41 protein-coding genes and 1 pseudogene (1 of these 42 only partly in view) are annotated in these 46,293 nt (G+C 59.3%); 16 read left to right on the top strand and 26 right to left on the bottom strand.

All coding sequences use genetic code 11. The features are described from left to right. Positions 1–672: 672 nt before the first annotated feature. From rpmH to CACC_RS11555, 7 genes are read left to right on the top strand one after another with little or no spacing between them, the layout of a single operon-like run. Positions 673–816, top strand: a complete 144-nt coding sequence (rpmH, locus tag CACC_RS11585; protein WP_005275994.1) for a 50S ribosomal protein L34 — start codon at positions 673–675, stop codon at positions 814–816. A 3-nt stretch (positions 817–819) separates the two neighbouring features. Continuing rightward, a complete protein-coding gene (gene rnpA / locus CACC_RS11580; protein WP_005275991.1) occupies positions 820–1,200 on the top strand; it encodes a ribonuclease P protein component in 381 nt (126 codons plus the stop codon). Further along, positions 1,188–1,469, top strand: a complete 282-nt coding sequence (gene yidD, locus CACC_RS11575) for a membrane protein insertion efficiency factor YidD (protein ID WP_208854183.1) — start codon at positions 1,188–1,190, stop codon at positions 1,467–1,469. Before rnpA ends, yidD begins: the two co-directional genes overlap by 13 nt. Before the next feature lie 13 nt (positions 1,470–1,482). Beyond that, the gene (gene yidC, locus CACC_RS11570) at positions 1,483–2,466 is read left to right on the top strand and encodes a membrane protein insertase YidC (protein ID WP_005275986.1); all 984 of its coding nucleotides are present in this window, start codon (positions 1,483–1,485) and stop codon (positions 2,464–2,466) included. Positions 2,467–2,499: 33 nt separating this feature from the next. Continuing rightward, on the top strand, positions 2,500–3,099 hold the full coding sequence (gene rsmG, locus CACC_RS11565) for a 16S rRNA (guanine(527)-N(7))-methyltransferase RsmG (RefSeq protein WP_034653716.1): 600 nt from the start codon (positions 2,500–2,502) through the stop codon (positions 3,097–3,099). A 10-nt stretch (positions 3,100–3,109) separates the two neighbouring features. Then, positions 3,110–3,958 (top strand): ParA family protein, encoded by an 849-nt coding sequence (locus tag CACC_RS11560; RefSeq protein ID WP_005275982.1) that lies wholly within the window; start codon positions 3,110–3,112, stop codon positions 3,956–3,958. 6 nt (positions 3,959–3,964) lie between these two features. After that, entirely contained in the window at positions 3,965–5,005 is a 1,041-nt protein-coding gene (locus CACC_RS11555) for a ParB/RepB/Spo0J family partition protein (RefSeq protein WP_005275978.1), read from the top strand. Between the two features lie 75 nt (positions 5,006–5,080). Here CACC_RS11555 and CACC_RS11550 read toward each other — a convergent pair whose 3' ends face one another. From CACC_RS11550 to CACC_RS11515, 8 genes are all read right to left on the bottom strand, one after another. Beyond that, the gene (locus tag CACC_RS11550) at positions 5,081–6,442 is read right to left on the bottom strand and encodes an MFS transporter (protein WP_005275975.1); all 1,362 of its coding nucleotides are present in this window, start codon (positions 6,440–6,442) and stop codon (positions 5,081–5,083) included. Between the two features lie 102 nt (positions 6,443–6,544). After that, complete coding sequence (locus CACC_RS11545) at positions 6,545–7,726, bottom strand: N-acetylmuramoyl-L-alanine amidase (protein ID WP_034653713.1); 1,182 nt, start codon at positions 7,724–7,726, stop codon at positions 6,545–6,547. Positions 7,727–7,809: 83 nt separating this feature from the next. Next, positions 7,810–8,133: a thioredoxin gene (gene trxA / locus CACC_RS11540; protein ID WP_005275969.1), complete on the bottom strand. Its 324-nt coding sequence runs from the start codon at positions 8,131–8,133 to the stop codon at positions 7,810–7,812. A gap of 7 nt (positions 8,134–8,140) precedes the next feature. Next, a complete protein-coding gene (gene trxB, locus CACC_RS11535; RefSeq protein WP_005275966.1) occupies positions 8,141–9,067 on the bottom strand; it encodes a thioredoxin-disulfide reductase in 927 nt (308 codons plus the stop codon). Between the two features lie 132 nt (positions 9,068–9,199). Further along, on the bottom strand, positions 9,200–9,748 hold the full coding sequence (locus tag CACC_RS11530) for an RNA polymerase sigma factor (RefSeq protein ID WP_005275963.1): 549 nt from the start codon (positions 9,746–9,748) through the stop codon (positions 9,200–9,202). A 94-nt stretch (positions 9,749–9,842) separates the two neighbouring features. Continuing rightward, on the bottom strand, positions 9,843–12,362 hold the full coding sequence (gene pepN / locus CACC_RS11525; protein WP_005275959.1) for an aminopeptidase N: 2,520 nt from the start codon (positions 12,360–12,362) through the stop codon (positions 9,843–9,845). Positions 12,363–12,446: 84 nt separating this feature from the next. Continuing rightward, positions 12,447–12,800 (bottom strand): hypothetical protein, encoded by a 354-nt coding sequence (locus CACC_RS11520; protein ID WP_005275957.1) that lies wholly within the window; start codon positions 12,798–12,800, stop codon positions 12,447–12,449. Positions 12,801–13,164: 364 nt separating this feature from the next. Beyond that, the gene (locus CACC_RS11515) at positions 13,165–13,470 is read right to left on the bottom strand and encodes a hypothetical protein (protein WP_005275950.1); all 306 of its coding nucleotides are present in this window, start codon (positions 13,468–13,470) and stop codon (positions 13,165–13,167) included. A gap of 770 nt (positions 13,471–14,240) precedes the next feature. Between CACC_RS11515 and galE the strand changes: the two genes are divergently transcribed. Then, the gene (gene galE, locus CACC_RS11510) at positions 14,241–15,275 is read left to right on the top strand and encodes a UDP-glucose 4-epimerase GalE (RefSeq protein ID WP_005275942.1); all 1,035 of its coding nucleotides are present in this window, start codon (positions 14,241–14,243) and stop codon (positions 15,273–15,275) included. A 163-nt stretch (positions 15,276–15,438) separates the two neighbouring features. On the opposite strand, the gene CACC_RS11505 is transcribed toward galE, so the two are convergent. From CACC_RS11505 to CACC_RS11490, 4 genes and pseudogenes are all read right to left on the bottom strand, one after another. Further along, positions 15,439–15,972: a YceI family protein gene (locus CACC_RS11505; protein WP_005275938.1), complete on the bottom strand. Its 534-nt coding sequence runs from the start codon at positions 15,970–15,972 to the stop codon at positions 15,439–15,441. A 111-nt stretch (positions 15,973–16,083) separates the two neighbouring features. Then, the gene (gene murJ / locus CACC_RS11500; RefSeq protein WP_005275934.1) at positions 16,084–19,521 is read right to left on the bottom strand and encodes a murein biosynthesis integral membrane protein MurJ; all 3,438 of its coding nucleotides are present in this window, start codon (positions 19,519–19,521) and stop codon (positions 16,084–16,086) included. A gap of 20 nt (positions 19,522–19,541) precedes the next feature. Then, positions 19,542–21,773 (bottom strand): DUF6049 family protein, encoded by a 2,232-nt coding sequence (locus tag CACC_RS11495; RefSeq protein ID WP_005275933.1) that lies wholly within the window; start codon positions 21,771–21,773, stop codon positions 19,542–19,544. Continuing rightward, positions 21,773–22,435: pseudogene (locus CACC_RS11490) on the bottom strand (NUDIX hydrolase); the annotation flags it as partial. The pseudogene CACC_RS11490 and the gene CACC_RS11495, both read right to left, overlap by 1 nt. Positions 22,436–22,466: 31 nt before the next feature. Between CACC_RS11490 and CACC_RS11485 the strand changes: the two are divergent. The 4 genes from CACC_RS11485 to CACC_RS11470 are packed head-to-tail and all read left to right on the top strand — an operon-like array spanning position 22,467 to position 25,603. Then, entirely contained in the window at positions 22,467–23,903 is a 1,437-nt protein-coding gene (locus tag CACC_RS11485) for a CCA tRNA nucleotidyltransferase (protein WP_005275927.1), read from the top strand. Beyond that, positions 23,903–24,499, top strand: coding sequence for a YqgE/AlgH family protein (locus CACC_RS11480; protein WP_005275922.1), 597 nt, complete (start codon positions 23,903–23,905; stop codon positions 24,497–24,499). Before CACC_RS11485 ends, CACC_RS11480 begins: the two co-directional genes overlap by 1 nt. A 39-nt stretch (positions 24,500–24,538) precedes the next feature. After that, positions 24,539–25,270, top strand: a complete 732-nt coding sequence (locus tag CACC_RS11475; RefSeq protein WP_005275919.1) for an AzlC family ABC transporter permease — start codon at positions 24,539–24,541, stop codon at positions 25,268–25,270. Then, a complete protein-coding gene (locus CACC_RS11470; protein ID WP_005275916.1) occupies positions 25,271–25,603 on the top strand; it encodes a branched-chain amino acid transporter permease in 333 nt (110 codons plus the stop codon). It abuts the gene before it with no gap. Positions 25,604–25,614: 11 nt separating this feature from the next. Here the strand turns inward: CACC_RS11470 and CACC_RS11465 are convergent, their stop codons facing one another. From CACC_RS11465 to CACC_RS11445, 5 genes are all read right to left on the bottom strand, one after another. Then, complete coding sequence (locus CACC_RS11465) at positions 25,615–25,923, bottom strand: hypothetical protein (RefSeq protein ID WP_005275915.1); 309 nt, start codon at positions 25,921–25,923, stop codon at positions 25,615–25,617. Between the two features lie 6 nt (positions 25,924–25,929). Next, positions 25,930–26,904: a bile acid:sodium symporter family protein gene (locus CACC_RS11460; RefSeq protein ID WP_005275913.1), complete on the bottom strand. Its 975-nt coding sequence runs from the start codon at positions 26,902–26,904 to the stop codon at positions 25,930–25,932. Positions 26,905–27,035: 131 nt separating this feature from the next. Further along, positions 27,036–27,401 carry a Rieske (2Fe-2S) protein gene (locus CACC_RS11455; RefSeq protein WP_023016388.1) on the bottom strand — a complete coding sequence of 122 codons (366 nt, stop codon included), beginning with the start codon at positions 27,399–27,401 and terminating at the stop codon, positions 27,036–27,038. Positions 27,402–27,518: 117 nt separating this feature from the next. Continuing rightward, on the bottom strand, positions 27,519–27,734 hold the full coding sequence (locus CACC_RS11450; protein ID WP_244262118.1) for a catechol 1,2-dioxygenase: 216 nt from the start codon (positions 27,732–27,734) through the stop codon (positions 27,519–27,521). A gap of 308 nt (positions 27,735–28,042) precedes the next feature. Then, on the bottom strand, positions 28,043–28,525 hold the full coding sequence (locus tag CACC_RS11445) for an SdpI family protein (protein WP_005275903.1): 483 nt from the start codon (positions 28,523–28,525) through the stop codon (positions 28,043–28,045). A 200-nt stretch (positions 28,526–28,725) separates the two neighbouring features. On the opposite strand from CACC_RS11445, the gene CACC_RS11440 reads away from it, so the two are divergent. Next, a complete protein-coding gene (locus CACC_RS11440; RefSeq protein ID WP_005275901.1) occupies positions 28,726–29,937 on the top strand; it encodes a dicarboxylate/amino acid:cation symporter in 1,212 nt (403 codons plus the stop codon). Between the two features lie 97 nt (positions 29,938–30,034). On the opposite strand, the gene trpA is transcribed toward CACC_RS11440, so the two are convergent. From trpA to CACC_RS11410, 6 genes are read right to left on the bottom strand one after another with little or no spacing between them, the layout of a single operon-like run. Further along, positions 30,035–30,877 carry a tryptophan synthase subunit alpha gene (gene trpA / locus CACC_RS11435; RefSeq protein WP_005275896.1) on the bottom strand — a complete coding sequence of 281 codons (843 nt, stop codon included), beginning with the start codon at positions 30,875–30,877 and terminating at the stop codon, positions 30,035–30,037. A gap of 2 nt (positions 30,878–30,879) precedes the next feature. Further along, positions 30,880–32,082 (bottom strand): tryptophan synthase subunit beta, encoded by a 1,203-nt coding sequence (gene trpB / locus CACC_RS11430; RefSeq protein ID WP_005275894.1) that lies wholly within the window; start codon positions 32,080–32,082, stop codon positions 30,880–30,882. Between the two features lie 2 nt (positions 32,083–32,084). Then, complete coding sequence (gene trpCF, locus CACC_RS11425; protein ID WP_005275891.1) at positions 32,085–33,512, bottom strand: bifunctional indole-3-glycerol-phosphate synthase TrpC/phosphoribosylanthranilate isomerase TrpF; 1,428 nt, start codon at positions 33,510–33,512, stop codon at positions 32,085–32,087. 23 nt (positions 33,513–33,535) lie between these two features. Then, the gene (gene trpD, locus CACC_RS11420) at positions 33,536–34,555 is read right to left on the bottom strand and encodes an anthranilate phosphoribosyltransferase (protein ID WP_005275888.1); all 1,020 of its coding nucleotides are present in this window, start codon (positions 34,553–34,555) and stop codon (positions 33,536–33,538) included. After that, the gene (locus tag CACC_RS11415) at positions 34,555–35,202 is read right to left on the bottom strand and encodes an anthranilate synthase component II (RefSeq protein ID WP_005275885.1); all 648 of its coding nucleotides are present in this window, start codon (positions 35,200–35,202) and stop codon (positions 34,555–34,557) included. Before CACC_RS11415 ends, trpD begins: the two co-directional genes overlap by 1 nt. Beyond that, positions 35,199–36,725, bottom strand: a complete 1,527-nt coding sequence (locus tag CACC_RS11410) for an anthranilate synthase component 1 (RefSeq protein ID WP_005275883.1) — start codon at positions 36,723–36,725, stop codon at positions 35,199–35,201. The genes CACC_RS11415 and CACC_RS11410 overlap by 4 nt, the downstream gene beginning before the upstream one ends. A 361-nt stretch (positions 36,726–37,086) precedes the next feature. Between CACC_RS11410 and CACC_RS11405 the strand changes: the two genes are divergently transcribed. Further along, the gene (locus tag CACC_RS11405) at positions 37,087–38,562 is read left to right on the top strand and encodes an NAD-dependent succinate-semialdehyde dehydrogenase (protein ID WP_035108203.1); all 1,476 of its coding nucleotides are present in this window, start codon (positions 37,087–37,089) and stop codon (positions 38,560–38,562) included. Between the two features lie 214 nt (positions 38,563–38,776). Continuing rightward, positions 38,777–39,961: an MFS transporter gene (locus CACC_RS11400; RefSeq protein ID WP_005275874.1), complete on the top strand. Its 1,185-nt coding sequence runs from the start codon at positions 38,777–38,779 to the stop codon at positions 39,959–39,961. Positions 39,962–39,987: 26 nt separating this feature from the next. Here the strand turns inward: CACC_RS11400 and CACC_RS11395 are convergent, their stop codons facing one another. From CACC_RS11395 to CACC_RS11385, 3 genes are all read right to left on the bottom strand, one after another. After that, a complete protein-coding gene (locus CACC_RS11395) occupies positions 39,988–40,620 on the bottom strand; it encodes an MOSC domain-containing protein (protein WP_005275872.1) in 633 nt (210 codons plus the stop codon). A gap of 1 nt (position 40,621) precedes the next feature. Beyond that, positions 40,622–43,207 (bottom strand): hypothetical protein, encoded by a 2,586-nt coding sequence (locus CACC_RS11390; protein WP_005275871.1) that lies wholly within the window; start codon positions 43,205–43,207, stop codon positions 40,622–40,624. A gap of 115 nt (positions 43,208–43,322) precedes the next feature. Then, positions 43,323–44,906, bottom strand: a complete 1,584-nt coding sequence (locus CACC_RS11385; protein ID WP_244262117.1) for an alkaline phosphatase — start codon at positions 44,904–44,906, stop codon at positions 43,323–43,325. Between the two features lie 297 nt (positions 44,907–45,203). Between CACC_RS11385 and leuS the strand changes: the two genes are divergently transcribed. Next, a protein-coding gene (gene leuS, locus CACC_RS11380; protein ID WP_035108201.1) for a leucine--tRNA ligase crosses the window boundary here: on the top strand, positions 45,204–46,293 show its 5' end (the start). The gene runs 1,757 nt beyond the window's last position; only the first 1,090 of its 2,847 coding nucleotides appear in the window; it begins with the start codon at positions 45,204–45,206; its stop codon lies off the right edge, out of view.

Genomic DNA, 46,293 nt, shown 5'->3' with positions numbered 1-46,293 from the left:
AACGGGCTACCTTCAATAATTCTCTCGGGGACGGGTGGACAGTAAATAACAAATTCCACGGTGGATTCCACCGCGGTTTTCACAGTGGTTTTTATCGAGTCACCTCGATCTCCACAGAGTTATCCACAGGTGTGGAAGAAATAGTTATTCACAGCTTAGTGCATGGCTGTGGATAACTTGTGATAGCCCACTTTATGGTGTTGTACTGCGGAAACAGTAAAACTCTCAAGTGGTTATTTAGAGTTATCCACAACGGTTAGCTTGCTGTGGAATTCGATTCCTTAGTTCTACCGCCGCGAAGGCGGGTGTGTCTAACGGAGGATTTATACTTAAAATGCAAAATGCTATGGAGGGTTGCGGCGCGAAGGATTAGCCGCAGCATGAGCGCGAAAACTGGCCCTCTAGCTGCAGGAAAAAACACTTATGTAATTTCGGGTGTAACCGGGTGTCGATTTGTTTCCAGCGGTTTAAATCACGTAATCTGGCATGGTCTATTGCAACAGAGAGTTGCGTATGAACAGGACGGCGTCACTTCGCATTGGCTGGGCTACCAGAGCACGCTGAGCGTTTGGATAACAGTGACGCGTCAGGTTCATGGAATCCATTCATCAGTGGATATGCTGCCGTTTTGTGGCGGCAGTATGTCCACGTACAACTTCAAGGAGAATTGACGTGGCAAAGGGTAAGCGCACGTTCCAGCCGAACAACCGTCGCCGTGCACGTAAGCACGGTTTCCGCACTCGCATGAGCACCCGCTCCGGTCGTGCAATTGTGGCCGCTCGCCGCAAGAAGGGCCGCGCAAAGCTGTCCGCATAAGTCATGCTGCCAGCCCACCACAAGCTCACATCGCCGCCGCAATTCCGGCGGACGATGAAGGGCAGTCGCCGGCAGGGCACTCGCACCGTCGTCGTGCATGCGCGCGATACCATGAGTGCGAATTCCAATGGCACCATGGACAATCCAGCCGAGGTCGCGGCCACTGGGCCGCGGTTCGGCCTCATTGTTTCTAAAGCCGTCGGGAATGCAGTGGTACGCCACCGCACCTCCCGGCGGCTTCGCCATGTGTGCATGACGCTCATCCCCAAGCTCCCAGCGGGCGTGGATGTTGTCATTCGTGCGCTCCCTGCCAGCGCGACCGCCACCAGCGAGCAATTAGAAAAAGATATTACTAAGGCGCTGCGCAAGCAATGGGATATGTAAATACCCGTGGGGAAGAAATTCCTGCAGCCTCCGGACTGGCCGCACCGCTGGTTAAAGCGGTTCGTTTCTACCAAAAACATGTCTCGGGCCTTAAGATGGTATCAACCTGTCGGTTCGAACCGACATGCAGTGCTTACGCCTTAGAGGCGTTGTCCAGACATGGCGCGCTTAAAGGTACGGCGATGGCAATGGCTAGGGTGTGCAAATGTGGGCCCTGGCATCCGGGCGGATTTGATCCAGTCCCGGTACCGGTCACCAACAACAACTGAGGATTAAACACTCGTGCTTAATTTCATTTACTGGCCAATTTCGGCCGTTTTATGGTTCTGGCACTGGCTGCTATCTCTCGTAATGGATCCCGCATGGGGCATTACGTGGATTTTGGCTATCGTGCTGCTGACCTGGACGCTGAAGGCGCTCATGGTCAAGCCCACCGTGGCCCAGATCCGATCTTCACGCAAGATGCAGGAAATCCAGCCCAAGGTGCAGGAAATCCGCGCGAAATACGGCAAGGATCAGGCTCGGGCCGCGCAGGAGATGCAGAAGGTCTATAAGGACGCTGGCGTTCGCCCAATGGCCGGCTGCCTTCCGGTCTTGGTGCAGATCCCAATGTTCATTGGTCTTTTCCACGTGCTGCGCTCATTCGACCGCACGGTGTCTGTAGCCGGCGGCCTTGGTCACCCCAGCGGCGAGCCGATGTCTATTGAGGCCAACGCCAATACTGCGAACTACATCTTTAAGCCGGAACTGGTCCAGCAGTTCTTGGACGCCAAGATCTTCGGCGTTCCGCTGGTGACGAACCTGCGCCTGAACTCGCCCTTGGTGGAAGGTGTCACCACCACCACCCAGGCAGCGTTCATCATTGTGCCGATGATTGCCGTCATTGTGGTGCTGATGCACTTCAACGCGCGTATGAGCCTGAACCGCCAGGAAAAGCGCCGCGCCCAGGGCAAGACTTCTGCCCCGCAGGGTCAGAATGCGGAAATGATGCAGCAGCAGATGGCCATGATGTCCAAGATGATGCTGTGGGTCATGCCCGCAATGCTGATCTTCTCCGGCTTCATCTGGCCCATCGGTTTGCTGTTCTACATGCTGTCCAACACCGTGTGGACCTTCTTCCAGACCCGCATCATCTACGGCAAGATGGACCGCGAAGAAGAAGAGGAAGAGGCCGCTAAGATTGAGGCCAAGCGCACTACCGCTCCAAAGCCTGGCGCTCGCAAGAAAGATAACCGCACGAAGAAACAGCGGAAGAACGACAACTAAACAGCTACTGAGGAGATTCTCATAGTGTCCGAGATGGACCCGTCTGCAGTATTTGGCTCTCGCCTGCCGCTCGCGCAGGAATACCACGATTCGCTCGCTACAGACGGGTCCACTCGTGGTTTTATCGGCCCGCGCGAGGTACCGCGGCTGTGGGAGCGCCACATCTTAAACTGCGCAGTTATTGAACAAGTCATTCCGGAAGGCGCCACGGTTATCGATGTCGGCTCTGGTGCCGGGCTGCCCGGCATTCCGCTGGCGATTGCTCGCCCCGATCTGCACATCACGCTCATTGAGCCGCTGTTAAAGCGCTATAACTACCTCAACGAGGTCACCGAAAACCTGGGATTAGATAACGTCACCGTGCTGCGCGGGCGCGCCGAAGAAGGCCCCATTAAAAAGGCAGTGGCCGGCGCGGACGTGGTGACCTCCCGCGCGGTAGCTCCCCTGGGAAAGCTGGCAAAGTGGTCTCTTCCCCTAGTGCGCAAGGGCGGGGAGATGATCGCGCTGAAGGGCTCTTCTGTACACGAAGAATTGGAGCGCGATGCCGCGGATATTAAGAAGGCCGGCGGCGGAAAAGCCGAGGTCACGACCGTTCACGGAACCACGATTATCCGTGTCCCGCGCGTGAACTAAAGTAGACGGCATGACTAATCCGCGCCTTATCACCATTGCTAACCAGAAGGGCGGCGTAGGTAAAACCACCTCCGCCGCTAACTTGGCCGCAGCCCTTGCTACTGAAGGCAAGAAGGTATTGGTCATTGACCTTGACCCCCAGGGAAACGCATCGACCGCCATGGGCGCGGAACATAGCTCAGGAACCGATTCCAGCTATGAATTGCTCTTGGGCGATTGCACTGCGGAAAAGGCCATGCAGGCTTCCCCGCATAATTCCAACCTTTATTGCATCCCCGCGACCATCGATCTTGCCGGCGCGGAAATTGAGATGGTATCTCTCGTGCGCCGCGAGTTTCGGCTTTACGATGCCCTCCATAAAGGGTTCCTAGAAGAGCACGGCTTTGAATACGTCTTTATTGATTGCCCGCCATCTTTGGGCTTGCTGACGATCAACGCCATGACGTGTGCGGAAGAAGTCATTATTCCTATCCAGTGCGAGTACTACGCACTGGAGGGCGTGGGCCAGTTATTGGGCAATATCACGATGATTCGCGAGCACCTCAATGAAGATCTGCATATCTCTGCGGTGCTCCTTACCATGTATGATGCACGTACGCGTTTGGCTGAGGATGTAGCCGATAACGTTCGCGAGCAATTTGGCGCCGTTGTCATGGGTAACGTCATCCCGCGTTCAGTGCGCGTCTCAGAGGCGCCTGGTTACGGGACTACGGTCATTGATTACGCCCCTTCATCCACCGGTGCACGGGCGTACCTCGCGGCGGCTCGCGAGCTCAACAGGCGCGGTGATTATCGCCCACATCCCACCACGGGGGCGATTGGCGTGAGCCCCGAAATTTATGCGGAATTGGAAGGATAGGATTTCATGGCAGAACAAAAGCAAGGTGGCCTAGGCAAAGGCTTGGCCGCTCTCATCCCGTCCGGCCCCGATGCACCTACCCGCAAGCCACGGCTGGGTGATTCCGCCGCAGATATTATCCTGGGAAATTCCACGGGCAATAGCGAGCGCAAGGCACGCGGCGAGAAGCGCGTGAAGGGCGCCCCCACCATCCAACAAGGATCCGGGTCCAAGTCCTCCAAGAAGCGGCAAGCTACGCCGGCAGCAATTGGGGCGACCTACCGCGAGATTTCCGTGGGGGAAATCGTTCCCAACCCCAAGCAGCCGCGAACCGTTTTTGATGAGGATGAGCTCAGCGAGCTGGTTCACTCCATCCGCGAGTTCGGCCTCCTGCAGCCGGTCGTCGTCCGTCCCTCCGAGGAAGGCGGATTCGAGCTCATCATGGGTGAGCGCCGTTGGCGCGCCTCCTCTAAGGCTGGCCTGGCCACCATTCCCGCCATCGTGCGCGATACCAAAGATGACAATCTGCTGCGCGATGCCCTGCTGGAAAACATCCACCGCGTCCAGCTCAACCCTTTGGAAGAGGCGCACGCCTATCAGCAGCTTTTGGAAGAGTTCGGCGTTACCCAGAACGAACTAGCGGACCGCATTGGCCGCTCCCGCCCGCAGGTGACCAACATGCTCCGCCTACTGCGGTTGCCGGTGGATGTGCAAAAGCGAGTCGCCGCAGGCACCCTCTCGGCCGGTCACGCCCGCGCTATCTTGGGCCTCGATGACAAGGAAGCGATGGACTACATCGCGGACCGGGTTATTTCGGAGGGCTTGTCCGTGCGCGCGACCGAGGAAGCCGTGACGCTATATAAGCGCGACGGGAAGCCTGCGGAGAATAAGAAGAAGTCTCAGGTACCGCAGCCGCAATTTTTCACCGACTCGGCCGAGCGCCTCTCGGATCGCTTCGATACCAAGGTCACCGTGACTATGGGTAAGCGCAAGGGCAAGATGGTCGTAGAATTCGGCGACCAAGAAGATTTCGAGCGCATCATGGCGCTGATGGAGCGGGATAAATAACTGGCTCCTGTGGCAGGTTCCCCAGGTGCCTGCCACTTCCGCAAGGTGAGTGCCCTCCTCTTTAGAGCGAGGGCACTATTTCTTAGAAAAGATGAAGTGGCCCTTGGCTTGTTCTTCCTCGTATTCGGCGCCAAGCGGAATGCCCTTGCGCTCACGCAGGAGTAGGGCCGCAATAAATCCGACGATGCTTGCGGAGACAAGATAGACGGAAACCGCAAAGGTCGTGCCCGTTGCTTCTACCAATGCTGCGGCGATCATCGGGGCGAAGGCACCGCCGAGGACGGAACCGATGGCATAAGTAATCGATACGCCCGAGGCACGGATGGATGCAGGGAAAAGCTCGGTATACATGGCAGATTGCGCACCGTAGGTTAAGCCGAGGCCTACCGTCAGGAAAATGAGGGCGGCATACAGCAATCCCAGGGACGCCGTATTTACCAGCGGGAAAAGGGCCGCTGCGCCGATTGCTTGAATGACAAATCCGATGAGATACGTCGCGCGGCGCCCGATATAATCCGATAACCAGCCGGCGAAAAGGGTAAAGATAAGCCACGTGAAGGCGGATAGGGTGACGGCATTCAGGACATCGCCACGCGCGAGCGAGACCGGGCCCTCGGGGTTGGTGGCGTAATTTTGGATATAGCCACCGGTGGTCATATAGCCCACGGTGCCATTTCCTGCAAAGACTAGGGCCGCGACGAGGACAAGCGGGAAATACCGTTTGAACAAGATACCAATGGGGTTTGCCGCCTCGCGTTTCTTATTATCTGAGATCTCCTGAAAGACCGGTGATTCATCCACGCCGACGCGGACCGCGTAGCCGATGATCACTAGGACGAAGGAAAGCAAGAACGGCACGCGCCAACCCCATTCAAGGAAGGCATCCCCTGGTGCGATGATATTCATGATGGACAGCACGCCAGAGGACATCAGTAGGCCGATGGGGACTCCGATCTGTGGTCCAGCACCGAAGAGGCCGCGCTTATCGTTGGGAGCGTGCTCAACTGCAAGCAGTACCGCGGAACCCCACTCTCCCCCGGCAGAGATGCCTTGAATGATGCGGAGGAAAATCAACAGGATGGGAGCCCATACTCCCGCCGTATCGTAGGTAGGCAGAAGGCCAATCAGTGTGGTGGCCCCGCCCATGGCAAAAAGGGTGACCATGAGAACGAGGCGGCGGCCAAGACGGTCACCGAAATGTCCCGCTAGGAACGCGCCAAGTGGGCGAAAAAGGAAAGATAGGCCCACGGAGGCGAAGGACACGATGCTGGCTACCCCGCCTTCTAAGGGGCCGAACATCACCTGGTTGAATACCAGGCCGGCAACCGCGGCATAGAGAAAGTAGTCGTACCATTCAATCGCGGTTCCGATTGTGGTGGCAGCTACCACGCGGCGGGTTTCTTTTGTGGAAATTGGGGCGGAGGTTGAGCTGCCCATAATGGGAATCCATTCACTGTGTAGTAGTCAATAACTGGACTGATATTACACGGTGGCTAAGCCACAAAAGAATGCTTGCGCCCCAAACCTAGTGAGGAGGGGCTAAGCTTGCTCCGCCTGAAGCAGCTCGGAGAATTTGTAGGTGCCGGTAATGGCGGTGTCTTGCTCCATGAGGTACATGCGCTTGACGGCGATGACGATTGCTTCTGCAATATCATCACGGCGCTTAGGGTTGGTCAGGATTTTGACGTCCTCAGGGTTGGTGAGATAACCCAAAAAGATCTGTACCACCGGCATCTGCGTCAGGCGCAAGAGATCCCAGGTGCGGCCATGGTTAGAGCAGTCCTGCAGATCGGTGCGGGCCACGATTTCACGCTGGATGAAGCCAGATAGGGTCTCACCAATGAGTGAGGAGTTTCCGGATTCGGAACCAAAGTAGAACGTGGCTACGCCATGGGCCTTCTCATTGGGGTAAGAATCGCACGCCAAAGAGATGACCATATCGGCATCAAAGGCATTAGCCAGCTCGGCACGGGATTGCACGTCCGCATCATCGGTGCGGGGGCGCGAAATAATGGTCTCCATGCCGGCGGCGATCATGCGGCCTTCGATGCGCTGGGTGAGATCCCATAGAATTTCTTGCTCAGAAATATCACCAAAACGGCCCTTGACCGTGAAGCCAGAGTCCCGGCCACTGAGCGCAGGGTCAATGACCACGCGCTTGCCAGCCAGCTTTGGTCCGGCATTGCGCACGCGCTCGCGTTCTACAATATTGTGCGCCGAACCGCCGGTGATGCGGCGGCCGAGCAAGCTGAGCGCGCGAATGGTCGCGGGGCCACACACGCCGTCTTCCTGCAGCCCGCAATTGTGCTGGTATTCGGTGAGCGCGGCGTGGGTAGTGCGGCCAAAATGACCATCGACGCGGTCTTGATAAAACCCAAGCTCTTGCAGTTGCTGCTGCAATTGCGAAATGTCATCGCCCACCAAGGCATTGGTGGGCTCGTAGCTCAATACACGGCTACCCAGGGTATAAGAGGCTTGGCGTAACTCGCGCAGGGTGAGATCGTCGATCTCTCCCGTTGGGAGGATGCCGCGCGACTGCTGAAATGCCTTGAGCACTTCAGCGAGATCGGCATCAAAGGTCTTATCAGTCTCGGAGTACTTCTGCTTTTTCCAGGCAGACAGTTCCCCCGTGAAATCTGATAAGAGGCCAAGGCGAGCCAAGGTGGCGCGAGCTTCAGCTACGCGCACACTTGAATCACCAACCCGAAGAACGCGATTCACGCCTTTCACCCCTTCCACGGCCCTAGGACTTTGGACCGCATGGCAGATTTCCTACTCGTTAACTTTAGTAACAAGATTAACAGCTATAACTGCTTTTTCACTTGCGCCACGATGTCATCTTTAGAACGCAGGCCAACGAACTCATCGACCTTCTCGCCATTGTTGAAAATCAATACATTTGGGATGGACATGATTTGGAACATGGCACCGAGGTTTCGTTCTTCATCGACGTTGACCTTGGCGATGGTGACCTCACCGTCGAGCTCATCTGCGACCTCTTCCAAGATCGGAGACAGCTTCTTGCATGGCCCGCACCATTCCGCCCAGAAGTCTACGACGACGGGTTTATCCGACTCGATGACATCAAAACGGAATGTTTCAGTGGTTACCTTTTTGACGTTACTCATACTGGATCTAACGGTTTGCAGCCAAGAATTGTTCCGCATCCATGGCAGCGCGGCAGCCAGATCCTGCGGCGGTGATGGCCTGCTGATAGTGATCATCTACCAAGTCACCGCAAGCGAAAACGCCAGGCAGGGAGGTCTTAGTGGAGGGCTGATCAACCTCAACGTAGCCGTTATCGTTTAGCTTTACCTGGCCGTTGAGGAAGGACGAGCGCGGATCGTGGCCAATGGCAACGAACATGGCGGTGACATCCAAGGTGGAGGTTTCCCCAGTCTCAACGTCCTTGAGCTCTAGGCCGCCGACCTTGCCGTCATCTTCAAGCACGCGCTCGACAACCTTATTGGTTTCCCACTTAATCTGCTCGTTCTCCTGGGCGCGGTCCAACATGATCTTAGATGCGCGGAAGTTTTCGGAGCGGTTGACAATGGTGACAGACTCCGCGAACTTGGTCAGGAAGGTAGCTTCCTCCATGGCGGAATCGCCGCCGCCGATGACGGCGATATTGTGTCCCTTGAAGAAGAAGCCATCGCACGTAGCGCAGGTGGAAACACCGCGGCCGGAGAGCTCTTCCTCGCCGGGAATGCCAAGGTGGCGCGGTGCGGCGCCGGTGGCGAGGATTACCGTGCGGGCTTCAAATACCTCATCGCCCACGTGGAGCTTTTTAATATCGCCCTCCAACTCAACGGAGTCGACGACTTCCATGCGCAGATCCGCGCCAAAGCGGATTGACTGTGCGCGCATTTCTTCCATGAGCTCTGGGCCCATGATGCCCTTTTGGAAGCCCGGGTAGTTCTCTACCTCGGTGGTGTTCATTAATTCGCCACCGTATTCAAATCCCTCAAATACAATGGGGCTGAGTTCAGCACGAGCGGCATAAAGCGCGGCGGTATAACCGGCAGGTCCGGAACCTACGATGGCAACATCGTGGACGGTCATTGCTAACTCCCTAAAATCACAGTGTCATTTTGCGTAACGTCAAGAGTCTACCCGCCAGATTGCGAATCGTTCATATTGTAAAGGCTAGCGGCTGCGAAATTGATGCAAGAATGATGCGATATCGAGATGTAGTTAACCGATGGCTTCGCGCAAGACCTCCCGCGCGCGTGCGCGGCGAGATTTAACGGTGCCGGGCTTTACGCCTTGGGCGGTGGCAACTTCGTTGACGCGGAACCCGGCGACATCGGTAAGCATGAGTGCTTCGCGCTGGTCTTGCCTTAAAAGCTCCATAGCCTCGCGGACGACGAGCTGCTCGGCAAGGTTTTCAGATGGGTTATGCGCCAGCAGTGGATTGCGATCATCGGCAAAATCATCGCTATCGAGCGAGGCGTTTTCCCTATTAGCCCGGTGATTTAAATAGTCGTAGCCGGTGTTTTTCACCAGGCGGTGCAGCCACGTGCTTAAGGCCGATTCCCGCCGGTAGTTATGGAGATTGCAGCTGGCGCGCAGGAAGGCTTCTTGCACGACATCCTGCGCGTCGTACTCATTCCTTGTATAACGCCGCGCCACGGTGGTCAGCCGCTTGCGGTGGCGTTCCACGATGGCGGAAAAGGCTTTATTATCCCCCTCGATAAAAGCATCAACTAATTCTTCGTCGCTGTGGTCAGGACTTAATGGCATCTGTAGATTCCCCCCGGATCAACAAGTGTTAAAGCAATTGTGACCCGAGGAGAACTCCGGCGCGAGCCGGCGGCGGTACAGTCTATTGACCCGCCTACTGCTGGGCGCGCACGCGCAGGGTGCGGCGCAGGTGGTCGCGGCACTCCAGAAGCACGCGGCGCAGCGCACCCGGCAAATCCTTGTGCAGGAGATCCGTGGTAGCGGACTCCGCCATGGAAGATTCCGGGTAGAGGCCGCGGATCAGCCGGTTGGCGATCTCGATGGGGTGGTTATCCCAGATGTCTTCGACGCGGCGGAAGAACTCTTCGGCGAATTCTTCTTGTAGCTTTGCCGAGCGCGGGGCATTAAAGCCGGCCAGTAGGGCATCGACTTCCGCATTGGAGTACTCCCCTGGCGTTAGCGCGCTATCGAAGGCGGCCCGCTTGGTCTCCGGCGTGGGGAAGGCGTGGCTAGCGCCCAAGAATTCGGCCGCGCCGGTCAGCGTATTATCGCGCTGCTTTTCTGCCTCCAGCTCATCCAATGCGACGCCGTCGCGGGCGGCCAGGGCGCGCAGGATGGACCAGCGAATCTGCGGATCGAGGCGCAGGCCCTCCACCGTGCCGGCGAGCAGGTCCCGCAGGCGCTCGGTACCGGAGGCCTCCGGCGTTGCGGCCAGTGCGGCAATGGCGGTGCGGGCCAGAATGAGCTGCGCATCCGAGCCCGGATCCGCGGCACCGAGCTGTTCCCACAGCGCATCGGCGAACTCGGTGCGCACCTGCTCGCGGCGGTCTTCGGCCACATAGTGCTGGATGGCAAAGTGCGCATTGCCGTAGGCGGTGGTCAGCAGCGTGGCATTGGTCTCTGCGGGCGCGTGCTTGGCGACGACCCCCACGTACTCCTCCGCATTCCACTCCCCGTCCCTGGTGAGGTTCCACAACGAGGTCCAGATGACCGCGCGGCTGAGCCCATCCTGGACCTCGGAGAGGTGATCGCTAATGGTGGCAAGCGAAACGTCGTCGAAGCGGACCTTGGTGTAGGTGTGGTCGGCATCGTTAAGCAGCAGCAATGCCGGGGCCTTCTCCCCCGCCGCCTCATCCACGATGGTGCGGTGGCCGCCGGCGGGAAGGTCGATGTCGAACTCGCGGTACTTGTTCAAGGAGGCATCAAAAAGCGCCACGCTCAGGCGGTGTGGCCGGGTCGTATCCTCGGCCTCGGCGCTCACCGCAAGCTCGGTGATCTTCTCGCCCTCCGTGTGCAGCTCCGGGGTAAGTGTATCCGGACCCCAGGTGCGCAGCCACGCCTTTGACCAGGAATCGAGGTCGCGGTCAGTGTGCTTTTTCAGGGCCGTGAGCAGGTCATCGAAGGTGGCCGCGGCGAAGGCATGCTCTTGGAAGTAATCCCGCGCGCCCGCGTAAAAATTATCGCGGCCCACATAGTGCACGAGCTGCTTGAGCACGGCCGCGCCCTTGGCATAGGTAATGCCATCGAAGTTCTGGCGTGCGGCATCGACGTCTGGGATATCGGCCTTGATGGGGTGCGTGGTGGGAAGCTGATCCTGCAGGTAGGCCCAGTTTTTACGCTCGCCGGCGAAGTTGACCCACGCCTCTTCGTAGGCGGTGGCGTGCACGGAGGCATCGGCGCCCATGAACTCCGCGAAGGATTCTTTGAGCCAGAGATCATCCCACCACTGCGGGGTGACAAGATCGCCGAACCACATGTGGGACATCTCGTGCAAAATGGTATTTGCGCGGGCGGCCTTCTGGCTGCGCGTGGCCTTTGACCGGAAGATATAGCTTTCCGTGAAGGTCACCAGGCCCGGGTTCTCCATGGCGCCGAGGTTATATTCCGGCACGAAGATGGAATCGTACTTGCCCCAAGGGTAGGCAAAGCCGAAGTTCTCGTGGAAATAGTCCATGCCCTGCGCGGTAAGCTCCAGGATTTCCTCGTCCAAGTATTCAAACATGGAGGCGCGGGCAAAGGCGCGCAGCTGCGCGGAGTGCTCGCCATCCGGCGAAGTCCAGGTGCGCTCCTGATACTTATATGGCCCAGCGGCAAAAGAGGTGAGGTATGTAGAAAGCGGCGGGGTGGGCGCAAAGCGAACCGTAGCATTGTCCCCGTGCTCCTCGCGCTCGGTCTCCGGCTGGTTGGAGAGGATCTGCCAGTCCTTCGGCGCGGTCATGGTGACGTGGAACGGCGCCTTGAGGTCGGGTTGCTCAAAGCAAGGGAAGATGCGGCGGGCATCGGAAGGCTCGAGGTGTGAGTACAGATAGGTCGCGTCATCGGCCTGGTCGTGCATGCGGTGCAAACCCTGGCCCGTGCGCGAGTAGCGCGAGGTGCCACTGACCTCAATCGTCAGCTCCTCCCCTACCGGTAGCCCGTGGAGGCGGATAAGGCTGCCATCAAAATCGACGTCCTGTGCCTGACCGTTAACAGTTACCTGCTTTACCGATTCTCCCAGATAGTCCAGGAAAAGTTCGGGCTCGGTGGTGGTGAGCTCGATGCGGCTCGTGGCGCTGAACGTGGGGCTTTCCTTCACCTGAGATAAGTCTAGGTGCAGGTGGTATGCCCGCAGGTCTACTGCTGCGGCGCGCTCTTGGAGCAGCTCGTGCTGGGATTTATCGCGTTGTGTCGTCATAGTTAGAAACTATAGTTACCGCAGTGGGAGATTTAACGAGAAATTGTATTTGAAATCGATAAATGGAGTGTTGTGCTGCCGGGCTCAGCTCTCACTTTCCCGAGATTTGATAATCGCGATAGCGGCGAAAATAAGGTATACGATCAATGCGCCAGCCGTGGCATAGCTAAACGATGCCATTGCGGAACTTGAAAGGCTCTCCCGGAGCGCAAAGCCCACAGCTGACACAATCCCCGCGGCTATCGCAATGAAATCAACGGCAAGTGGAATCGTCGCCTTATAGTGATGAATCTGCCACGCGGTGACCGCCGTTCCACAAAGCAGGCCAATAATCGCAAATGCATTGTCTTGCATGTACATAGCCCACAGGGACGAGGAGACCGCTAATATCCCCAGCGATGCGTAGGTGATACCCCGTGAAGTAGTGGCCGTTTTCATGGTGTTCTCCTTGCGCCTCGTCCCGGCAATTCTATCGGTGATTCTTAGGGGAAACCAGTGTTCGTGCTTGGACAATCAAGATCTGCCCGTATATTTGCGTCGGCGCAGATTCATACATCAAATCCACCGGCCTCTGTGAGGTGTACTCAGCGAACACCACCTCGATGTCCTCTGCCGCTGGGAGATCTTTCCCAACTGCAGCGGCGGCAACCGTCTGAGCTTGCTCGCGCTCACGGTCCAGTATCTCCCAGTGAACCTCATCGGCGTCTTCAAGACGCCGATACAACGCCAACTGCTCCTGACACGACTGCCGTTGCTGCGGAGACAGCTGCAGTGGCTCCGCCTGATGCTGCGCCACTGTCAGCTATCGGGCTGCCTGCTCCACGTCCTGCTGTGCCACCGCGGTCTGCTGCCGCGCCTGGGTGACTTTCCGCTGTGCGGTGTGCAGGTCATGCTGCTCGGCCTTCTTCCTCCCGGCACCCTTGAGCCACCCGATCCCGCTGCCGGCAGCCTGCTCCGCATCCCGGGACTGCGCCTCTGCGACCTGGAGCAGTCCGGCACACCGATCGGCCTGCTCCTGGGCGGCCGTGAGTTTTTCGGCGTCCTGCTCGACCTTCCGCAGCGCGGTGGCCTCCTGCTCCAGCGGCTCACTGGCCTGCTTGACCTTCAACTGCAGACCTCAGGACTCACCGGCCAGACGCAGCAGGTGGTCGTCGACCTCCCGCAGCGGACGCTGCGCGTCCGGCCGCGGTGCCGCCACCTGAACCAGCGGCCTGCCGGGCGGCGTAGGCGTCCAGCCGTGCTTCCCGCAACTGACCCCGGTGCTCCATCGCCTCGGCCATCGGTGTGCCGGCGAACGGGTGAACATCCACCGTAAGATCCGTCGACAGTCGATCCATCAACCACCGATCCCAGTTCTTGCCCCACACCGCGTGCGGGGTCACATCTGCCCGCTCCCGGCTGCACGCCGCGACCAGGAGATCCCGCGCGTACTCCACCGACTCTCGCCGGCCCCGGAACCAGCAGCATCGGTAGCATCGACTGTCGTGGACCGGTCGTGACCGGTCCACGAATCACCCGGCGACGTCTCCGCCAGATACAGCGCATTGACCTTCCTCCCACACCGATCCCTCGGGATCGGCGACCGATTCCATCTTCGGGTACTCGATCACTGAGCAGCTCCGGGCGGCGAAGGCGGGCCAGTCCCGCAGCAGTGGCACCGGTCGGGCTTCTGGACCGACCAGTTCTCCGAGAATGGACCCGGGCGTCGACGGGCCGAGTCTCTAGGACTCCTGCTCGGTTACGAGAGCCTGCCGCGTGGACCTGCTGACCCACTTGCCTGACAGGAAAATATGCTGAGACACAACTCTAGAAGACGCGACCAGATATACTCTTGTCGAGCGCGGCTAAAGGTCGCGGCATTCGACTGAAGGATAATGCATGAAGGTTCTCATCACCGGTGGAGCAGGATACATTGGATCGACCATTGCGGCATGTTGCCAGGACAATGGCATAACGCCCGTCATCTTGGATGACTACAGCAAGGGGCTCAAAGAGTTCTCACGGCCGTATGCAAACTACGAAGGCGATATCGCGGACACCTGCGTAGTGCAGAACATCCTGTCTGAACATCCAGATATCGATTCCGTCATCCACTGTGCGGCGAAAATCGTCGTTCCTGAATCTGTGTCCGCGCCACTCGACTACTATGAGAACAACGTCGCCAAGTCACTGACGCTTTTGCGTGAGCTATCCGGTCTCGGAGTCCGCCGCTTCATTCTTAGCTCGACCGCATCCATGTACGAAGTTGGTGATGACTACATGGTCGACGAGACCGGAGCAGTCGCCCCTCAGAGTCCCTACTCGGCATCCAAATGGATGTTGGAGCGCGTGCTGCGCGATTTCGCTGCCACCGGTGCGATGAACGCGATCGCGTTGCGCTATTTCAATCCGATCGGCGCAGACCCTAGTATGCGTAGTGGCCTCCAGGATCCACATCCGACGCACGCCCTCGGCAAGATGATCGAGGCGTATCGAAGCGGAGGGGTATTCACGGTGACGGGTGTCGATTGGCCCACGCGCGACGGTTCCGGACTTCGTGACTATGTGCATGTCTGGGACCTCGCCCGGGCCCACGTGGCGGCGCTTCAGAACTTCGACGAGGTCATCTCGAGATCCGAGATCGATGGTTTCGATATCATTAATCTCGGAACCGGAACGGGAACAACGGTGTTCGAACTCGCCGACGCGTTCGGGCAAGCGACCGGGAAGCCCCTGAATGTGCAGACAGCTCCTCCGCGGCTCGGTGATGTCGTGGGTTGTGCGACTTTGACCGACAAGGCCGAACAGCTCCTCAGTTGGCAAGCCGAGTTGAGCATCGCAGACGGGGTTAGAGAATCACTAGAGTGGGCAGAAAAACTCCCGTCTGTACTAATTTGCGAACGGTCCACCGCAATGGACGCCGGGGAAGCATGATGGATGCCGTCAACGTCGTTCTGTTTCGGCATTCGCCTCGACCCTCTGAACTCAAGGTCCATGGAAAACGACTAAAGCCCGCGGCCGGGCGGGTACGCGGCGCGGGCTTTAGTGGTTGGTAACCAAAAGGCTGTGAGAGCCCAAGGTTTTCAAAGAAGTGCGATTACTGCTTGATGGCAGAAACCTCGAGCTCGATCTTGATGTCTTCAGAAACAAGGACGCCGCCGGTCTTGAGCGGAGCGTTGAAGTCGATGCCGAAGTCCTTGCGGTTGATCTTGGTCTGCGCCTCGAAGCCCAGGCGGAAGTTGCCGAATGGGTCCTCAGCGGTAGCGACCTCTTCAACCTTGAGGTCGACGGACTTGGTGGTGCCCTTGATGGTGAGGTCACCGGTGACGGTGCCGTTGCCGTCCTCATCAACGTTGACGTTGGTGGTGGTGAAGGAAAGCTCTGGGTACTCCTCCACGTTGAAGAAGTCTTCGTTCTTTACGTGGCCGTCGCGGTCCTCGTTGCCGGTGGAGATGGAAGCAGCCTTGATGGTGGCCTCTGCGGTGGAGTCAGCGATGTTCTCGGCGACGTTGATGGTGCCTTCGAACTCACCGAAGTTGCCGCGCACCTTGGTAACCATAGCGTGCTTGGTAACGAAGCCGATAACGGTGTGCTCTTTGTCGATGGTGTAGGTACCTGCTGCGAGGGACATGATTGTTTCTCCTAACGTTGTTGGTGATGTAACACCAACTACGATACCCGATTGGGAAATTTAGTCAAGCCTTGAAGTAAAAATTCTTTTTCCAGCCCGCTGACCTCGACATTAAGGATGGCCTACAAGCTGGACCTCCCCCAGTGTAACCTCTTTTGACTTAGGCAGTTCCGTGATCACTATGAGCGCGGCATCGAATTGTTGGGGCGTTTCTTTGAGCTCCAGCTCCTCGTTTAAGTGCTTGAACTTTCCTTCCGCCAATTTGGGAAGGGAACTCAGCTGCGGGTGCTTGGGATCGAAATCGTCTTTATTAACGCCATAGATTTCGTAGTGCGCGCCATTGGACCTGGTGTGGGTCACGGTCATGACAGAAAGGTGGGCCGGGTTATCCAGGGTGACCAAGGCGCCGGAACCGGATTCCTTCGTGGACCAGGTGGTGATCGTCTTGCCATCGATAAGCTGCTCATTATCCTCGCCGTCTGGCACCGTGATGGCGGATGATTCCTTGAGGTGCACCGGCGGGGTTTCCGGGATCATCGTGGAGCCCTGCACGGTTTCAGTAACCGAACTGGTCTTTTCTACATCGCTGAGCAGGGACATCACCCACGTCGTCAGCGCCGCCATGCCCACGACGAAGATGGTGGCGAAAATGCCGATGACCACGACGCCGGAGCCCGAGTAACCGCGGCCGCCAAAGCCGGGTTCTTGCTTCGGATCCTCTTCCTGCGTGGGCTCATCTTCAACGACCACGGGGAGGGCCTCCGTCTTTTCTTCCTGCTCTTCTGGGGCGAATTCGCGCAGGCGCTTGGCGATGCCCGCCGAGGTCAGCCCCTCCGCCTCCTGCAGCTCTTCCAGCTTCTCTTCGCGGTTCTCTGCATCCGCGGCATCAAAGGCCAGCCGTGCCTCTTCGAGGCGCTCTGCGGCCTCATCGGCGGTGAGATTGGCGTCATCGGAAATATCGCGCAGCTTCTTCGGCGATGGTTCGGTGGATTCGACCAGCATGCTTAGCGCGGAGCTGAGGGCCTCGCGGTCGCTTTCTGCAGACGTCCCATCCAGCACCGCGGGGAAGGCAACCTTGACGATGCCGGAGGTGGATACGCGGAAGCGGTCGCGGTGCTCCACGCCGAGGATGAGGCCGGCGTCGTGGGCGGTGGCGGCATCGGCAAACAGCGGCGCGGTAGCGCGGGCGACGGAATTGGGGTCGAGGTTATCTGCCTCTGCCACCTGCTTGAGGGAGGTGCCCTCAAACCAATCCGCCACCACCAGGCAGCCGGTGCGGTAGGACAAAATCTCGATATTATCCGCCATGGTCTCTAGGTTGAGCTCGGCCAAACGCCGCGTATTGCGGGAGATTTCGGCGGAGCGGCGGGCAGAGACCGTGGGCGTCGACGGCGCGATGGGCGCCTGCGTATTGGTATCGACGAACGTCAGCGCCACGAGGCGGCCGGTGGCTTGTTCGCGGGCCTGCCAGAACCGGGCGCCGGATACAGCGCCGTGATCCTGCAGGAGGCGGAAGCGACCGTCCGATACGGGGGCGCCGGGGACCAAGCGCGGGCCGCGGACGATACCGGCGGACATCGGTGGCGGCACCAAGGTGGCGTTGAAGGAATCCTGCGTATAGACCGGCTGGATTTCCTGCAGGTCTGGTTCCTCGACTTCGATGGCCTTGGAATTGTCCACCGTGATGAACCGGGACATTCCCGGGATGCGCTGGAGGGCGCGCGCCAGGTTCTGCACCTCGGGCAGGGAGGACTTGGACAGGACGATTCCGGTGATAATCACAAAGACGATGCCCAGCACGACGACCTTGACCAGCGAGACGATCGAAGGCAGTTGCGCCGGCAAGACCAATTGCATGAGCCAGTACAGCGCCCAGGAGACAACTAGTCCGACCGCGCCGGCACCGGAGGACCAGAGGACCGTCTGGGTCACGGCCTTACCGCCCAGGCTGCCCAGCTTGCGCTTGAGCAGGAAGCCGCCGATGACCGCACCGGAGACAAAGCCAAAACCGTTGGCGGTACCGAGGAGGATAACCACCCGGTCCGGGTTGCTGGTCATCAGCGGTGCCAGCAGGGTCAGCACGATCTTGGTCAGCGTGATGCCGGCAATGATGAAGGTGGGCGTCCACGCCTCTTCCCTGGCGTAGAAAACGCGCAGGTGCAGCAGCACCAACGCATACGGGATCAAGGTAAAGGCGGAAAAACTGATGGTGAGGCCGAGCTGCTCTGCGCTATCTGCGCCATAGGCGCCGTATTGGAATAGCGCGCGGGCGATGGGCACGCCGAAGCCCGTCATGAAAATGACGATGGGGATAAGCGCGATGAAGGTCAGCTTGGTGCCCAAGGTGAGGTCGCGCACCACGGCATCGACATCGCCATCGGCGGCATTGCGCGAAAGCCGCGGCATGATGGCGGTCAACAAGGTCACGCCGATAACGCCGTACGGCACCTGCAGCATCAGCCATGCGTTCTGGTAGACCAGCGGCGCACCGGCATCGGCATACGCCGCCACGCGGGAGGTGACCACGTAACCCAGCTGGGAGATGGCCACATAGGTAATAATGGCCAGCGCCATGCCGCCGAATTGCTTGATGCGGGCATCGAGGCCCCACTTCGGGCGTAGGTTGATGCCGGCCTTTTTCAGGTACGGCACAAGGATCAAGCACTGCACGATCACCGCCGTGGTGGTGCCCAGGCCTAGCAGCATGATGTGTGGATCCGCCACCGGCGTAGGATCGTGCGGGTCGAGGCGGCCTGGCAAGAAGCGATACGCCAGCAGGACGCTGATGGAAATGATGTTATTGACCACCGGCGCCCAGGCACCAGGGCCAAAGATATTCTTGGTATTTAGGACCGCCTGGAAGAGGGCGAAGAGGCCGTAGAACAGGATCTGCGGCAAGAGCAAGAAGGCCAATGATGTTGCCTGTACGGCATTGGCCTTGGAATCTTCAGGCAGCATCATCCTCGTTAAGAATGGCGCGAAGATAACGGAGAGGATGGTAACGATGCCCAGGATGGAAAACGCCAGGGTAAAAAGTCTTCGGACGAAGGTTTCGCCGCGGTCCGAGTCCTCTTTCTCCGCGCGCACCAAGACCGGGACCACTAGTGAGGTCAGCACCGCGCCCAGCACGATTTCGGTGACCAGGTTGGGGATCTGGTTGGCGCTACTGAAGGCCGTACCCACCGTGGCACCAAGGGTGGCGCCGATCAGCATCTGCCGTAGGAAGCCGGTGATGCGCGAGAGCAGCGTGGCGATGGCCATCGTTCCCGTCGCGCGGATGACATCCTGATTGGAGGCCTCGATCTCCGCATTGCGGCCAGTCAGCGCGGACTTATCTTCCTCAGGGGGAACAGTGGTGTTCTGCACTGAGGGGGTGGGCCGCTTTTCTGGTACTGGTGCGGGCGGAGAGGCGCGCACGATGCGGCCGCGCGCGCCGGCGGTAACCGGGACACGGTTTTCTTTCGCATTGGGGGCGGTATCCGTGGGGTCTACCGCGCCTGCAGGTGCCTTCTCCGCGTGGTGGGCCTGGCGGCCATCTTTTTCGGTCATAGAGGATACAACTTCAACTTTTACTTTTCAGCCTTGTGATTTTTGCGTCGGTGACGGCCAAGCCGAAAGAGCGTAGCCAAAACCAGCGCGAGAGCGCCGGCTATGCCGGCAGCGTATAAGGTTACGATACCGGCACGTGTCTGCACGGAGATAGTGATGGGCTGCGAAATGGTCTGGTTTTTAGGAGTGGCCAGCCACAGCCCAATGTCCGTGCGATCCGCGTCCTTCGGCATATCAGCGGTCATGGATACAGTAATAGAGCCCTTAGCGGGAATACGGACGCTTTTGGGCGTGTTGAGCCGCGCGCCATCGGGGGCATCGTATTGCAGCTTCGCCTCCACCGGCAATGGCAGGCCATTTTCGGCCACGATGAGCAGCGGCGATGACTCAGATACGCGAGTATAAACATTGCCCGGGGGGATGAGGGAGACGGAATCGCGCAGATCCCGCAGCGTATTGGAGTGCATCTCCATGGTGCGGGAAAAGGACTGGCGCGCTGCGGCGTGGGTGCTCAAGCTATCGCGATTATGAAGCGATAAGGAATTGAGGAGATCGCGGCGCAGTGGCAGCACGAATTCAGAGCGCGTCATGGTGATATCAGGGTCATCCACCACGATATTCATCAGCTCATCGGTATAGCGCGCCTGTTGTTCAACGCGGGCCAATTCGGGCTCCGAAAAGACCGCCGGATCGATAAAGGGGCTGCCAGTGGGAGCGTTTGGATCGCCCTGCTTCAATTCCACTGTGCTGATCCCGCGGGGACGGGAGTGGCCGGAGTCGAGCAAGTCTTCCGCGGCGGCGAGTGCATGCTCGGCCGCACTTGGGTCCAAGTAGTTGGGAAGCTTGGCCACGGTATCTTCCCCACCCGCGAGGCTGAGGGCCGCCCCGCCCGTGATGGCGCGAGACAGAGCAGAATCTTTGGCGTAGTCATAGCGCAGCTCCGGGTTGGAATAGCCAACCGTCTGCGGCTTGGAGCCGGTTTGGGATAGCAGGGCGCCAAGGGAGGCATCGAAAGTCGCGGCCTCGCCGGACCAGTTCGAATTATCCGCAACCAGGGATGGCACCGGCAATTTTTGGTCAATATAACCGGAACCTACCGCCAAGATATTGCTGGCCGGTGCCTTGCTCAGGATGCGCTCAATGGTTTGATTGCCGCGCTGCAAACCCTCAAAGAGAAGGGCGGGATTATTGGCCCGTGCCACCGCAGAGGCATTCGCATTGGCCCAAGGCATGGCGATGAAACAATCCAACTCGCGCAGGCGCTCCAGCCACCGCTCGGCGTCATTTTTTGCCTCACCCGGCACTCCCTTGTCATCGTCACTGCCCCGCGACCAGGAATCGCGCAGGCGCTTGGGGCGATCGCCCTGCGCGGGGCGGGTGGAATTGACCGTATAGCCTTGCGCCATGCGGTTGACGGTATCGAGCAGCGCGGGATCGATGGCCACGCAGCCCGCTCCCTGCAGATCATGATCTTGGTAGGTAGAAACCAACCTATCGAGGCGGCCGCCTTTGTGTAGCTCATGCCCCAAATCATCCGAGGACAAGATGAGCTCTTCTCCCCCAAGCCCGCCGGGGACGATGTCCAGGTTCGCGCTGATGGGATAGACCACAGTGAGATCGTGGGGTTGGGAATCCTCGGCTTCGGCGTCATCTTCTTCCGGTGCCGCTTCCTCCGGTGCCGCGGCATCTTTGGCATCCGTGGGGCCCTCGTCAGAGAATTGGGGCACAAAGCGCTCTTCCGCCAGACTCACCGCATCGCCCTCGAGGGTGCCGGTCAGGGTAAAGAGCAGCGGATAGGCGCCCGGTTCATTGATGGCCAAGGTGCGCTCGGCATCCAATCCACTGGGTACGGTAAAGCTTAATTCCCGGGTTTCCCCTGGTTGCAGCGGCGCGGTGGTCATGCCAGGGCCGTAGTAAGGAAAATCACCGGTGGCCATTTCCGTCCGCGCTTCTGCCGCATTAGCCACGCTATCGCCGCGCCGACTAGTTATCTGCAGATCTTCTAAGGGCTGATCGGTGGGGTTGTGCACGCGGAAGCGCAGCCGCAGGTCAGTGCCTACGGTAAAGGGCTGGGCATCGATAAGATCCAGATCGGCGCGCTCCGGGCCGCGCGCGCCCAGCCAAGCCTGGATATCCATCTGCTTGTCCGGAGCAGAGTCCATTTGGGCCGCCGCGTTTGGTAGGAACAATCCCCAACCGGCGAGTACCGCGCAACCGCCAGCCGCGGCGAGTGATTTCAGGCGCTGGTGCATTAGCGTGGGGTCGCTTTCCCTGCGTCGGCTTCCTTTCGTGCGAGATCGGGGAGGAGATCGTGCGCGATGCGCGCGAGCTTGCGTTCGTCCGCGTACGCCAAGTGCTCGATGAGTTCAGAAACGGGGATCCAGGACACCTCGGTCACCTCTGGATCCTCATCGTTCATGATGCCGTCCACAAAACGCAGGAGGTGGTGGTGCACCGTCTTGTGAATGCGCACGCCATCAGAGACGAACCAATAATCGATCACCCCGAGGTCAGCGAAAACCTCGCCGGAAATGCCGGTTTCTTCCCATACCTCGCGCTCCGCGGTGACCTCCTTGGCCTCGCCATTTTCCACATGCCCCTTAGGCATGGACCACAATAAACGCCCGCGACGGTCTAGGCGCCCGATAAGAGCCACGTAGACGCGGGACAGGTCCGCTTTACCGTTGCCGTCGACGCACTCGGCCAGCCCGGAGATTACGAGCCCGCCCGCCGAGGTTTCATCGCGGGTCTCCATGACGGTGGAGGTGCCATGATTATTGCCACCGCGTTGCTGCCTGCGCTGCTGGTTAGTGCGGCGCGTGCGGTTATCCGGCCGCCGCCGGCGCCGGCGCCGATTACGGCTACGGCCGCCTCCTTTGGAGGGGCCTTGCGCGGAGCCTTGTTCTTGGTTAGTCATCCCTGCCAATCGTAGTAGACTCTCACCCGTGAATTTTCAGGACACTCAGTTAATCGGCGTTCTTGCGCGCGCGGAGTCTACCGTGAACTCGCTCAGTGGCTTATTGAGCGGGCTGGTGGAGAAATTCAGCGCCCGCGGACATGCCCTCTATCTTGTGGGCGGCTCGGTGCGCGATGCGCTCCTCGGCCGCTTGGGCAATGATCTGGACTTCACCACCCCAGCGCGCCCGGAGGTGGTCAAGGAAATCCTGGATGAGTGGGCCGAAACGGTATGGGATACCGGCATTGCCTATGGCACCGTGTCCGCCGTGTACAAGGGCCAGCAGATTGAAATCACCACCTTCCGCTCCGATTCCTATGATGGGCAGTCCCGCAACCCCGAGGTCATCTACGGCGATAGCCTGGAGGGCGATCTGGTGCGGCGCGATTTCAAGGTCAACGCCATGGCCATTGAGCTGCTTGCCGATGCCACCTTTGAGTTCCACGATCCCCTCGGCGGCCTCCACGATGTGGCCAATAAGGTGCTCGATACTCCGGATAAACCGGAAATCTCCTTCCACGATGATCCGCTGCGGATGCTGCGCGCCGCGCGCTTTGCATCCCAATTGGAGTTTCACGTGGCAGACCGCGTGGTAGCCGCTATGCGCGATATGGCGGCAGAGATTCAGCGCATCACGGTAGAGCGCGTCCAAGTGGAGTTGGATAAGCTCATGTGCGGCAAAGCGCCGTGGGATGGCATCGATCTGCTGGTCAATACCGGGATTGCGGATTACATCTTCCCGGAGATCCCTGCCCTGCGCATGACCACGGACGAGCACGCCCAGCACAAGGATGTCTATGCGCACTCGCTGAAGGTGCTGCGCCAGGCCATGGATCAAGAAGAAGACGGCCCGGACCTGGTTTTGCGGTGGGCGGCGTTGCTGCATGACATCGGCAAGCCCGATACCTTCGATAACACCGACGGCAAGGTTTCTTTCCACCACCACGAGGTGGTGGGCGCCAAGCTGACGCGCAAGCGCCTGCGGAAGCTGAAATATCCCAAGGCCACGACGGAAGACATTGGCCAGCTGGTCTACCTGCACATGCGGTTCCACGGTTTTGGGGAAAATCAATGGACCGATTCTGCCGTGCGGCGCTACGTCAACGATGCCGGTGACCTCCTCCCCCGCCTGCACAAGCTGGTGCGCGCCGATTGCACTACCCGCAATGCCAAGAAGGCGCGGCGTTTGCAGCGCACCTATGACCAATTGGAGGAGCGAATCGAGGAGATTGGCCGCAAGGAAGACCTCGCGCGGGTGCGCCCGGATCTCGATGGCAACGAGATCATGGAGATCCTAGGCCTCTCCCCTGGCCCCGAAGTGGGACAGGCGTGGTCCTATTTGAAGGAAATGCGCCTGGAGTACGGCCCCCTCGAGCGGGAAGAAGCTATTGCGAAGTTGCGCCAGTGGTGGGAGTCTAAACAGTGATGTTTGCCGATAGATTATTTAATGCCCTCGAGCGCAACGATCCCGCCCCTGGGCAATTACTCGTGTCCGCACCGGGGATGTTGTCCCCGGAATTCGCCCGCTCCGTCATCTTATTGGTCGAGCACAATGACATGATGACCTTTGGCGTGGACCTGACCAAGCGCTCAGAGGTAGCCATTTTTAACGTGCTCCCAGAATGGATGCCCGTCGTTGCTAAACCACAGGCACTGTATATCGGTGGTCCGCTCAACCAGCAATCCGTCGTGGGCCTGGCGCAGACCAAGCAAGGCGTGGACCCAGATAAAGAAGAACAACTCAACCGCCTCGCACCGCGTCTAGCGCACGTGGATTTGCGCTCCAACCCGGAAGATATCGAGCCACTGGTCACCGGCATGCGCATGTTCGCCGGCTACGCCGAGTGGGGTCCCGGGCAGCTGGAGGAAGAAATCGAGGCCGGTGAATGGTTCGTAGCACCCGCCCTAGCACAGGATGTGGTGGCCCCAGGCCCGGCCGATCTTTGGGCCGATGTCATGAAACGCCAGCCAATGCCCCTGCCGCTGTATTCCACCTATCCCGTGAATGTGGATGATAATTAATTCCTAGCGGCCGGTATGTGATCGGTTACACTGACCCGTATGCGCGAGGAAATCCACAAGGGCATTAAAGACACGTGGGCGGCGGCTCTCGGGCTAATTCCATTGGGCTTGGCTTTTGGCCTCTTGATGGTGCAATCCGGCTTTAGCTGGTGGTGGACGCCCATATTTTCCATCGTTATCTACGCCGGTTCAATGGAGTTTCTCGCCATTTCCATGGTTACCGGTGGTGTCTCCGCGCTGTCCTCGCTCCTTACCGGGTTTATGGTGAATTTCCGCCATATCTTCTATGGGCTAACATTCCCCCGCAAACGGATTAATTCCCCCGTGGGCAAGGCCTATTCCACCTATGCCCTCACGGATGAAACGTATGCCATCGTCTCGGCGCTCCCGCTCGAGGAGCGGCTTACCGGCACCCGCATTTTGAGCATACAAATCTTTTGCCAAATTCTGTGGGTAGGCGGCGGCATCGTTGGCGCGCTCGCCGGCCAGGTAATCCCCTCTTCCGTCGAGGGAATGGAATTCGCCCTCGTAGCCCTATTCGTCGTTCTAGCGATGGACTCCTTCCGCAATAATCAGGATCTGTCCCTCCCGCTATCGGCCGCGGCCTTGGGCATCCTCGCCGCATTCATTACCCCAGGGCAGCTGCTAATGGTCTCTCTGAGCGCCTATTTCTTATTGCTCATCATTCGCTACCTATCGCCTCGCGTGGATAACGCGCTTACCTGGCGGCTGCAGCCCCTTGCCTCCACGACCGTGAAGGAGGAGAACTAAATGCCAGCTGGAGTCAGTTTAGGCGCGATTGCTGCAGTGCTCATCCCTGTAGGCATCGTAACCGTCTTATTGCGGGAGCTTCCCTTCTCCGCAAAGAAGTGGATGAAGGACAGCGAGTTCTTTTCGCTGCTGGGCTTGATGATGCCCGTAGGCGTCATGACCATCCTGGTGGTCTATGCCGTTGCCGGACAGGCGGATGGCACCGGCGGCCTGTGGCCGGTGCTCTTGGGCGTGCTGGTCACCGCCGGACTGCACAAGTGGAAGCGGGATTCCGGATTATCCATCTTCGGCGGTACCGCGTTCTACATGCTGCTGGTGAACGTGGTGCTGTAGCCCGCTCTTAGCTAAAGCCCAAACTTGGTGGTGGCTTCCGTCCACAGCGCTTCAAATTGTTCTTGGTCCATGTATTGGGCGCTAATATCCGGGAACTCATCGTAAGTATCGGGGTGCGGAACCACTTCTTGCGGCGTGTCCACGTTTCCCGTGGAACTATTCGGGGTCGCTACCCCGACCACGGAGTCCGCGGGATCCAAAGCGATCATGCGGTGCATGCGGCAGCGTTGGGCGTCGAGTTCTTCTAATTCTGCGAGGTGGACCGCTGAGCCCACTCCCGGGACGGTCAGTTCGGTGCGCACATAAAGGTAATTAGCCATGGGCACTTAGTGTAGTTGCTCCTCGTCCTCCTGCGCGTACCGGGAGGCCAACACAGAACAGATCAGTAGCTGCACCTGGTGGTAAATCATGAGCGGGAGGATCAATAGCCCGAGCGATGTTGACCCTGAGGCAAAGATGACCGAGGCCATGGGAAGGCCAGTGGCCAAGGACTTCTTGGATCCGCAGAATTGGATAGCGATGATATCGGCGCGTGAGAATCCTAGTTTTCTGGAGATAAACCGCGTCAGCCACAACATGAAGATGACGAAGGCTGCGGCGAAAACCACGAGGAACGCGATCTCCCAGACAGAGATGGAGGACCAAATTCCATCGACCACGCCCTTAGAAAAGGCCGAATAGACCACCATGGCAATGGAGCCGCGGTCCACCACCTTTGTGGCCTTGCTCTGAGCGAAGTCCGCAATCCAGCGCCGGGTTAATTGGCCCAATATGAATGGCGCGAGAAGCAAGAGGGAAATTTCCCCAAAGACCGAGGTATCGATATGCAGGCCGGAACCAGTACCCATGAGCAACATGACCAGGACGGGCGTGATGAAGACGCCGGCCAAGTTTGAGGTTGAGGCGGAGACGATTGCTCCAGATACGTTTCCCTTAGCAATGGAGGTAAACGCCACCGAGGACTGCACGGTGGACGGGACCAGCGTAAGGAATAGGATCCCCATGTACATATCGTCAGTGATGAACCCGGTAAGGGGCCGCAGGGCCAGACCGGTGAGGGGATAAATCACGAAGGTGAACGCGAGAATGGTGAGGTGGAGCCGCCAGTGCTTAAGGCCATTCAAGGCCTCTTGGGTGGATAAGCGCGCGCCGTAGAGGAAGAACAAGAGCGCGATCGCTATATTCGTCAGGTTCCCAAATACGTCAGCAAAGGTGCCGCGGGCCGGTGCAATGATCGCGATTGCCACGGCCGCAAGGATGAGGACGATGAGGGGATCCGGCTTTTTGAGTCTGTGCAGCATGACCCAAAGTGTAAACCGTCGTGCGTGGTTCCACGAAAGGTAGTGGGGATATTTTTCGCCCCCGTGCTCTTCTTAAGCCGCATGGTTTCACGCGAAACCATGAGTATAGAGCGTGATATGCCGGCGTGTATCTATGCGGTGGAGACCATTGAGCCTTCTTGGCTTACTTCGTACTCTTTGAGCGGGTCTCGGCCTGGGCCTTCGATGACTGAGCCATCCTGCAGGTTGTAGGACGTATGATGCGCCGGGCAGGTGGCAGTCATACCGTCGATCTCCGTGATGGGATTTTGTTGATGCGGGCAGGTTTGGGAGTAGGCCTTAAACTCCCCTTCTTTCGGCTGCGTGAAGATAACCCCGTCGACGATGATTCCGGAGCCTACTGGAATGTCCGTTGCCGCGATTTCTGCGGACGGTTCTGAGCCACAGGCCGCGAGGTATGCACCTGCGAAAGTCGTAGCGGATCCGAGCAAGAACATGCGACGCGAACAGATAGTCATAGCCTCTACTCTATCCTGAATGGTTCACGGCCGGTACATGATTTCGGCAACGGTTAATCATATGTCGGAGCAGCTAAAGTGAAATGGTTCTGTGTAGGTTTCACGTGAAACACGAAATTAGGACAGGTTGCCGTTCCAGGTTGCGACCGGCCCAGACTCGGTGGGCGTGAGTTCATAGGTGCCGGAATCTAGACCTAAGTCATTAACGATGGGATGTGGCCCGTCCCCTCCTGCGGCGTGCGATTCAGGTTCGACGCGGTGGGAGTCGGTGACATAGGAACCGATGCTAAAAGTGGAGACGGCGATTACGGCGAGGGCTGTGGTTTTCTTCATGCCTCCCATTGTCTACCCTTCCCCGCTCTAGGTGTAGTGGCGGAGCCGAGCTCTGCGGAACCTCTATGCGAGTTCTAGGAATTCCCACAGGAATCCCCGTAGGTTGTGGCACGCCACTATAGATGGAGTCCAACATAGGTACGTGTCGTTAAATACCCCCTACTTAATTTAGCTGTGACGAAAAGTGTGGGACTCCGTGGTTAGAATAATAACGTCACAGTGTCATAAAAAATCTCCCTGCCCCGTACTTGTGTGGCGCGATTGCCGGACAGGAATGGGAGGGAGAAAGAAACTCGAAAACTAGTTATTTAATTATCAGAGTGGCGGGCGGCTTGGCGGAGGGCACCCAGATCAACCTCGGGTTGAGCGGCGGAGTCTGTGGCCGCCTCTTCCCCACCGCAGCCGCCGGAGCCGCAGTTGCAGTTATCGCCCCAACCATCGTCATCGGCATGCGCTTGCTCATAAAGAAATGCCGCGCGCGAGCCAAGGTTCGAGCCGACGGAAAGCGCGAGGATGGCGATTACGAAAGTGGTGATCGGAATAAGCCACATCCAACCTTCCGCGCGGAAAGCTACGACGCCGCCGAACAGCAGCGAAACTCCGCCAAGGGCCCAGAAGGGCCCCGCAACGGCGTGGGCATTATCCCACGCTTCACGTGACTTTCGGATCTCTTGTAAGCGCAAGCCGATGTATTTATTGCCGGGCAACCGCTTGGTGGCGGCGAGTGCGCCCACCGCGATAAGGAATACGGCAAGGATTAAAAATATGATTCCCACTGCGACCATATCCATAGTCTAATCCTGCAGGGCGAGATTGGAAATTAAGCTACGGGGCTGGTGCCTTAAATATAAGGTGCCTCGGGTAATATTCATTTTGGATCGACCGATAGATATTCGTTCGATTTTGCACCTGCACCACGCTGTCTCTCCTTCCGCTGGACCGCACCCAAGTGAGTCTCCGGACTGGGAACACCTAACCTGATTGTGATTGCATGAACCTCAAGAAAATAGCGGACTCTCTCCTTTCCCGCATCGTTCTCGCCATCGTGCTCGGCATTGTCTTTAGCCTCTTTGCCCCGGAGTGGTTTGGTCGAGCATTTGCCACCTTCAACGGGCTCTTTGGTAACTTCCTTAACTTCTTCATTCCTGTGCTGATTTTCGCCCTTGTCGCCCCGGCGATCGCCGGTCTTGGCAAGGGCGCAGGAAAATGGTTGGGGGTTACGGCGGGCATTGCCTACGGTTCCACCATTCTCTCGGGGTTGATCGCCTATGGCCTGGCACAGTGGCTCTACCCCTCGATGTTGGCAGGCCAGACCCTAGTGACCAATGTTTCGGACGTGGATGAGGGCTCGCTGTCCCCTTATTTCGAAGTGGAGATGGCACCACCGTTTGAAGTGATGACGGCGCTCCTGCTTTCTTTCTGCATTGGCGTCGCCATGACGACGGTCAAGTCCGATACGCTCTATACCGTCACCAAGGAACTGGAAAATGTGGTGGTTAAGGTCATTTGGGGATTCGTTATCCCCATCTTGCCGTTCTACATCTTCGGCATGTTCCTTGGCCTGGGTATGAACGGCAATATTGGCGATGTCCTTTCTGCCTTCGCGAAGGTCCTGATCCTGGCCGTGGTCATGACGCTGGTGTACCTCGTACTCCAGTATGTGGTCGCCGGGGCCATTGCAGGTAAGAATCCGTTTAAGGCGCTGCGGAATATGCTGCCGGCATACTTCACTGCATTGGGTACGTCTTCTTCTGCTGCGACCATCCCGGTGTCCTTGGAATCCAGCTTGCGAAACGGCATCTCGAAGCCGGTTGCGAGCTTTGTGATCCCGCTGTGTGCGACGATTCACCTGTCCGGGTCGATGATGAAGCTGACGCTCTATGCCTTCGCCATCGTCTTCATGGCGAATATGGATATCAGCACTGGCACCGGTCTTGGCTTTATCTTCTTGCTGGGAATCATGATGATCGCCGCTCCAGGTGTTCCGGGTGGTGCCGTTATGGTGGCCGTTGGCCTCTTGGCGGACATGATGGGCTTCGATGACGGAATGGTCGCGCTGATGATCGCCGCTTATATTGCGATTGACTCCGTCGGCACCGCAGCGAACGTGACCGGCGATGGTGCCATTGCGATGGTCGTCGATAAATTCGCCCGCGACAAGGTCGATACCCTGAACGACGAAGAGGCAGAGACCGCAGCCTAGTTTCCCGTGAAACATTTGCGCCCCCTGGCTTCCCCACCCAACAAATGTGGGAGGAAGCCAGGGGGCTCTTTCGTGCGCTGCTACCTTTTAAAAGGCACTATTTCTTGGTCGCTTCCTTCATCGCGGAGATGAAGTCGGTCAGCTCAGCGTGCAAGGCATCGGCATCCTCGATCGTCCTAGCGGCACCGGTTTCACGTGAAACATGGCGGTTGATGATCTTGGTGATCGCGGATCCAGTAATGGCGCCCGCGGCGTTTGCGGCGATGGCATCGGCGACGTGCTGCGGTGAGGAGATACCGAAACCGAGTAAAACCGGAGGTCCATCGAACCGCTGAATTCTGGCGACCACCTCGTCGAGGCCGGTGGTCTCGGATTCCTTCTCGGTTCCCGTCACGCCATCGCGGGAGATGGCGTAGATATATCCCTGTGAATGCTCGGCAACGCCGGCGAGCGTGCGTTTCGCGGCGCGCGCAGGGGCGATGAAGATCGGGTTGATACCGGCTTCCTTTGCCGCGGCGATGAATGGGGCGCCTTCGCGCACGGGGACATCGGGAAGCAGAATGCTATCGGCGCCAGCTTCCGCGAACTCAGCATAGAATTTCTCCACCCCACGGGCGAATGCAACGTTGCCATAGATCAACATGCCGATGGGCAAATCGGGGAACTCGGAACGAATCTTTCGGACCTGATCCAAAGCGCTATCCAGGCTCGCTCCCCCATCGAGGGCGCGGATGTGCGAGGCTTGGATGGTAGGACCATCCGCCACCGGGTCCGAGAAGGGGACGCCGAGCTCCAAGGCATCCGCCCCGGCGGCGACTGCGGTGCGGATGATATCCAGGCTCGCCTCAGGAGTTGGATCGCCCAGCATGATGAAAGGGACAAACGCGCCCTCATTCTTCTCACGCAACGCGGCAAAAAGTTTATCGTAACGGCTGCCCATGATTAGTTCTCCTTGAGTTGCAGTTCGGGGTGGGATTCCAGGGTGTGGCGGACATGGTCGATGTCCTTATCGCCGCGGCCGGAAAGTGAGACGAGGATGGTGATGTCTTCGGCCTTGCGCTTGAGGGCGTACGCCAGCGCGTGGGAGGATTCGAGGGCGGGAATGATGCCTTCCTTCTTGGACAAGAGTTGGAATGCCTCTAGGGCTTCGGCATCCGTGATTCCGACATATTTTGCGCGCCCGGTTGCGTGCAGGTGCGCGTGCTGTGGGCCCACGCCGGGGTAATCCAAGCCAGCGGAAATGGAATAGGATTCTTCCACTTGGCCGTCAGAATTGCGCATGAGGTAACTGCGCGCGCCGTGGAGGATGCCCACCGTGCCATTGTTAATGGTGGCGCCGTGTTCCCCGGAATCGAGGCCCGCACCGCCTGGCTCGGCGCCTACCAATTCCACCGCATCCTCATCGATGAAGTCAGCGAACATACCGATGGCGTTGGAACCGCCGCCCACACAGGCGACGACGAGATCGGGAAGGCCACCCGTCTTCTCGAGGAGCTGGGCCTTGGCCTCGGTGGAAATGACGCGGTGGAATTCCCGGACGATCGTGGGAAATGGGTGCGGCCCGGCCGCGGTACCGAGTAGGTAGTGCGATTCATGGAAGGTCGCGGTCCAATCGCGCAGTGCCTCGTTGACGGCATCCTTCAACGTCCCGGATCCGGTATCGACGGGGACGACCTTGGCGCCCATAAGCTCCATGCGGAAGACGTTGGGCTGCTGGCGCTGGACATCCTTGGCACCCATGTAGACCACACACTCGAGATCGAGCAGCGCACAGGCCAAGGCGGTTGCCGTGCCGTGCTGGCCCGCGCCGGTCTCGGCGATGATTCGCTTCTTGCCCATGCGCTTAGCCAAGAGGGCTTGCCCGAGCACCTGGTTGGTCTTATGCGCCCCGCCGTGGACGAGGTCCTCGCGCTTCAAGAAGATCCGCGCCTTTCCGCCGAGCTTCTTTACCTCGGTAACGGGGGTCGGACGACCCAGGTAGTCGCGCAGCAATCCTGAAAGCTCTTCGCGGAAGCTGGGATCATTCTGGGCATCGACAAACGCCTGCTCCAATTGATCCAATGCGGGGATGAGGGATTCTGGCACGTATTGGCCGCCGAATTCCCCGAAGTATGCGGGAAGGAGTGTTTCACGTGAAACGGGCATGGTTAATCTTTCTTGTCAGGTTGGTTGAATAATCGGATGGTGCGGAAGGATTGCGATATCAGGGCGGCGTCTTTGCGTCCGGGGCACGTTTCTAATCCCGAATTCAGGTCGAGCCCCGCGGTTCCTACGCGGAGCGCGCCTTCCAGGTTGTCTAGATTGAGGCCACCGGCCAAGAGGCTGTGTGCTTTAATGTCGTCCGGGATTGCCGTCCAATCAAAGCTTTGGCCGGTGCCTCCCCTACCCGAGTCGAGCACGAGGCGGTCCACGCTCGCGGCGAGTTCCGGCGCCAGTTCTACCCACTGAGGGTCGGTCATGTCGATGGCCCGCCAGACAAACTCCGCGTCGGTGTCCGCGAGGAGCGCGCGGGCGCGCTCGATCAGCGCGAGCTCTCCGTCTAAGTTGCCCTGGAACGGGGCATGCAACTGGATTCCGGATAGGCCACGGGTTGCCGCTATCTCCCGCAACACGGCGGGGTCGTCGCTGCGGCTCACTGCTACGAAATCCAAGCCGGGTTCGGCGGCGATGATTTTCTCGGCGGTTTCACGTGAAACATTGCGCGGGGAATCCGGAGCGAAGACGAGCCCTCCGTAGCGGGCACCGGCGGCGCGCGCGGCTTGGGCGGTGGAGGCGGCGGTGAGCCCGCAGACCTTATTCGCGCCGAAGAGCAGATCCCGGGCGGCGCGGTCGATGTCCTCCTGGGAGGTGAGTTGGGAGCCGACGAGGAAGGCATTGGCGTGGGCGCCCAAGAGCCGGATGGTGTGGTTATCGCGGATGCCGGATTCGGAGACGACGACCTTATCGTCCGGCACGTACCCGGCGAGTTGCTCGGTGCGGGAGAGATCGATGCTCAAGTCATGGAGATTGCGGTTATTAATGCCGATGATCTCCACCCCGAATGACAGCGCGCGGTCCACCTCCTCCTTGGTGATGGCTTCGGTCAAAACATCGAGCTCCAACTCATCCGCCAAGGACTTCAGCTGCGCAAAGGTCTCATCATCCACGATGGACATCATGAGCAAAATCGCATCCGCGCCGTAGTAGCGCGCGGCATAGACCTGAATCGGATCGACGATGAAGTCCTTGCACAAGACCGGCAGGTGCGTGGACTGCGCCACGGTCTGCAGATGATCGTAATCCCCGCCGAACCGCTCTGGCTCGCACAGCACGGAAATGGCATCCGCGTAGCGGGAATAGACACGCGCTATATCGCCGGGGCGGTAATCCTCGCGGATCATCCCGAGCGACGGCGACGCGGATTTGCACTCCATAATGAAGCGATTGGTGCCATTGAGCGCCGCAAAAAGCGAACGGCGGGATGGCTCAAGCTTGTCCACATCTACGTGGGCGATGCGCTCGCGAATGCCGGCAAGGTGGGTGCGGCGCTTAGCCACAATCCCCTCGAGCACCGTCGGCAGTTTCTCTTCTGTCATTTCTTTTCCCTCGTGTGGCCTTCTTAGTATTCCGCTTGCTCGTGGGTGCGCAGCCAGCGGTCCACGTCCCCATTATCGATGAGCTTCTTGGCGTGCGCGACGCCTTCTGCAATCGAGTTCGTAGTGCCATTGAGATAAAACATCGCCCCAGCCGATGCCGCGACCGCATCATAGTGCGCCGGTTTGCCCGAGCCATTGAAGATGGCGCGCACGTGTGCGGCGTTATCGCGCCCATCACCGCCGGCGAGCTCACTGAGCTCATGCTTGGCGATGCCCAAATCCTCCGGCGTGAGCTCATAGTGCGAAATCTCGCCGTCCTTCAGTTCCCAAACCTGCGTGGTGCCGTGGGTAGCAATTTCATCTGTACCGGCTCCGTGGACGACGAGCGCCCGCCTGCGCCCCAGCTCCCGGAAGACCTCCGCGATCATGGGGCCCTGGGAGGGATTGGCGATGCCCATGATCTGCAGCTCGGGGCGGCCCGGGGAGAGCAAGGGGCCCAAGGTATTGAAGATGGTGGAGACCCCGAGCGCCTTGCGCACCGGTTGCACGTGAGCCACCGCGGGGTTGTAGGCCGGAGCGAAGAGGAAGGTGAAGTTGGAGGCCTCGAATTGTCGGACGGCGCGGTCCGCGTCAAGGTCCAGCGGAATATTCAGTGCCTCGAGCACATCGGCGGAACCGGACTTGGAGGAAACGGACCGGTTGCCGTGCTTGACCATCCTCACTCCCCCAGCGGCGGCAACCAAGGAGGCGGCGGTCGTGATATTGATGGTATTCGCGCCATCGCCACCGGTTCCTGCGGAGTCCATGAGGCCCTCACCAGTAATGGGAAAGGGGTGGCCCACTTTCAGGAATGCCTTGGCGGCACCCGTGATATCCGCGAGGGTTTCGCCGCGGGTGCGGATATGGGTCAGCAGCGCGGAGATCTGAATATCGTCATAATCGCCCACGGCGACTGGGGTGAAGACCTCGGTGGTCTCCTCCACGGTGGGCGCGGGATTATCCAAAAAGGCTTGCAGTGTTTTCAGCGGGTTCTGGTTCGTCATTAGTCTTTTAGCTCCGTAGTGGGATGAGTGGATAGTCGGTGGATGCAGCGGTCCAGCAGGTCTGGGCCACGGGGCGAAAGGATCGACTCGGGGTGGAATTGCATGCCTAGCGCCATGCCATCATCTGTCTCGGCGGCCATGGCGATGGTCCCAATCTCTGCTTCCGTCTCCGCGAGCACCCGCATGCCGGCTGGCACGTGGGTGCACCCCAAGGAGTGATACCGGGCCACCGGGATCTGGGTGCCGGGGAGGTCGGGTTGTGCGGGATCGGCATCGGTGGCTAGGCCGGCGAAGACTGGGTGGGCGGCGCCGGCATCGGTAAGCGTCATCGGCATGGACTTGCCGTGCACTGGACCGCACGGCCCTACCCCGCCACCGTGGTAGTCCAGCAGCGCCTGGAAGCCCAAACAGACGCCGAGGATGGGAATGGTGCCCAAGGTGGCATCAATAAGCTCCATCATGCAGCCAGCGTCGCGCGGGTGGCCGGGGCCCGGGGAAAGGACAATAATATCGGGCTCGGCCGCCAGCACCTCCGCGACGGAGACGCTGTTGCGGTAGACGGTGGTGCGGTAACCGGCGAGGGCATCGACGAGGTTATAGACAAAGGAATCGTGGTTATCGAGCAAGACCACGTGCGGTGAATTCATCGCTGTACCTCCAGGGTGGCGTTGTGCGCGAGGGCAATGGCGTGGAGAACGGCATAGGCCTTGTGCAGGGTTTCATCGGCTTCGGATTGGGGGACGGAATCGTGCACCACCCCGGCACCGGCTTGGACGGCGGCCGTACCGCGGTGCACGAAGGCGGAGCGAATGACAATGCAGGTATCCATGGCGCCGTCGCCGCGCAGGTACCCCACCGCGCCGCCGTAGGAGCCACGGCGCTTGTGTTCGGCCTGCCGGATGAGCTCGCTGGCGCGCAGCTTGGGCGCGCCGGTCAGCGTTCCCATGTTCATGCAGGCGCGGTAGGCATCGAGAGCATCGAAATCCTCGTGCAACGTGGCGGTCACCCGGGAGACCAGGTGCATGACCCGGGAATAGCGATCCACTTGGAGCAGGTCTGCCACCCGCCGGGTGCCGGGCTCTGCCACGCGGGCTAGGTCATTGCGCGCGAGATCCACCAGCATGGTGTGCTCGGCGAGCTCCTTGGTATCCGTGCGCATTTCTAGCTCGTTGCGGATATCCAACTCATCGTTGATCGTGCCATCCGGGTTGAGCCCGCGGGGCCGGGTTCCAGCGATGGGATAGAGCTCCACCTGCCGCGTCGCGGGGTCAAACTTCAGATTGGATTCCGGTGATGCGCCGAAAAGCTCGTAATCTTCTCCCCGCAGATAGAACATATACGGTGAAGGATTGGTCTCCCGGAGTTGGCGATAGGCCGCGAAGGCATCGGGGCAGTCCACCGTGAAGGTGCGGGCGGGGACGACTTGGTAAATATCGCCGGAGGCAATATTGCCCTTGAGCCGTGTTACCTGCTCGCAAAAAGCGGCATCGTCAATATCCGTGGTCGCCGTCAAGGTCCCCGCGGTTTGGGCTGGTGCCGGATCCTCTATGGCGGTGATGGGCGTGGCGGCAAGCGCATCGAGCCTGTCTTCCAAGCGGGCTCGGTCGATATCCCAACCCTCTACGCGCGCCGTCTGCGTTAGGTGATCCACCGCGAGGACGGTCTGGGCCACGAGGAATTCATAATCGGGAAACTTATTGGGCCCCTCGCCTACCTCAGGCAGATTTTCAAAAGTAGCCAAATAGTCATAGGCAAAGCCGCCGGCGACGAATGGCAACAAGGGCGAGGAATAGGAATCATCGCGCTGCAGCGCGCGGAGGATATCGGCCGTCGATTCATCCAGCAGCCGCTGCCGTTCATCGGACTCGCTGGAGGGAGAAAACTCAAAGACAATTTCCGTGGTTTCACGTGAAACAATTCGGTCTGCGAAGCGCGATTGCAGCATGGAGATAAGCCGCTCCCCCGCCGGGCTGAGCGCGAGTACGCGAACCCGCTGGCCGGTACAGGTCACTTTGGCTGCGGCATCGAGCACGGCGAGGCACGTGAGGTTCTTCTTGGTTTCAATATCCGCGCTTTCCAATAATAAGGAATCGCTCGGTCGCGCTAAGCTATGAAATAACGCCGAGGCATCCCGGCAATAGGCGATATCGCGGGTGGCGGTGTATGTCATTGCAGTGCCCTTTCGGGAGTAACTGAGGTACAGAGTGCGAGGGACCCGTAGTATCCGCGAGCAGAAGGCACTGAAAACGCCGAAAGGCCCGCAGAAAGCGAGCCTAAAAATGGGTTGCGAAGAAAGGCCCGCGAGTTACGCGCGCCACCACCAACGAGTAGTTATTTTCTTCATGCGCACTAGCCTAGCCTAAATTTCTATAGGGCGGAAGAAACAAATGAAAAATATTCAAACCGGTTCTTATGCGTCTTTTATGTGTCGCCCGAAAGCGACCTAAGGAGCTCGACTTTGAACCACGTCGATCCAAGCCGAAATCGGAGTAGTGTGGTGTAAGTCTATATTTCCAAGAAAGGTGATGGTTATGAGCATCAATATCGAAGAGGTAATTGCAAAGGTTCCTACCCAGTTGCTCATCGGTGGTGAGTGGCGCGACTCCACCTCCGGGGAGACTTTCGACGTGGAAAACCCGGCCACGGGCGAGAAGCTCGCGACGCTTGCTTCCGCGAACAGGGAGGATGCCACTGCCGCCCTGGATGCCGCCTGCGCCGTCCAGGATGAGTGGGCCCGCACCACGCCGCGCGAGCGCGCAGAGATCTTGCGCCGGGCTTTCGAACTCGTGCAGGAGCGCGCGGAAGACTTCGCCGCGCTGATGACCCTTGAGATGGGCAAGCCCATCGCGGAGTCCAAGGGTGAGGTCACCTACGGCGGGGAGTTCCTCCGTTGGTTTAGCGAAGAAGCGGTGCGCGATTATGGCCGCACCGCAACCGTTCCCGAAGGTACATTGCGGATGATCACCCGCCGCAAGCCGGTGGGCCCCTGCCTGTTGATTACCCCGTGGAACTTCCCGCTCGCGATGGCGACCCGCAAGGTGGCCCCCGCGGTGGCAGCGGGCTGCACGATGGTGCTCAAGCCGGCGAAGCTTACTCCCCTCACCGCGCAGTACTTCGCGCAGACCATGCTCGATGCGGGCCTGCCCAAGGGTGTGCTCAACGTCGTATCCGGCAAGTCCGCCTCCGCTATTTCGGAGCCGCTGCTTGCCGATGCCCGCCTGCGCAAGCTCTCCTTCACCGGCTCCACCCCAGTGGGCAGGACCCTGCTGAAGGGTGCGGCCGATAACGTATTGCGCACCTCCATGGAGCTCGGCGGAAACGCGCCGTTCATCGTCTTCGAAGATGCGGACATTGATCAGGCGGTTAAGGGCGCGATGGGCGCCAAGATGCGCAATATCGGTGAGGCCTGCACGGCGGCCAACCGCTTCTTGGTCCACGAATCCGTGGCTGAAGAGTTCTCTGAAAAGCTCGTCGCGGAGTTTAAGAAGCTCAAGCTGGGCAACGGCATGGATGAGGGTGTGACCTGTGGCCCGCTCATCGAGCCTAAGGCCCTCGACAGCGTGTCCGGCCTCGTGGACGATGCCGCCGAGAAGGGTGCCACCATCCTCACCGGCGGCAAGCGCGCCGGTGGCGACGGCTACTTCTATGAGCCGACCGTCATTAGCAATGTTTCACGTGAAACGCGCGTTTCTCAGGAAGAGATTTTCGGTCCTGTTGCCCCGATCATCACCTTCAGCGCCGAGGAAGAGGCGCTCGAGATCGCCAACGACACCGAGTACGGCTTGGCGTCCTATGTCTTTACCGAAGATTCCGATCGCCTCTGGCGCGTGGCCGATGGCTTGGAGTTCGGCCTGATGGGCTTCAACGCCGGCGTTATCTCGAACGCTGCTGCCCCATTCGGCGGCGTCAAGCAATCCGGCCTGGGCTGCGAGGGTGGCGCGGAAGGCATTGCGGAATACACCACCGTGCAGTACTTGGGCATCCGCGACCCTTATGCGAATGCCTAATACCTCCCAGCAATCACAGTTTAGAACGCTCTTATAACCGCGTTTGATTAAACAATTAAGTGCCCGCGGCGTATACTCACTCCCCGCATAATTGTGATTGCTTTCCTTCTCCCCGCACGCGGCCCTTCTGGGGCCGTGCGCGGTTGGGAGGATTTTTATTTTTTATTTGGAGTGAGTTTTGTCAATAACGAATTCAGCGGCAGCTCAGCCGCCATTGATTACACCCACGTTCCTTTTGGCGTGGGTGGCTAATTTTGGCCAGTTTCTTGTCTTTTACCTAACTGTGACGACCATGGCCCTCTATGCCGTCGAGAGCTTCGGGGCATCCGATACCGTCAGTGGTTTTGCCTCTAGCGCCTTCGTTTTGGGCGCGACATTCATGCGCATCGTCTCCGGCTGGTTGGTGGACCGCGTGGGGCAAAAGCGCGCCGCCCTGACCTCGCTGGCCTTCGTCAGCATCGTGACGGTGGGCTATTTCGTGGCGCATAACGTGGCCGTCCTGATCCTGGTGCGCCTGCTTCACGGCGCGGGCTATGCGCTCACCTCTACGGCGCTGATGGCCGTCGCCCAGTCCGTCATCCCCCAGCAGCGCCGCGCGGAAGGCACCGGCTACTTCGCCCTCGGCACGACCCTGGCTACCGCCTTCGGCCCAGCCGTGGGCTTGTTCTTGGCCAATAATATTGGCTATAACACCCTCTTTGCGGTCGCCCTGGGTTCCAATATCGTCTCCCTCGTGCTGGCGCTCGCGCTGCGCTACCCGGCGGAGCTCGATGAGGAAAAGCCGGCTTTCAAGCTGCGCAATGCGGTACACCCTAACGTGCTGCCAATTGGTATTTTCATGCTCCTGGTGGGCATTGCCTATTCCGGCGTGGTCACCTATCTCAACGCCTATGCGCGCGAAGAAGACCTTGCCACCGGTGCCGGGCTCTTTTTCATCGGCTACGCAGTGGTCATGCTCATCATGCGCTTTTTCTTGGGCCGGATCCAGGACCACAAGGGCGATAATTCGGTCATGTACCTGGGCCTAGTGTCTTTCGCCATCGCCCTAATCATCATGGGCTTTCCCAGCAATGACGTGATGCTCGTGGTCGCGGGTGCGTTTACGGGCATGGGCTACGGCACGCTAAGCCCCGCCTGCCAGGCCATCTCGGTGCGCTCTGTATCGGCCGCCCAAATAGGCGCGGGTATTTCCACGATGTTCCTCTTGATGGACTTCGGCATCGGCCTCGCCCCCTTCGGGCTCGGCCCCATCGTGAGCGCCACCGGCTTCGATACGATGTACCTCATCCTCGCCGGCCTCATCGCCGTCGCGGCGGTGTACTACTACATGGTGCATGGCCGTTACCCCAAGGCGAAGGCGCCCGTCGTCAGCGCCGCAGAGGGCACGCAGCCGGCCTAAAGTGACACAGATTTTTGGCTCCGGGTTTATACCCGGAGCTTTTTTGCGTGCTGGGACGGCAAGCACTCGGCATCGACCACGCGCCGGGCCAGTGCCCGGTCCCCCATCTTGGCCGCAAACGCCATGCGCATGGTGATATCGTGCGCGGGAGCAGGGCCGCAGGTTATGGCATCCCCCGCGGAAATGCGCCCTGGCGAGATGACGCGGAAGTAGGCGCCGCAATCACCGCGCGCAGTCCACCGCTTGAGCCAGCCCTTCTCCTGCACCCACCCGGAAAAGGTCACGCATGGCTGGCGCGGTATGGATACCTCGAGTGTGGTAGTGCCAATGTGAAGGCGTTGATTGATAAGCAGCATGGAAAGATCAATGCCGCGCGTGGTGAGGTTCTCCCCAAAAGACCCCGCAGCCAGCGTGCGGCCCAGCGAATCCTCCCAATAATCCAATTCCTCGCGGGCATAGGCATAAACGGCCTTGTCACTTCCACCGTGGTGATCGCTATCGCCGATAGAATCACCGCGCACGCCAGAACCATCGCCGTAATTGGGGCCGGGAGCGGAGATATCGATGAAGTCTTGCGGGCGCTTGTCGATGCCCGAAAACTCATGCCTCCCGCTCGGATCTGGCCCGCGTACGGCGACGTTGGTGGAAATAACCTGCATATCAGTCACTGTAGTCGCGGGTAAGTGCCTCTGCAGTGAGAATATCCCGGTAAAACAGCTCTGGGGCCAGCGAGACCGCCTCCGCTAGCTGCGGGAGGGCGTTATCTAGCGCAGAGGCCACGGCTGGATCGGTGAGCTTCCCATTGGCCACCCCGCGCGCGGTGATGGCAAAAACATAGGAAATAAATGGCATCCAGGCGGAGCCGCCCAGATCCGTGTTGCCCTCCCCAAAGGCGTCGAGGGCGAGCAGCGTGTGCAATACCGACTTATCAACGCCCAATTGCTGCAGCGTCACCCGCAATTGCAGCGCGGTTGTGCGCAGATTGGACATGGTCCCCAGACGGGTGAGCGCCAGGTCGTTATCGAAGCACTCGCGCAGCGCGGCGATGCGGTGGGCGTCATCGCACAGCTGCGCGCTATCCGTGGCCGGCGTCGGGGCCTCGCCGGTGGCGCTCATGAGCAGCATGGGGCGGGTGACATCGTCTACTCCCGTGGTGGCCGTCCGCCACAGCGAGGGGGAGCCGGACTGTTCGACGTGGTCCTGGTTGGCATCGGCAAGCGCGGCGAGCACGGAAGAGGGATCCGCAGCCTCTTGCCCTTCGCGGCTAAAGGAACGGGTAATCAGGCCGGTGCGCACCAACGCGCGCATGCGCTGGCCGCGCGCGAAGTCCACCTGCATGAGCGCATCGAGGCTGGCGCGCGGATCGGCCTCGATGTCCTTGATAACGCCCTCGAAGGTCTCCTTGGCCTTGGGGGCGAGGCGGCGCAGGGCGGCATAGGTCTCCCACGTCCCGGCGGTATTCTCGCTCTCGCCATCGTGGAAGATGATGAGCGAGCTCGCCGGCGGGTACTGCGGGGCGGCGAGATCGCTGGCCGGTTCATCCTCGCGGAAGTCCACGATGAGATCGCCAGCCTCGTGCAATTCCTCCGGTAGTTCGAAGCCCTCTTCTACCGGCTCCAAGGGCAGCGGCTCGCTGGCGGGGTTGCCAAGCGGCCATGCCCACGCCAAAAGCTCCACCTCTTCCTCGTGGGTTTGCTCGGGCATAAGAATGCCGTCTTCGATGGTGGCGCGGGCCACCAGTGGCGCCTTGCGCACCGTGGCGATGGCGGCATAGATCAGGTCACTTTCCGCGGTTGCCTCGTATTCCATCACGCGGCGGTCCATGCTGCGCTTAAGGTGCGCCGCGCGCTCCTTATCCGGCAGGCCCTCCAGGTACTCCTCATAAGACAGCGTGGACCACAGGAGGTAGAGCTCCAGCGAGGACTTCTTGGTCAGCGCGGCCTTGAGGGCGCGATTGGGCACGGAGAGGGCCGTCGTCGCCTCCGTTGAGCCATTGGCGGTGACGAGATCCCGGATCTTCTGGTTCTTATCAATGACCACGAATTTCGCCAGCGGCAGCGGCTCCGGCGAGTGCACCGTAAACAGCGCATCCGCATCCAGCTGATCCGCCAGGATGACCTGCTTATCCATATAATCCACGGGCTCGGCCGCGGTGCGCTTCACGCGCGTGCGGATGGTCGCCGGGATGACCTCAAAGGTCAGCTCGTAGCCGGCTTCGCTGCTGATGGTCTCCTCGCGCACCGATTCGTCTTCGCCAAATACGCGCTGGCCCTTTTCCATGTGAATGGGCTTATCGGGGGACGAGGCCAAGGCATAGCTAAACGGTGACAGGTTCCCCAGCGCATCGATGAAGCGGAAGTTGGTGCCGCGGGGCCCCTCGTTCTTGGAGCGCATGTGGAGGGTTTCGGCAAAGTTGAGATAGTGGACATCGACAAGCTCTTCGCCCTTAAACAGGCTAAAGCGATACCGGCCCACCCAGGGGTCCTCGAAGACGTCGCCGGGTAGAACCTCATGGATTCCCTCCGGCAGCTCATCTTCTAAGATTTCCTCCTCTTCCCCACCGATGGGGACATAGGTCAGCTGCAGGTGCAGTGGGGTATTGACCAAGAGGCGTGGGGATTTCGTGTACACCAGCTCGCCGTCCAACCCGCGCGCGTTGGGCAGGGACTTGACCGCCATATCCCAGGAAAAATCCGCGCCCTCCGCAACGGTGATGGTGGCCTTGTCCTGGCGCGGCACAGCGATGGAGAAGGAATCTTGTGCCGCTACCTCAAAGATGGACCAGCCTTCCCACGCGCCATGCGGGCGCGGCTGGCTATCCGGGGCGGGAGTTAGCTGCGTGCCGGTCGGTGCGATGAAGGTGTACGCGCCCTGCGGGATGGGCTGCGTGCTATCGACGGGCCGGTGCGCGGAATCGAGCAGCAGGCCACCATTGGCAATACCCGCAAACTCCAGCGTCTGCTCCGCAAACGTTACGGCAAGGTGGGTAAAGGGCTGCGGCATGGAAACCCACAAGCCAGGTTCTTCACCGGCGACGTAATAAAACTTGCGGGTGACCTCCGTGCCATCCAATAGCTGCGTGGTCACGGTCCATTGCGGGTCTTCTGGTTCATAGGCCGCGCTTACGGCTGGCAGGTAAAGCTCTAAAGTATCGGTATCCGGCGCGAGGCGAAGATGCGGGACCCCCTGAAAAACCGCCGCGTCTAGAAAAGATGATAGCTGGCTACGAAACTTCTCCTGGCTCATTTACACCAGCCTAGATCATTTTTGAAAAGATGTGGATTCTGCAGGCAGAGGGCAAAAAGAAGGCTTTCACCACCAAGAGTGATGAAAGCCTTTGCGCGCAATTGATCGCCCAGGATTAGTGGAAGAAGTTCCGCCACGCATTCGGGTTGATGGTGATGATGCCCAGCTTTTGCGCCAAGAAGGCAATGGCCCCGATGGCCAGCGAGGCGATACCGGCACCGGCGATGCCGGCGAAGAGCCCGCTCTTGGAGGAACCGTCACCGCCATTGTCATTGTTGCCAGGCTGATCGGATGCAGAATCGTCTGCTTGGTCGTTGCCGCCCTGGTCATCGTGCTTTACCCACCATTCATTCAAGGTGAGCTTGGCCAAGGTGGTGTTATCGATGTAGTCACCGCGCACAGGGTCGGTGTGGGTGGCCTTCGCGCGAAGGGCCTCGGAGCCAGCGCCCTTGAAGAAGAATGGGACCACCTGGTTGGTGTGCTGCGTGGAGTACCACTGGTGGCCAGAGGGCAGGGTGTTGCCACCGCCACCATTCATGGAGTTGAACTTACCCTCAGAGCGCTCATTGGCGCCGGAGAGGTATCCCGTCTCGTGGTCAGCGGTAACGACCAACAGGGTCTCGTCCCAGGAGGAGTTTTCTTCTACCCAGTCGATGGCGGCATCGACGGACTTATTGAAGTCCTGTACCTCTTCGATATCGCGGGCGGATTCGTTGCCGTGGCCGCTCCAGTCGATGGCACCGCCTTCGATCATGACGTGGAAGCCCTCGTCATTTTGGCCCAGCGCGTTGAGGGCGCCGGTGGTCATGGTGGGAAGATCCACGACATCGTTAAACGGAATGTCATAAGGCACTGTGGACTCGCCGGAGCGCCCCTGCTGCAAGGTAGAGGCTACAGGCGCCAGGCCGAAGTACTTCTCCCCCGCCGCGACATCGCCTTGGGCCAAGGCCTCAAATTGCTCCTTGGTTTCGGCGTAGTTCCAGTCGGACTCGCCGGAAGACAGCTTGTTGTAGACCTCTTCAGATAGGTACTTGTACTTGGCCTCATCCTTCTTCTTATTGTCATCGTCGTAGAACGGGTGGCCGGCACCCATGATGACATCGAGATCAGAGTTGAACATCTCATCCGCAATCTCCAGGTAGTTATTGCGGGAAATGTTGTGTGCCGCCCAAGCAGCCGGGGTGGCGTGGCTAAACGGCACGGAGGAGACCACACCGGCGGACTTTCCGGCCTTCTTGGCGCGCTCGGAGGTGTTTTCCTGCTCGTGGCCGTAATCGTTCACGCCCAACTTGCCGTTATCGGTCTTCACGCCGGTGGACATGGCGGTGCCGGCGGCAGAAGAATCGGTGTATCCCTTATCCACGTACTCGTGGCTAGCCCACGCCTTTTGTGGGTCATAGGAAGAGTTATTTGGGTAAGTGGTCATGGACAGGCGGTTGAAGTCTTCGAAGCGCTGCACGGATTCGCCGTCGAGTTCTTCTGGTCCTTCGGCGCTAAATGCGCCATCGACCAGGTACTTGGATTGGCCGGTTTCGTAGAGGTTATTGAATGCCACGTGGCCATAGCCCATGCCATCACCAATCATGTAGATGATGTTCTTTGGGCCCTGGGATTCGGCGGCGGTGGCTGGGGCAATTGCGCCAGCGGTAGCCACGGTTGCGGCTACGGCAGCGGCGCCAATGCGGAGAGAAGTGCGCATGAATTGTCCTTTGTGGAAGTGAGAGACGAAGAGATGGCGGCCTTGCGAGCAAGAGAGAAACGACCCAGACATGGCTGGGCGCAAAGCCTTGAGTTGAAGATAAAGACGCGATTTAACCACGAAAGGAACTGCGCGTTAATAGCTCCTAAACACTGCCGGAACATTCCGTGGCGGGCCTTAGTCCTTGCCCCAGGCCCCCTCCGCCACCGCCGGAGTGCCAGCCCGGTGCCGGATTAGTGAAGCAAAACCCACCTCTGCCTACCCCGCGCCGGGCTGGGGCTATTACACTGTGTGTTTATGACTAAACCGAGCGATTCCACGTCGTACCGCTACACCCCTGAGCTGGCGAACAAGATCGAAAAGACTTGGCAGCAGTATTGGAAGGACCACGAGACCTTTAACGCGCCGAACCCAGTCGGTTCGCTAGCCACGGGTGCGGGCGAGCTGCCCAAGGAAAAGCTCAACGTGCAGGACATGTTCCCCTACCCTTCCGGTGCGGGCCTGCACGTGGGGCACCCGTTTGGTTATATCGCCACCGATACCTATGCCCGCTATAACCGCATGCTGGGCAAGAACGTGCTGCACACCATGGGCTACGATGCCTTCGGCTTGCCGGCCGAACAGTACGCCATCCAGACCGGTACGCACCCGCGGACCACCACGATGGCCAATATCGACAATATGCGCCGCCAGCTGGGCATGTTGGGCTTGGGCCACGATCCGCGCCGCTCGGTGGAATCCACGGATCCAGAGTTCTTTAAGTGGACCCAGTGGATCTTCCTGCAGATTTATAATTCCTGGTTCGATGAAGAGCAGCAAAAGGCCCGCCCCATTGCTGAGCTCATCAAGGAATTGGAGGCCAATAAGCGCACCACCAAGGACGGGCGCTACTACGAGGACTTGTCCGCGCAGGAGAAGGCCCAGGCCGTCGATGAGTTCCGCCTGGTGTACCTGTCCAACTCCACGGTGAACTGGTGCCCGGGCTTGGGTACCGTCTTGGCCAACGAGGAGGTCACCGCGGAGGGCAAGTCTGAGCGCGGCAACTTCCCGGTCTTCCGCAAGAACCTGTCCCAGTGGATGATGCGCATTACCGCGTACTCGGATCGCCTGCTCGATGATCTGGAGCTGCTGGATTGGCCGGAGAAGGTCAAGTCCATGCAGCGCAACTGGATCGGTCGCTCCCGCGGTGCGGAGGTAACCTTCCCTGCGGAAGGCTACGGCATCGACGTGTTTACCACGCGCCCAGATACGCTCTTTGGCGCGGAATACGTGGTCTTGGCACCGGAGCATGAGCTTGTCGATGCCCTCTTGTCCCCCATTCCTTACGACGATGACGTGGATGAGCGCTGGACCTACGGCAACGATGACCCGAAGGAAGCCGTCGAGT

Origin of the sequence: Corynebacterium accolens, assembly GCF_023520795.1 — a bacterium.
Lineage (GTDB): Bacteria > Actinomycetota > Actinomycetes > Mycobacteriales > Mycobacteriaceae > Corynebacterium > Corynebacterium accolens.
This window is presented reverse-complemented; position numbering and strand designations above follow the sequence as displayed.

Excerpts from the sequence above, each read along its gene's own strand:
- CACC_RS11415 (WP_005275885.1), bottom strand. The coding sequence starts at position 35,202 with ATGAATTCACCGCACGTGGTCTTGCTCGATAACCACGATTCCTTTGTC.
- CACC_RS11410 (WP_005275883.1), bottom strand. The coding sequence starts at position 36,725 with ATGACATACACCGCCACCCGCGATATCGCCTATTGCCGGGATGCCTCG.
- CACC_RS11475 (WP_005275919.1), top strand. The coding sequence starts at position 24,539 with ATGCGCGAGGAAATCCACAAGGGCATTAAAGACACGTGGGCGGCGGCT.
- trpA (WP_005275896.1), bottom strand. The coding sequence starts at position 30,877 with ATGGGCAGCCGTTACGATAAACTTTTTGCCGCGTTGCGTGAGAAGAAT.
- yidD (WP_208854183.1), top strand. The coding sequence starts at position 1,188 with ATGGGATATGTAAATACCCGTGGGGAAGAAATTCCTGCAGCCTCCGGA.
- trxA (WP_005275969.1), bottom strand. The coding sequence starts at position 8,133 with ATGAGTAACGTCAAAAAGGTAACCACTGAAACATTCCGTTTTGATGTC.
- pepN (WP_005275959.1), bottom strand. The coding sequence starts at position 12,362 with ATGACGACACAACGCGATAAATCCCAGCACGAGCTGCTCCAAGAGCGC.
- CACC_RS11530 (WP_005275963.1), bottom strand. The coding sequence starts at position 9,748 with ATGCCATTAAGTCCTGACCACAGCGACGAAGAATTAGTTGATGCTTTT.
- trpD (WP_005275888.1), bottom strand. The coding sequence starts at position 34,555 with ATGACGAACCAGAACCCGCTGAAAACACTGCAAGCCTTTTTGGATAAT.
- CACC_RS11470 (WP_005275916.1), top strand. The coding sequence starts at position 25,271 with ATGCCAGCTGGAGTCAGTTTAGGCGCGATTGCTGCAGTGCTCATCCCT.
- murJ (WP_005275934.1), bottom strand. The coding sequence starts at position 19,521 with ATGACCGAAAAAGATGGCCGCCAGGCCCACCACGCGGAGAAGGCACCT.
- CACC_RS11460 (WP_005275913.1), bottom strand. The coding sequence starts at position 26,904 with ATGCTGCACAGACTCAAAAAGCCGGATCCCCTCATCGTCCTCATCCTT.
- CACC_RS11390 (WP_005275871.1), bottom strand. The coding sequence starts at position 43,207 with ATGAGCCAGGAGAAGTTTCGTAGCCAGCTATCATCTTTTCTAGACGCG.
- CACC_RS11405 (WP_035108203.1), top strand. The coding sequence starts at position 37,087 with ATGAGCATCAATATCGAAGAGGTAATTGCAAAGGTTCCTACCCAGTTG.
- CACC_RS11465 (WP_005275915.1), bottom strand. The coding sequence starts at position 25,923 with ATGGCTAATTACCTTTATGTGCGCACCGAACTGACCGTCCCGGGAGTG.
- CACC_RS11480 (WP_005275922.1), top strand. The coding sequence starts at position 23,903 with ATGTTTGCCGATAGATTATTTAATGCCCTCGAGCGCAACGATCCCGCC.
- CACC_RS11445 (WP_005275903.1), bottom strand. The coding sequence starts at position 28,525 with ATGGATATGGTCGCAGTGGGAATCATATTTTTAATCCTTGCCGTATTC.
- CACC_RS11550 (WP_005275975.1), bottom strand. The coding sequence starts at position 6,442 with ATGGGCAGCTCAACCTCCGCCCCAATTTCCACAAAAGAAACCCGCCGC.
- CACC_RS11385 (WP_244262117.1), bottom strand. The coding sequence starts at position 44,906 with ATGCGCACTTCTCTCCGCATTGGCGCCGCTGCCGTAGCCGCAACCGTG.
- trpB (WP_005275894.1), bottom strand. The coding sequence starts at position 32,082 with ATGCCCGTTTCACGTGAAACACTCCTTCCCGCATACTTCGGGGAATTC.
- rsmG (WP_034653716.1), top strand. The coding sequence starts at position 2,500 with ATGGACCCGTCTGCAGTATTTGGCTCTCGCCTGCCGCTCGCGCAGGAA.
- CACC_RS11505 (WP_005275938.1), bottom strand. The coding sequence starts at position 15,972 with ATGTCCCTCGCAGCAGGTACCTACACCATCGACAAAGAGCACACCGTT.
- trxB (WP_005275966.1), bottom strand. The coding sequence starts at position 9,067 with ATGACCGTCCACGATGTTGCCATCGTAGGTTCCGGACCTGCCGGTTAT.
- CACC_RS11440 (WP_005275901.1), top strand. The coding sequence starts at position 28,726 with ATGAACCTCAAGAAAATAGCGGACTCTCTCCTTTCCCGCATCGTTCTC.
- CACC_RS11555 (WP_005275978.1), top strand. The coding sequence starts at position 3,965 with ATGGCAGAACAAAAGCAAGGTGGCCTAGGCAAAGGCTTGGCCGCTCTC.
- trpCF (WP_005275891.1), bottom strand. The coding sequence starts at position 33,512 with ATGACAGAAGAGAAACTGCCGACGGTGCTCGAGGGGATTGTGGCTAAG.
- CACC_RS11495 (WP_005275933.1), bottom strand. The coding sequence starts at position 21,773 with ATGCACCAGCGCCTGAAATCACTCGCCGCGGCTGGCGGTTGCGCGGTA.
- CACC_RS11450 (WP_244262118.1), bottom strand. The coding sequence starts at position 27,734 with ATGAAGAAAACCACAGCCCTCGCCGTAATCGCCGTCTCCACTTTTAGC.
- CACC_RS11395 (WP_005275872.1), bottom strand. The coding sequence starts at position 40,620 with ATGCAGGTTATTTCCACCAACGTCGCCGTACGCGGGCCAGATCCGAGC.
- CACC_RS11560 (WP_005275982.1), top strand. The coding sequence starts at position 3,110 with ATGACTAATCCGCGCCTTATCACCATTGCTAACCAGAAGGGCGGCGTA.
- galE (WP_005275942.1), top strand. The coding sequence starts at position 14,241 with ATGAAGGTTCTCATCACCGGTGGAGCAGGATACATTGGATCGACCATT.
- CACC_RS11520 (WP_005275957.1), bottom strand. The coding sequence starts at position 12,800 with ATGAAAACGGCCACTACTTCACGGGGTATCACCTACGCATCGCTGGGG.
- rnpA (WP_005275991.1), top strand. The coding sequence starts at position 820 with ATGCTGCCAGCCCACCACAAGCTCACATCGCCGCCGCAATTCCGGCGG.
- CACC_RS11455 (WP_023016388.1), bottom strand. The coding sequence starts at position 27,401 with ATGACTATCTGTTCGCGTCGCATGTTCTTGCTCGGATCCGCTACGACT.